A 57,671-nucleotide genomic window follows, 5' to 3' on the forward strand; every position below is an offset into this window, starting at 1 on the left:
GCACACTCCCTGCCGGACAGGCGATTGATAACAGTGAAGATACAAATTTCAAAGACACTCTACCAACACTAATTCAGCCAAATGTTAAACCACAAAAATGCCAACACCTTCATTCGAAGTCCCACAACCTTTTGTCCAAAAACAATTTAACTTTTAACGGTTCTGTGGATACCAATTACGGCTAAATCGAAGAGAGTGATAAGTCGGTGTAGGTATGGCGGTGGGGGTTGGTGGCAGGGATGCCACCGTCGAGCTTATAGGGATATACTTGCAGCGCCCCACCGAAATACCTGCACGAAAGGCATGCTGCAGGCAATTGGTTGCCATAAAGGTTAACGCTACCATCAATCAATAAAAACTAACTCGACTAAATGCTACAAGCAAAAAAGCCAACACCTTCATTCGAAGTCCCACAACCTTTTGTCCAAAAACAATTTAACTTTTGATTGTCCAAGTGACACGAGTAAGGTCAAATCGAAGAGATTAAGAACTCGGTGTAGGTGCGGCTGAGGCCTTCGATTTCAGGGATGAAATCGCAGAGCGCCTAGGGATGGCTCTTGTTTAACAAAAAGTCAGCGGTGCCGAGGAAGTACCTGCACGAAAGGCATGCTGCAGGCAATTGGCTGCCATAAAGGTTAACGCTACCATCAATCAATAAAAACCAACTCGACTAAATGTTACAAGCCCAAAAAAGCCAACACCTTGATTCGAAGGCCTGCATTCTTTCATATCCATGTGATCACGACATTTGTGTATCAGTGAAATAAAACAAATCAACAAAATGCCACAAGCAAAAAAGCGCAATATGGTCATAGCTAGCACACCAAAGCGCCAAAATATGTGCATCTGCACAAAATTGTCTTATAAACCCCTTGAAGATTCATCAATTTTAACGAAGCCTGATTATCCTTTTGTGCGGATAATAGCCTAAGCCTGAAATACCTTAGCCCTCACTTTAGGTGGTGCTGACTAAGCGGGTCATTGTTCGAACAATCAAATAAATATAACCCAAAGACAGGGACACCCTATGAGCCTCGTACTGATCTTGCTCGCCGTGATCGCGTTTATCGTTATCGCCACGTCGAAATTTAAATTACATCCGTTTTTAACCCTTATTCTCGCGTCATTTATCGCTGCATTTGCCTACGGGCTACCAAGTGCTGATATTGCCAAAACCATCACCTCTGGCTTTGGTGGCATCTTAGGCTATATCGGCCTAGTGATTGTATTAGGTACCATTATTGGCACCATCTTAGAAAAAAGTGGCGCGGCTATCACCATGGCTGACGTGGTCATTAAGGTGCTGGGGCAACGCTTTCCCACCCTCACCATGTCGATCATAGGTTACTTGGTATCCATACCGGTATTTTGTGACTCAGGCTTTGTGATCTTAAACTCGCTGAAACAATCGATGGCCAATCGCATGAAGGTCTCAAGCGTGTCGATGAGTGTCGCCTTAGCCACCGGCCTGTATGCCACCCATACCTTTGTGCCGCCAACGCCAGGCCCTATTGCGGCGGCAGGTAATTTAGGCCTCGAATCAAATCTTGGATTGGTGATTGGTGTCGGTATTGTCGTCGCTGCCGTTGCCGCCTTGGCTGGCATGTTGTGGGCCAACCGTTTTGCCAATGTTGAGCCCGATGGTGAAGGCGCACAAGAGCTTAAAGAGAGTGTCGAAGATTTTGATAGTTTAAAAGCCGCTTACGGCAAACTGCCTAGTCCAAGCAAAGCCTTTGCACCTATCTTCGTGCCGATACTGTTAATCTGTTTAGGTTCTATCGCTAAGTTTCCGTCACAACCCTTAGGCGATGGCAACCTCTTTGCAGTGCTCTCTTTCTTAGGGCAGCCTGTAAATGCCTTGATGATTGGCTTAATGTTGTCGCTGGCATTACTTAAGAGTGATAATCGCATCAAAGAGTTTAGCGATCGTATCAGCCATGGTTTGGTCGTCGCCGCCCCGATTTTACTGATCACCGGTGCTGGCGGCGCATTTGGCGCGGTATTGAAAGCCACCGAAATTGGTAACTTCCTTGGCAGTTCATTGTCGGCTCTGGGCATCGGCATCTTTATGCCCTTTATTGTTGCTGCGGCGCTCAAGTCGGCGCAAGGCTCATCCACCGTCGCCTTAGTGGCCACCTCGGCTATGGTTGCGCCTATGCTTGGCGATATTGGTTTAGCAAGCGAAATGGGCCGGGTGTTGACCGTCATGGCCATTGGTGCAGGCGCCATGACAGTCTCCCATGCTAACGATAGCTTCTTTTGGGTCGTCACCCAGTTTAGCCGCATGAGCGTTAAGCAAGCCTATAAAGCGCAGACAATGGCTACTTTAATTCAAGGCGTTACCGCAATGATTTTAGTGTATCTACTGAGTCTTGTGCTGCTGTAAACAATAATCATCAGCATGGGCCTCGCCATTAATCGAGACCCATGCTGCTTATCACGCAAGATGTGCGCCCCCTTTTCCGCCCACGGCTTGTCACTCCATTTTTAGATCACAGGATGTTTCAATGAAGATAGTCATTGCGCCCGATTCGTATAAAGAAAGCTTGAGCGCCATGGAAGTTGCCACCGAAATAGAGCGTGGATTTCGCCAAGTACTGCCCAATGCCGACTATATTAAAGTGCCTGTAGCCGACGGCGGCGAAGGGACGGTGCAATCTATGGTTGATGCCACTGAGGGTAAGCTTGTCACCTTGTCGGTAATTGGTCCTCTTGGCAATCGCGTCGAGGCTCACTATGGCATCTTAGGCCAACGGCGTCATGCCCTCGGTGACAGCAGCAATCAGAGCGACGCTATGGCGCAGGCTCACACCGCCATCATTGAAATGGCATCGGCATCAGGGCTTCATCATGTGCCGCTTGAGCAGCGTAATCCACTGCTCACCACCAGTTATGGCACAGGCCAGTTGATCCGCCATGCGCTCGATGCAGGCATTAACCATATCATCATCGGCCTTGGCGGCAGCGCCACTAACGATGGCGGCGCCGGCATGCTACAGGCCTTGGGCGCTCAGCTTATCGATCAGAACGGTAAAGAGATTGCCGCTGGCGGTGCGGCGCTCGCCACTCTCAAGCGTATCGATATCAGCGGACTCGATCCACGCTTAAACCATTGCCATATTGAGGTAGCCTGTGATGTCGACAATCCGCTGTGCGGCGATAAAGGCGCATCAGCCATTTTTGGCCCACAAAAAGGGGCAACCCCCACCATGGTCGCACAGCTCGATGCGGCGCTGGCTCATTTTGCCGATATCACTCGCGCCGCCGGACTGGCCGAATGCCGCGACATAGCTGGCGCTGGCGCGGCTGGCGGCATGGGCTTTGCGGTACTGGCTTACCTTAAGGGTGAACTCAAACCCGGTATCGATATCGTGATGCAAACCGTCAATTTAGCCGCGATCATTCGCGGCGCCGATCTGGTGATCACAGGTGAAGGCCGGCTCGACAGCCAAACCTTGCATGGTAAAACCCCCATGGGTGTCGCCCGAGAAGCCAATAAGCAGGGGATTGCTGTTATTGCCATTGCCGGATGCGTCAGTGATGATGCCAATGTGCTACTCAATCATGGCTTTTGCGCACTTTTTTCGACCACTCCTAGAGCAATGCCGCTTAACCAAGTGCTGGCCAGCGCCAAACATAATTTATACTCCACCTCGGTGAGCATTGCCGCGCTGTATAATACCAATCGCACTCGTTAACCTTATGAGGGTAAAGGGATCGGCTCAACCCCTTTATCCTGATAAACAACGGCCATTTAACTTTTCCCCTTGATGCGTTATAAAGCTTACAGTAAAGTGAGCTCCCATTTTGACTGACCATGTCCCAGCAATAAGGGAACGGGTCACAGTGAAGCGATGCACCTTGATGACATCTAAACAGACACGACAAGCAACGGCCTCTGAAGCAGCATTACTGCGTATTTTCACCTTGCCAGAAGCCCCCCACTCGACCTTGAGTCAGATTGAAAAAAATCTCTCTGAAAATCTCATGGGGTTCTTAAAAGAAAATATTGTCGCTGTCGAAAAACCCTTAACTGAAATCGAGAAAGATTTTCAGGCACACCAAATTCCCGCATCGCCGAGCTTCGTATCCGATTACGCCGAACAGATGATGCAAACCTTAATCGCTCACAGCGTGCACACCTCGGCGCCAAGCTTTATCGGCCATATGACCTCGGCACTGCCCTACTTCGTGCTGCCGCTATCGAAGATGATGGTGGGGCTAAATCAAAACCTCGTCAAAATTGAAACCTCGAAAGCCTTTACGCCGCTAGAGCGCCAAGTGTTGGGCATGATGCACCATTTGGTGTATGGGCAAGCTGATGATTTTTATGATAATTGGATGCACAGCGCCAACCATTCATTGGGGGCATTTTGCTCAGGCGGCACCGTAGCGAACATTACCGCACTATGGATAGCACGTAACCGCTTATTAAAAGCCGATGGGGATTTTCGTGGCGTCACCGCCAGTGGCTTACTGAGTGCACTGCGCCATTATGGCTATGATGACTTGGCCATTTTAGTGTCGACTCGTGGCCATTACTCGCTCGGTAAAACCGCCGATCTCCTAGGTATCGGCCGCGATAACATCATCCAAATCCCTTGTGCCAAAGACAACAAGGTCGATGTGGTTAAGATGCGCGCCGCCGCGAATGAGCTCAAGGCACGCAATATCAAGGTGATAGCGATTGTAGGGGTGGCTGGCACCACAGAAACCGGCAATATCGACCCCTTAAACGCCCTTGCCGATTTAGCCGCAGAGCTGGAATGTCATTTTCATGTGGACGCTGCATGGGGCGGCGCGAGCTTATTATCCAACAAGTATCGCCACCTGCTAGCCGGCATAGAGCGCGCCGACTCGGTCACCATCGATGCGCACAAGCAGATGTATGTGCCTATGGGCGCAGGCATGGTGCTGTTTAAAGATCCTCAGCTGGCCAATGCCATTAAACATCACGCCGAATATATTTTACGTAAAGGCTCAAAAGATTTAGGCAGTCAGACGCTGGAGGGCTCTCGTCCTGGAATGGCGATGTTAGTGCACGCCTGCTTGCAGGTGATTGGCCGCGATGGCTATGAAATTTTGATTAACAATAGCCTAGAAAAGGCGCGCGACTTTGCCGAGCTGATTAAGCAGCAAGAAGATTTTCAGTTGGTGTCGGCACCCGAACTATGCCTGCTCACCTACCGTTATGTGCCCGCCAAAGTGCAGCGTTTGCTTAAACAAGCGGTGCTCGATAACGACCTCAACAAGGTGAGCCAAATAAACGGTTTACTCGACGGGCTGACTAAATTTATACAAAAACGCCAGCGCGAACAGGGGAAATCGTTTGTGTCGCGTACCCGAATCACCCCAGAAGATAACCTTGAGCTCACCTCTGTGGTGTTTAGAGTCGTACTCGCTAACCCGTTAACCGGAGATGATATTTTACAGCAGGTGCTTGAAGAGCAGCGCGAAATTGCCCAGCAAGATAACCCGTTTTTGCCGCAGTTGTTAACCCTATAACATAGCCTGTCCCACATCGATAGCGACGGCACAACCGAATATAGGCCGTTAATGCTCGGTGTCACTGTCTAAAAATCTGCGGCGATCGATCTCACTGGGTAAGGCGCATTGTCGCTGACCAAATAATCGATAACGCCGCCTTGCCACCTGCCGATAGCACCAATCTCTTAGGGGGCGAGGTACTATCTTAAACAGCCGCAATAAGGGCCAGCCACCAGACAGCGCCCCGGCAATGTCGAGTGCCGCATCGCTCTGGCTCATGACCTCAGCCCCCTTAATTAAATAGACACTGTCGGGATCATCGATATCGCACTCAACACCTCGTTGCCGCAGTAGCTGCTGAGCCTTAGGGCTTTGAATCGAGGCAAACTTAAATACCCCTTTTGGATCGCGCTTGACGATAAAGCGTACCGCGCCATGGCAGAGGTTACAGCGACCGTCGAAGATCACCACTGGTTGTTGTATCACGCGCCACTCTTGTTTAGTTTATCACTTAGCACGACCATAACATCGCCCGTGGAACAGGGCAATTCGGTACAAAAACCGTCGGTAAATTTAGGCTATGCTGAACCATCGACAGCAACGCCAACATGGACAAGCACAGCAGTAAAGAGACCTCATAGAGCCAGATAGGTTGCACGGCGATACAGAGCGCAAGTTTACCGCGGCCTTATAGCCCCTCGTTGCCAGGCTCGCATCGGGCCAGTGACACTGCGGCCTTATAGCCCCTCGTTGCCAGGCTCGCATCGGGCCAGTGACACTGCGGGCCTTCCATACAACGCCGTCATTTTGGCGATATAATCGGCCATCTCTTGGCCCGCCGAGTGGTCAAAGTGACTCCCCAACGGTAAGGCTCCAGTGATGCGATCGACACGAAAATTACGAAAGTCATTTCGCAGTTCGCACCAAGCCAGTAAGGTCCAAACCCCTTGCCAATAATAGAGCGCCAGCGGCCGGATCTGGCGTTCACTCTCGGCCTGATTCACATCCTGATAGCTCAACATGAGATATTCACGCTCTCTGGCATACTTTCGTAGCAAGTCGAGCAACGAAAACAGCTGGCTGTCGCTGTAAAAGTCGGGGGCAAACATCAGCGATTGATAAGCCTTAAGCCTATCGGGCAACACGGCTTCGACCTTTATCATCGCCTGCTTAGCGGCGCTAGCCAGCTCGTGCCCACCCTGAGCCTGTACCATGCGCATCCCCACCTGAATGGCCTCTAGTTCCTGCTCATTAAACATCAATGGCGGTACGCTGACCTCTTGACGCAGCAGGTAACCAACCCCGGCCTCCCCCTCGATAGGGATGCCAGAGAGGCAAAGATCTTGAATGTCACGATAAACGGTGCGAGTGGACACCTCTAAACGCTCTGCCAGCTGCTGCGCTGTTGTCAGGCGTCTGTGCCTTAGGATCTGCACAATTTGAAATAAACGATCGGCGCGGCGCATCAAATAACCTTAAATAACCAGGCCGCTCCCTATGGGAACGGCCGAGTGAACTCCTTATACTTCGACATGCACGCCGATATAAATATCGACGCTATCGGCCGTGGAATAACATTCGAAATCGGTCAAATATTGACGGCGATAGGGACAATTATCCTTGCCGAAATAAGCCCAGATCGTTTGCCAAAGCTCAATCACACTGCGGGGCATCTCTCCCTGAGCGCTGAAACAGAGATAGTTACCGGCCTCAAGCGTTAACGGCAATAACCCTTCGCCAGAAATCGTTCCGACGTCGACAGCTGTCATTAAACTAAAGTCACCATTCATGTCGCTGGCATAATCGTAGTAGACACCATAAACAGGCATCTTAGCCAAGATCTGCTCACCATACTGACCCATAAAATCCTGCCAGAGTGGACCTATCTTTGCTGACACCGACTCAGACTCGGCGCGGTTATTGGTACGCACGCTCTTGCCAATAACCGACTTCTGCGGCAGATTTACCGTCTTCATCTCAATTCCTTCTGTTATCCGTTGCATGTTCTGCAGGTTTAACCCGCTGTTAGACTAGGCGACCACAGGCCAACCTTGTTGCCCTCACTGTCGATAAAGAGACAAGAGTAACCACACTCGCCGTCATTGATCGCCATCGCGGGCATGACAATCTCGACGCCGGCACGCTCGAGTCGCGCCACCAACGGCGAGAGCTGATCGCTTACATGCAGATACACCACACTGCCATCTTTACTAGGACGCATGGTTTCATGCTTCACTAAGGCGACACTGGCGGCCTGCTCAAGCTCCGTTTCTATGATCGCCATCTGCATACCGCTCATCGTCTGCTGTCGAAACGTCACATCGAAATGTTGTACATAAAACGCCTGTGCTCGCGCGATATCTTCAACGGCTATTTCGCCCCATACCAAAGGTTGTTGCTGTAACATAATGCTCTCCTTGTGTAGCAGATGCGACGTTCACCCCTGAACACCTAACACATCTGACGACAAGGACAGCTTAACGCGCCCCTACTGACAGCTTGGTGTCAGTAGGGTTTAGCCGAACTCAAATATTGCCCCTTGCTAGCCGCTATGATTTAGGCAGCTGCTGCTGATGCTGCTCGATAAGCGCCTTCATCGCCAATGTAGCGCGATGATGCACCTCACTTAACGTCTCCTGTTCGCCAAAATCACACACCACCTCGTAGTAACATTTAACCTTAGGCTCGGTGCCAGAGGGGCGCACGATGACACGAGCACCATCATCTAGACAATAGATAAGTACATCACTGCTAGGAAGATCGATAGGCTCGATGCGCCCATCGGCAAAACGCCGTTTTCCTAGGCTGATATCATCCACAGACACGATTTTTTGCCCCGCAATCTCAGTAGGATTAAGGTTACGCAGTTGCTCACCTATGGTTGGTGAGTCATCACTACCGCTCAGGGCAATACTCACCAGCTCGTTGAGGTAATAACCATGTTGACGATAGATAGCTTCTAGCCTGTCCCAAAGGGTTTGTCCTTGGGAGGCCAGTTCGGCGGTTAATTGGGCAAAGGCCACTAAGGCCGATAAACCATCTTTATCCCACACCATGCTGCCGATGGTGTAGCCCAACGCTTCTTCATAGGCAAACAAAAACTGGTTGTCTGCCGATTGCTTACTCATCCCCACGTTCGTCAGCCACTTAAAACCCGTTAAGGTGGTTTCGCACACACCGTGCATCGCAATACTCACCTTAGATAATAGACTCGAAGAGACTATGGTACGGCAGGTGAGCCTTTGGTTATCGGGTGCATGGGACAGTAAATAGTGTCCTAACAACACCCCTACTTGATCGCCGGTGAGCATTTGATACGCCTCGGTTGCCGCCATAGAGGCTAAGGCATCGGGTTTTCTGACCGCCACCGCAAACCGGTCGGCATCGGGATCGTTAGCGCACGCTAACATGGCATTATGTTGGTGCGCTTCGGCGATCACCAAATCCATGGCACCAGCCTCCTCGGGGTTGGGGAAATTGACCGTAGGAAAATCGCCGTCGGGTTCTCGCTGCGCCGCCACCGAATAAACCTGAGTAAAGCCAGCATCCTTGAGCACAGTTTCGGCCATCTCGGCGCCAACACCATGCATCGCGGTATAGGCCAGACTCACCAATGCTGGTTGTGTATGATTTTGCAGCACTGTGGACTGTTTGATGCCATCACGGTAAGCCTGATAAAAATCATCGCCGAGCATCACCAACTGCTTGCTCGCCAACGCGTCTGATATCGGCATTAATGGCACCCGTTGCTGGGCAGCCTGTTCGATACGCGCCGCAATCCCCGTATCGTGCGGAGGAATAATTTGCGCGCCATTTTCCCAGTAAACTTTATAACCATTATATTGCGGTGGGTTATGACTTGCGGTGACGACTATGCCCGCAGCCGCTTTAAGGTGCAGCACACCAAAGGCCACTAACGGGGTGGGAGCCACATGTTCGGTGAGATACACCTTAACGCCAGCACTGGTCAACACGGCCGCAGCATCATAGGCAAACTGCTTAGAATCATGGCGACCATCATAACCTATGACCACGCCTCGACTGGCGGCCTGCTTGACTTGTGCCTTAAGGTACTCAGCTACCCCTTTGGATGTTTGTTGAACCACTAAACGGTTCATTCGCATCGGTCCTGCTCCAACCACACCACGGATCCCTGCGGTGCCAAAGGTCAATCGCCCACTAAAACGCTGTTCAAGCTCACGCTGTTCATCGTTATCGAGCATGGCTTGGATCTCATTATGACTACTGGGATCGCCGTCTAGCCCCAACCAATGTTGAATTTTTGCCTGTAGATGTGCATCCATAAAAGCCTCCCTTTACCCATCAATCCGCTATGCGAATATTACTATAACTAACAGTAAGTCGCGGCGCACGAGAGAACAAGTGAATTTGCATTAAAGGTAAGTATACTTAGCAAAGTACTCTGGTGTGATGACAAACCGCTATCGCCCGCTACCCTCTCAAACGTGATAGCCTTTTAGCTTGTGGACGGATGACAACTGTCAGTCTAATTCAGCGCGTGTACACCGCTGCCACTGATAGTTAATACTTTACCACTCACCCTAGCTTACGTACTTAACTTACGTGGTGCGATAAAGCTTGCATGAGGTAAGCTGTCTAAGAGACTCCGTTGAGTCATGCAGCTCATAGCATAAATACAACACAGTTTTTACCGGCACGCTTTGCACGGTATAGGGCGGCATCGGCGCGTTTGAGACTATCTTGATAGCCGCTATCATTGGTAGCCATGCACGCCACGCCAATACTGACCGATGCCGACAATCCAGATATGGCCAGTAGCTCAAATCGCGCAAGTGTGGACTGACGTAGCCGCTCGGCAAACGCCAAAGCTTGTTCTGCGGTCATACAGGGCAAGGCCAACACGAATTCATCACCGCCAAAACGATAAACACTGTCGGCTTGTCGACATTGCTCGCGGCAAGTCTCCGCCATGGCGACAATGATATTGTCTCCCATATGGTGGCCTAAGGTATCGTTTATTGCCTTTAAGTTATCGAGATCGAGCATCAAAATGCTACAAGGCCTACTATAGCGAGCCCACTGTTCATAATGCTGACTGACATCTTGCTCTAGTCTGCGCCGATTAAATAACCCTGTCAGTTGGTCGGTATCGCTGTACTCTCGCAGTTGCCGCTCCATTTCATGCCGCTTAGAGATATTGCTCGCCACCCACAGCACTACGCGCTCACCCGCTATTGTAAAGTCCAGCGGTTGGATACGCCCCTCAAACCAAATGGGCAGCTCTGGCCCATCGACTGATACGCCCAATACGTCTTTATCGGATAGCTCATATTCTTCAATTAATAATTTGTTGGATTGTAATGCTTGGGTAATTTTATCGAGGAACCACTGTGCCTTTTCGGCCGAAATAAGATTACTGAGGTGTGAGCCGACCAGTGCAGAGCCATCGTGATAGTAGCGCGCATCGTTGCCACCAAATACACCGAGGTATTTGCCACTTTGCGACAAGATAAACGTTGGATCGGGCAAAGCTTTTAGCACTGCGGTCATATGTTCAATGCGCACCGCATTCACCGCGCTAATATTAAGATGAGGATGACGTTGTGATTCGGGTAGATGCATGGCTGTGTCCCTCGAACACTTGAGGAATCCCGTGCAAGCATGACGCTTTATCCCCCAACAGACTATGCCCTAAGGTCAATGAGGTGGCACTTTTGTCCTAAAATTGTATTCATATTTAGATTACGTTTTCCACAACATAACAACAAGACAATTTAACCTTTAATAATTGATCTAACGCCTATTTTATGGCTAAAAATGACGTCGAAAACGCCATATACAGCTTTTATGGTTATTCATCAGCCGATAACGCATTTATCCATACCGCTCATAAGCCACTGACTTGCTTTTTACCTAGCACTGAGGCCGATATCAGCCTCTCATGCTTGGCAAAAATAGTGTAAACTCGCCCCCCAACAGCGGGGACCACCATCAAAATATAGCCGACCTCATGAACTTAACTAAATCTGAATATCATCTTACCATTACCCAAGTCGATAGCGATGCCGTCAGCCTCTTGGCGGCGCACTGTGGATTATCTAAACAGATCATTAAACAGGCCATGGTCAAAGGCGCAGTGTGGTTAAGTCGTGGCAAATATACCCAGCGACTACGGCGGGCAAAAAAAGCACTCAAGGTGGGCGATACATTACACCTCTATTATCATCCGGAGGTGTTGGCGCAAACGGTTGCCGATGCACAACTGATTCTCGACAAAGGCCAATACAGTATTTGGTATAAACCTTACGCCATGCTCTGCCAAGGCTCGAAATGGAGCGATCACACCACGATTAATCGTTTTGTCGAAACCCATCTTACTCCCCAACGTCCGGCATTTATTGTGCACCGGCTCGATCGCGCCGCCACAGGCTTAGTGATCATCGGCCACAGTAAAACCACCACGGCGGCACTGGCGGCGCAATTTGAACATCGGCAGCTTAATAAGCAATATCGCGTCATAGTCAAAGGCGAATTCCCCAAGCAGCGCCAAACTATAGACACAGATGTCGATGGTAAAACGGCGCGCTCGCACGCCGAGCTTATCGAATACGATGCCCAGCATGCTCGCTCGCTTGTGCAGGTCACTATTGAAACGGGGCGTAAACACCAGATCCGTATCCATATGGCCAGCATAGGGTATCCCGTGGTGGGCGACAGGCAACATGGCGATGCCGTGGCGGGCGATCCAAACCTGCAATTAACCGCCTGCTTTCTCGATTTCACCTGCCCGCTTACCCAAGAAAAGCTGCATATTGCCCTACCCGAGCACCTACAACCTCAGCTGGCCGCGCTCGATTAACCTTTAATCACAGCGCGGCTCAAGTGAACACAGGGCACACCTCGCAGCCTCGGCGGTCGTTAAGGCGTGATATCGGCTTTAGCTGCCGCTGGGTCGATAGGCTCATCACCTTCAAGTACCTCCTCGTAGCCTTTAGGCGGCGGTGTCCAGCCACGTTCACTGTTAGAATGCTTGTCACTTCTATCTCGCGTCATCGCAGTTTTAATGGTCTCTTCCAGCTCAATAAATAATTTGCGATAGTTATTGTCGAATCGCTCACCTGAGCTGTCATCACACCAGGCTTGATAGAGGATATCGGAACTGCGTTTTTCGATGCGCTTGAAGGTATTTTTTTGCTGCTCAACGTGAAAGGGATGAAACCCTAAACACTTCATCGCATCGGCCCCTAACTCTAACGCCGATAATAGGGTCTCCTTTTGGATAAAATCCGCGCCCGCGCGGCGCAGCATATAAGCATGACCACGGTCGAAGGCGCGCGCTAATATCTTCACCTGAGGGTAAGTGTGTTTAACGTATTTAACTAACTCGGTCGCACTTTCGGGGTTGTCCATCGACACCACTAGCAGTGAGGCCTCCTCGATACCTGCGGTGTGCAGCAGATCGGGGCGAGTGGCATCACCAAAATAACTTTTAACATTGATACTGCGCAGAATATCCACTTGGCTTATCTGATGGTCGAGTACCACAGTGTTAACCCCGTTGGCCGTCAATAACCGGTTCACCACCTGACCAAAACGGCCGACACCGGCGATAATAACTGGGCCTTGCTCTTCAATAATATCGGCCTCTCGGGCGTCAGGCGCGGCGCGGTAACGGGGTAAAATGAGCTTTTCAAAGGCGATAAATAGTCCGGGTGTAAGGAACATACTCAGCGCCACCACCAGCAATAAGGTTTGGGCTAAGTCGGTTGGCAATACATTATTTTGTACTGAATAGCTCACCAACACGAAACCAAACTCCCCCGCTTGGGCTAGGCTCAAGGCAAATAGCCAGCGATCGCTTTTTCTTATCTTAAACAGCAGGCTCAGCAGCAGTAATACTAAGACTTTGAGCAGCATCAAGCCTAATGTCATCAAGACAATGACACCTAGCTCTTGCCACAACCAAGCAAAATTCACTCCCGCGCCCACGGTGATAAAAAATAAACCTAATAACAAACCTTTAAAAGGCTCGATACTCGACTCTAGCTCATGGCGAAACTCACTGTTGGCTAAGACTACGCCGGCTAAAAAGGCCCCTAAAGCCGGCGATAACCCCACGAGACTCATCATCGCCGCAATGCCGATAACCAACATCAGCGCGGTAGCGGTAAAGATCTCTCTTAAGCCTGAACTGGCGACAAAACGAAACAGCGGCCGGCTCAAGTAATGGCCGCCAACCACCAACAGGGCGATGGCCCCAGTAATCACTAAGGCGTAAGCCCAACCGGGTAAACCAGCCACCAGACTCACCTCTTGATGTTGCTGCGCGGCAGTGCTAGCTAACTGCTGCGCCTTATCCACCAGCTCAGGCAACGCCAGCAAGGGAATAAAGGCTAACATGGGGATCACCGCGATATCTTGAAACAGCAACACCGAAAACGCACTGCGGCCACCGTCGGTTTTCCCAAGCCCTTTCTCATTGAAGGTTTGCAGCACAATGGCAGTAGACGATAGCGTAAAGACTAAACCTATGGTCAAGGCGATGGTCCATTGCACTTCAAAATAGAGCGCAATCGCCATCACGGCAGCGGCGGTCAACACCACTTGCAAACCGCCCAGTCCCATTAAGCGATGACGCATCGCCCACAACATTTTGGGCTCGAGTTCTAGCCCCACCACAAACAGCATCATCACCACACCAAACTCGGCAAAATGCTGAATAACGCTGGCCTCTTCGCCCACGAGCCCCACCACAGGGCCAATCACCACACCGGCTATGAGGTATCCCAGGACTGAGCCTAAGCCAAAACGTTTGGCTAAGGGCACGGCAATCACCGCTGCCACTAAATAGATAAACGCCTGTAGAAAATAACCTGTCATCACCTCTCCCTCTCGATAATGGTGTCCAAGTGATGATTTAAACAGTCTAGCTTAGCCGTCAGATGCACATTGACCCTGTCTTCAACCAAGGCCTTTAGTAGGCGTTGCCATTGACCTATATGGCGGGCCATGAAGTCATCTTCGATAGCGGTTCGGGCGCCAAACAGCACCAGAGGCGCAAGATAGTGCATGCCGGTTAAGCTGGCGGTCTGCTCCAGTGGTGCCAACAACTGACGCACAGTGAAATGGTTATAACCTTGCGCTTGATAAGCATCTTCCTTACCACCGGCGCTGACGGCGCAAAAAAAGGTTTTCCCCTTTAACACAGTGCCATCGGTGCCATAAGCGAAGCCGTATTCAAGCACCAAATCTTGCCACTCTTTTAAAATGGCTGGGGTCGAATACCAGTACAGCGGAAATTGAAAAATAACAATATCGTGCTCAATCAGTCGTTGCTGCTCGCACTCAATATCGATATCGAAGGTGGGGTATTCGCCGTAGAGATCGACAGCAGTCACTCCATCGATGGCCTTTGCCGCGTTAAACAGCGGAATATTCACTTCAGAGCGATGCTGGGAAGGGTGGGCAAGTAAAAGTAAAACACGTTTATGAGTCGTCGACATGAGCGTCCTATGCGAGGCGGCATGACGCAATATCCTTGCAAAATTATCGCGCCATAGGTCTAGATAAAATAGCTTGTAACGCCTTGAATCTCAAGCGTGGTCACGAGAAAATTGCACCTAAAAATGGCATTCTAAAACGCCCTTTAACCTGTTTGCCGAGCCTGTCTACTGATCCACATTGACTGGTTAATGTGATGGGACAAATGTGCGATGTGCATATCAGCGAGCCTAGGCCTGTTGATCTTTGCTGATTGAATGTTGTTCGAGACAAAAACGTGTTAATCGAGGCGAGTGGATTGCAGCCTAGTCATCTAAGCAAAATTCACTTAACAAAGAGTAAAACGTTTTTAGCCGACCCCTTCGGGCAGCGTTTGTTGCTCATTTCTATTGCGTTCTCAGCTTTTTATGTAGAATAACTACCCCACAAAGCTTCTGCCTTGCATAAATACTCAACAATTCGCTGCGAAAACAACCTTGAAAGCTCAACAGGCCCTAGACAAATCTTCTATCAAGGCCCGTGATCATCATGAGTTTAACACCATCCCCCCTATCTTGATTCCCATGGGGTTATGCCGCTCATATCTTCAAGGTTGTAGGGGGTCAACTGATAAACATAGTAATTAAGCCAATTACTGACCAACAGGCTACCGTGACCATGCCAGCGGGCGACGGGTTCTTGGTTTGGATCGTCGCCGCGATAATAATTTTGCGGAATGTCGGGATTAAGTCCAGCGTTTAAATCGCGCTGATACTCCTCATTCAAGGTCGACTTTTGGTATTCGGGGTGGCCCATCACAAACAGATTACGGTTACTGCGACTGAGCACCATATAAGCGCCCGCCTCGTCCGATTCGGTCAGCACTTGCAGCTCAGGATGTTGCTTTAATTGCTCAACATTCATCTCGGCAAAGCGCGAATGGGGCGCAAAAAACTCTTCATCGAAGCCGCGCAGCAGCGGAAAATGAATCGACGTACGTTGATGACAAAATACGCCTGAACGTTTTTTATCCAGCACTTGGCGTTGTAAACCATACAGATGATAAAGCGCGGCATGGGCTGCCCAACATAAAAACAACACCGAAGTGACATGGGCCTGAGACCAGTCGATGATCTCACAAATATGCTCCCAGTAGATAACGTCTTCAAACTCTACCTGACCAAGGGGGGCGCCGGTAATGATTAAGCCATCGTAATTTTTATGGCGCACATCTTCAAAATCACGATAGAAGTTATTCATGTGATCGATAGAGGTGTGCTTGGACGCTTTATCATGAATACGCAGCAAATCGACATCGACTTGCAGCGGCGTATTGCCCAGCAGGCGCAGCAATTGAGTTTCGGTCTCAATTTTGTTGGGCATCAGATTTAAGATCAGCACCTTCATGGGTCTGATATCTTGATTCGCCGCCCGGGTTTCAGACATGACGAAAATATTTTCTGATTCAAGGATCTCTGCCGCTGGCAGATTGTCAGGAATTTTTACTGGCATAGCGCGCCTCATTCAATCTTGTTAAGCACTCTTAAAGGTGCACAGTAATGAAATCGGCGCGATGACAACTACTTAAGCTTGTTGTCAGTGCACTAGAGATTGGTGCACTAAACAAACATTCAGGATTATCGGCCGACCTGCTGTACCAATACCGACATGGGTTCTTGCGAGCCAAGATCGATAGGGTACGCCTGAGTATTAATGAACATCAGCTGATCGTTATGACTAATTTTCGCCCCTACCGCATAAGTATGCCCAGGTTCAAATTGATCACTTGGGATCACAAACTGAAACGGGGCGGGAGTCGTAATATCACTGCGCTGCAGCTCTGCTATCACCACCGAAGGAGCATCCATCTTGGACACATCTTTCACCTGCACCGTTAATACCGCATTAGGTGGCAGCGCGATACGCTCTCTAAACCACACTTCGCCTTGAATTTCGACACTGGCATTAGGCGTCGCACAGCCACTTAGCACACTGGCCGCCATGGCCACAGGTAACAGCGGTTTTAACCATTTGTTCATTATCTAGCTCCTTATAATACATCAAGACATCTGGATGTCTATATGTCTAACCTTAATTAGATCAAATAACTGATCTCACAAATAACGTATCTCATCAAGAACTGTGAAAGCACGCATATTTGTGCAATTCCCATAAGTGATACACCTTGTCCTAGGATCAATATGTCCATATCATAGAACGACCACTTGTTGCGAAATAGCCTAATGACCCAAGCTACAGCCATTATTGTGGGCGCAAGCTCACTGCTCAGCCAAGAAATAGCCAAACAACTGGCCAAACAAGATGTTGAACTCGTCCTACTGGCTCAAGATCCTGACTCAATTAGTGAATTTGCGCAATCCTTACCGACCAAGGTCAGGGTTCAGGGGCTGCAAATTGACCAACCCGCGGCCATTATTGCCACCCTTGAAACCCTCTGGCAGCAACTTGACAGCGTACACTTAGTATTAGTCAATACTGGGCTTAATAGCTATGATGCCACGCTGCCTTGGCAACCGGAAGCCGACATTATTACCGTCAACGTACAAGGTTTTAGCGCCATCTGTAATACTGCCTTTAGGCTGTTTACCGAGCAAGGTTATGGCCAACTCGCGGCCATCAACTCTATCGCCGGCCTGCGCGGTGGCCCTAGTGTGGCTTATCATGCCTCAAAGGCTTATGCCAGCAACTACCTCGAAGGGCTGAGTATGCACGCCCAGCGACTCAAATTGCCTATCACCATTACCGATCTGCAACTGGGACTGCTCGATAAAGCTGCCCTGCAACGCAGTCGATTGTGGCTCTCACCTCCAGATGAAGTGGCTAGGCAGGTGATTAAGGCGATGCAATCGGCTAAGCGTAAAGCCTATATCACTAAGCGTTGGCGCCTCGTTGCCTGGTTAACTAAGTTGCTGCCTGAATTTATTTATAATACCCGCCACTGGCGCACTAAAGCGCAGCGTCTGGCTGAAAAGTCGGCTAACAATGCCGCCAACGGCAATCAGGATAAATCTCAATAACTCCTTATTGACTCACCTATGTGCCATGATCATGGGTGAGTCATTATGACCGCTGTTAACCTCTGCATTGCCTCAATCCTCCTAAATGGGGGAGCATCTCCTCATATTCAACGCCCTATTAATGCCCACTTTTGATCCATTTTGCCACTTACCTGCCACCTCATTTATGCCCTAACAGGCTATTAGTGCTTTAGTCTATAAATGTCAAAATGTGCTTGTGGCGCCTTGGCAGCATTGGGTAGTGTGTTGATCTAATCACTCAGCTCACTGTTACGCATGGAGGCCTCATGTCTGCCGTACCGACATTTGCACATAACAACACTTTTCCGCTTACCCTAAGCCAATATGACGGACACACCAGCTCGCCGTTAATAGAACGCACCATAGGTCACTATTTCGATGACATCGTAAAACGTTACCCTGATAAACTCGCCATTGTGATGCATCATCAAGGGATCCGCTGGAGTTACCAAGAGTATCAAGCACAAATAGATGAACTGGCGGCTGGCCTGCTGGCTATTGGTATCCAACCGGGCGATCGCGTTGGTATCTGGTCACCCAATAATATTGAATGGTGTTTAACTCAATTTGCCACCGCCAAAATTGGCGCCATCATGGTGTGCATCAACCCCGCCTATCGCCCAGAAGAGCTGCAATACGCCCTCAATAATGTCGGTTGCCGCGCCATTATCTGCGCCGAAAAATTTAAGTCGAGCAACTACCTTGAAATGCTCTACCAATTAGCGCCCGAGTTACACGACTGTCAACCGGGGCAACTCACCGCGGCGCAGTTACCCTCGTTAGAATGTGTGATCCGCATGGGGCACGACGCCTCCCCCGGTATGTTCAATTTCGATCAGGTTAAGCGTCCACTGAACAGCGCTGACAAAATACGACTCAATGCCGTTGCCCAAGAGCTCTCGCCTTTTGATGCCATTAATATTCAATTTACCTCAGGCACCACAGGCAACCCAAAAGGCGCAACCTTGAGCCATCATAATATTCTCAACAATGGCCTGTTGGTGGCTAACGCCATGCAGCTGAGCGCCGATGATAAGTTGTGCATCCCAGTACCCTTGTATCACTGTTTTGGCATGGTACTGGGTAACTTATCGTGTATCAGCAAAGGCGCTGCGGCGATATTTCCAAGCGATTCGTTCGATCCGCTCACTACCTTACAGGTGGTTGAAGCAGAAAAGTGCACCGCCCTGCATGGGGTACCGACCATGTTTATCGCTCAGCTTGAGCATCCAGAATTTAATCAGTTTGATGTAAGCTCGCTGCGTACCGGTGTCATGGCAGGCGCCACCTGTCCCGAAGAAGTGATGCGCCGAGTACAAAGTCTGATGTATATGGAACAAGTGCTTATAGGCTACGGACAAACCGAATGCAGTCCAATTAACAACATGACCGAAATTGACTCTTCGGTAGAGAAGCGGGTCACCACGGTGGGGCGTGCTCTGGCTCATACTCAAGTTAAAATAGTCGATGAATTTGGCGAACTCGTGCCCATAGGCCAGCCTGGTGAAGTGTGCAGCCGCGGCTATGGAGTGATGCAGTGTTATTGGAATGATGCTGAAAAAACTGCCGCCACCATAGACAAGGACGGTTGGTTGCACTCGGGCGATATTGGTGAAATGGACAGCGAAGGTTACGTTAAAATTGTCGGGCGTATTAAGGATATGATCATTCGCGGCGGCGAAAATATCTATCCCCGTGAAATTGAAGAGAAGCTTTATAGCCACCCCGATGTACAAGATGCCGCCGTATTTGGAGTGCAAAGTGACAAATACGGTGAAGAGGTGTGCGTGTGGATTAAAGTACAGCCGCGCGCTCAAATTGACGAAGCGGCGATCCGCCATTTCTTAACCGAGAAAATAGCCTACTTCAAGGTGCCTAGGTACATCAAATTTGTCGAACAATACCCAATGACAGTGACGGGTAAAATCCAGAAGTTCAAGATGCGCGAGCTCATGTATCAAGAACTCTATGACGACATTAACCGTCAGCAGGTAAGCTGCGCTTAGATCTGAGGGATAACGGTGCATTTAGTTGCTGACAAGGTGCATCACTCACTGGCACATAAAGGCAAATCGACCAAGCCTTAGCTGTATGCGTAAAAATAGCGACCAAACAAAAAGCCAACCTGCATGCAGGTTGGCTTTTTTAGGTGTATACCAAGCGCTCGTTGGCAGCCCCATCAAGGGGATATCGGCTTGGCGCTTACAAAATAAAGGTTGCGACCTTTTCACTCAAATCGGTTGCCCGATCTTTGAGCATTTTAGCCTGTGTTAGATGACTCATCGCAGATGCGGTGATCTCATCGGTAACATCTTTTATCGCAACCGTATTTTGAGTGATCTCATTGGTCACCTGCGTCTGCTCTTCTGCGGCAGTGGCAATTTGGCCCGCCATATCAGAAATCACATTCACCGCTTGTGTGATCTCATCAAGCGCTTGCGCCGCGGCATTAACATCATTGACACTGTTATTGGCCAATCCCTTACTGCTGTCCATCAAGCTGACCGCTTGCTTGGTGGTATTTTGCAGGGTTTCGATTGTGGTATAGATCTCTTCGGTAGAGTCTTGGGTACGGCGAGATAACACCCGCACTTCATCTGCTACCACCGCAAAACCACGGCCTTGCTCGCCAGCACGCGCCGCTTCGATCGCCGCATTTAGCGCCAACAAGTTGGTCTGCTCTGCGATCCCTTGAATCGTGGTTAAGATGCTCGAAATCGCTTGAGCGTGTCGACTTAACTCACCAATCACTGTAGTTGCCTCGTCAACTTCTGATGCTAGCGCATTAATGGTCGTTCGAGTTTGATCAACCAAACCTTTACCTTGGGTACTACTTTGAGCCGACTGCTGCGCCGCCGCAGCAGTGCTTTCGGCATTAACGGCAATTTCATGGGTCGCGCTCGACATTTCGGTGACCGCAGTGGCAACCATAGACACTTCTTGCTGCTGGCGTTGCAATTCATCGACGCTCGATTGGTTTGTGACTAAGCTCTGCTCGGCATCGGCATCGAGTTCAATAGCCAGCTGACGAATATGGCTGATAAGCTCATGCTGGCTACTGACAAAACGGTTAAAGCTGTCGGCCAGTACGCCCACTTCATCTTGGCTGTCCACTTCGATGCGCTGGGTTAAATCACCATTACCATCGGCAATTCGTGACAGTGCTTGCGATACTCGGCTTAATGGCCCCAGTAACAGGCTTAACAGCCAAGAAATGGCTAATACACTGATGATTAAGGCTAATGCAGCTAAACCTAACTGGGTTAGCATCAAGTTAGTCAATGGGGCTTCGAGGGTCTCTTTATCAAGGACAAACACCAATTGCCAATCGGTATTAGGGATTTCAACTCCCCAAAGCAGTTTATCGCGTCCTTCGGTCTTAAAATACGCGGGCGCTAATTGCCCCGTTTGACGACTGGTTTCAGACAAACGGTTATTCAGCCCATCATCGATATCGGTCACCTTGCCCATCACCTTGCTAGGATCTTTATGGGCTATCACAGTGCCATCTTTATGCATCATGATGGCATAACCATTGGCAGGCAGAGACATACTGTTGACACTATCGACCAAGCTGGCTATAGACACATCGCCGCCTACCACGCCATTACGAGTCGGCTGAGCTATGCTCACCACCAATACATTAAAGGCAACATCTAAATAAGGCTTAGTTATGATAACACCGCGCGCCTGTTGCGCCTGTTGATACCAAGGGCGAGAGCGAGGATCGTATCCCGTACGATCGATACTTGGATCCGAGTCAACCATGACACCGGCGCTACTGCCAAAATAGGTTAGCTGAAAATCGCCAGAGGCTTGTGCTTGCTGTAGCGCATTAAGCGTATCGCCCTCCACTTTAGTAGCCACCGATGCGATGACCCGCTGGCGATCGGCTAGCCACTGTTCAATCCGCATTGCTTGCTGCTCACCAGACTCGCTCACCTGAGCAACACTACTTTGCAGTAACAAGGCTTTTTGGGTGGAATAGCTACGCCAGGATAGCAGTGCAATAACAACCGCAAGGGCAAGCACAACCGATAACAATATTTTTTTCTTGAGTGAATATGAATTCATATTAGATGCTAATCTGATGTTTAATGAAACTAAGGGACAGGGATAAATAAAGCCATATAGTCGCTATATTTAATGTGCGATTAGAGACTGAAAAACCACCTCAATCTTGCCGATATTCTCGCACACGCAATAAAACAACAAAAGAAAAAAAACACTATTTTATAGCGAAAACCACGTCACTTTAACACTGGTAGTACAAGTTTAATTTATTGTTGACGTCAAATTCAGTGTAAAACACTGAACTTGTAAACCAATTGTTTTTGAAAAGCACAGAATGTTAAATAAGCCGTACCTTAAGTAACCTATGTTAAACTTCCCGTTCAGACCCTATTTTTATGAAACCCAGTTTGGTTAACTGCGCTTATTAATCAGTTAATCTGACTCTACGTGACGATGTGCAGCAATGGCTACAAGTAGCATGAATAGGCACCTTGAGTGCCATTTTTACCGCTTAACCTTAAAGGGAGGAACGTTTTGCTCATCTCTACTCTTACCTTACGTTGTCCATTGCGAGGAGGTTTGCCCAAGAGTGTCGCCCCATAGCCAACACAGGATTAACTGCAGATACGCCGCGACATCATGGTATACCCAAATGAGCGACCATCGATGCGGTACATATCATTAATCTGCGCACATTGAATAAAATCATGACGTTGATACAGTTTGTAAGCAGACTGATTCTCTGTCAGCAACCATAAATCAATCACCTCGCAATCAGTGTGCAGCGCCGCCCATACAAACATACTATTGAGTAATTGGCTGCCTATCCCCTGACCACGACAGGACTTATCGACACCCATCCCCAGTAGCACGCGATGCTCGGTATGCGCCTCTTGATAAGGGCGAATATCGATATGCCCCACCAGCTGCTCATTGTCAAAAGCCAGCAACATTCTGCGCCAACCACTTTGTTGCAGCGACTTATCTATGCCCTGTGTGAAGCGGGTGCGCATCTCATCATTGAGCCGCGACTCGGCTACCGACAGCGGCTGAAATGGCACACTGTCATCGGCACCATTCTCTTTGAGTTGCCTGGCCAGATAAACAAAAAAACGGGGTAAATCGTCGCTGGTCGCTAATCGAATGTCCAAAGCTCAGTATCCTTTTTTATAGTTAAGCATGAGTCAATATAGGTCTCTATCACCGCAATGAATAACCCAGCAAGACGCACTGTTAGCAAGATGCTACTAATATTTAGAGAAATTAAGGCAAATAGAATGCGTGATATTTTATCAACACAGGTTAACCGACTGATGTCAAATACACACTTAAAAATCACCTAACTCAGGGTTTATTTAAATTTGCCATAAAAAGAGCCGCGAGCAGCTTGATATGCCCGTAAGACTCAAGGCTAATACAGCTAATGACTATCCCTTATTGGGCTTGAAAAATCTACTATACTCAGGAGCTAATGCTCAATTTTATGACGCAACATCGACACTAATGACGATTTAATATGGAGAGAAGCAATATAAAAAACCCCCTTAATCCATTCACATTTTATACAGGCTTAGGCGCAATCACTTTGCTTAGCGGTTATTACTATTATTTGATGGAATGGTTGTTTTTTATCACTAAGCCATCGATGCTCAGCTACCTCTCTTTACCTGAGCAGGTTTACATCTTGTTCACCGCGCCACTGCCATTAGTAGCCTTTAGCCTTTGTTGCGTTTGCCTTGCCTGCTTAATCTCCTTGATACTCAAGCCCATCAAAAAGTTGCCTAACTACATACATATTGCCATTAGCTATAGTGTTCCAGCAGCCATACTCACGGCTTGTACATTGTTATTAATAGATAATTTTTCTTATACCCTGTTTAAGCTCGCCTCGCATTCAACCACAACGTTAATAACGAAGAGTTATTACTGGATAATTCTCAGCCTGTTTATGCTCTACTTTATCGATAAACTGCCTGCCATCAATCACGCTATTGCGCTGCGAAGTGGTAAAGCAATCGCACTTTGCGCGATCTTGATATGCTTATCCAGTCTGGCACTGCTAGCCTCATATCGCGCTCCTCTGTCATTAGCATCAGGATTGCCACCGACTGAAGTAACTGAAAAGTTACCTAATATTCTATTTTTCAATGCCGATGGTGTAAGAAGCGACAACATGTCGGTATATGGTTATGAACGAGCAACAACCCCTTTCATGGACAGTATTGCTAACGAGAGTGTGATCTACTTTAACCATTGGACTAATTCATCGAAAACAACAGGCTCAATAGGATCACTCCTCAGTGGTAAATACCCTACTCGCACGAAAGTCATTTTCAGACCCGATACCTTTACGGGCGAAGACATGTTTCAACACTTACCGGGAATATTAAAACAACTTGGCTATTTTAATATCGATATCACCATGAGGCACTACATCGATCCTGACGATTTAAAATTACGTAATAGCTTCGATTATGCCAATGACCGCTATATAACGACTATAAGCGACTCATTTAATCACGCCTATCTGCGAAGTTGGCCCGCAACGGTACAATTCATCGAGGAAAACGGACAAAGATTACAACAGCGTCTCACACATTTATTGACCGATTCATCCATGGTAAACCCTCACAAACAAGTTAACCAGGGTCATTCACTGCGCCCACAATCATCAGACCAAGGTAGAATGGAGCAACTTAAACAACAGCTTATGACCGCTCCGCGCCCATTCTTTGCTAACATTCATCTTTTGGGGCCACACGGTAATCGTTTTATTTACGAGCAGCCCATCTTCACAGCAGACAAACACCAACCTCTCCCTTGGCAGGTCGATCACTACGACAATGCCATCTTTCAATGGGATAGTTATAGCCGAGATATTTATCGCTTACTTGAGGCTTCAGGTGAACTTGAAAACACGCTACTCGTATTTAATAGCGACCATGGTTGGCGTCACCATATTAATGAGACACTGCCACTGATCATTCGCTACCCAAACCAGACCCGCACAGGTGTGGTGACCCAAGCATCCCAGCGACTGGATATTGCCCCGACCGTCTTGGGCTATTTAGGCATAACCCCGCCAACGTGGATGGATGGCCACGATCTCAATGCTCGGAGCGACAATGATTACCCTATTTTCATTGTGACTTCTGCACGGCTACAAGCCAGTAATGCCGGAGACTGGAAGATCGCCGCCAAGTTAACGCCTCCTTTTTATTCACTGGGCACTATGTCAATGCTGTATTGCGGAGTGCTTTATTCCATAGATGTTAATGATATTCTTCAACCGAGGCTTTCATATCAAGAGGTTGAAAATAAAAAATCTTCTTGTACGGCATCGTCGCTAACACCAAGATCGGCCTATAAAAAGATAATTAGCCATCTGCAGCATATGGGTTATGACACCGGCTCTGTGTTCGAACACGTCGCCGATGAGACTCGTGATAAACAATATAGCGTGCGTGTTGAGTGAGGCACATTATCTCGATGAATAATGTCAAAACGTCCCGCCAAGGCTCGTTCAAAACCTGCTTGGTGATAATCGGTAAAGATATCTTCGCGCGTCGCTAACAGCCGTTGTACTTGAGAGTCTTCTTTAGGCACAAACTCAATGATCAGGCAATCAAGTACCAATGAATGAAATAACGCTATGATCTTCGTTAAAGGGACATTATTAGTGATCGCCAAATGATGAATTAACGCTAAGGCAATAACGGTTTCAAACCTCCCGCGTTGGATAAAGGAGCGTCGCTCGGTGTTACTCCAGCCGATGGCTGGCGATGGGTTAAATAAGTCTAATACGATAGGCAGTATGCCCTTATCCTTGTTCGCTTTGACTTTAAGGTAATGTTGTTCGACCGCGGCCTCATCAATATCCAATGACACAACCAGATCAGCATAATTAGCAGCTAAGCGGCTAAAACGTCCTGAATTTGCCCCAATATCGGCAAGTGAAGACAACCCACGACGCCCTTGTTCAAGGTAGCGCTCGACAAGATCATACTTCCCCTGCATTGCAGCCACGCCATAGTTGGTGTTGTCATAATAGTGGGCCCATTGAGTCTTTTTGGGTTGCCAACTTAGTTTACCAATATCATTTTTTAAACTAGAGATTAATGCCTTAACGCGAGCCGCCGACATTTGAGATTCAACACGAGCTACTCGCTGCTTGCCTCGCTCCCCACTGTCACCATAGTAACCCTGCAATTTTGCATGCAAGTGAATGTGCGATACGGCATTAAAGCGAAACCAACTGTGCCATGGTAATAAGTGACTAGCTAAATCTAACGGTACACCGTCGATATACAATTGGGCCAACCTGCCCAGGCGATAGTCACAACTTATTTTAAGCAGTAAGGGGGCTAAAAAATGCTGACAAAACTGACGATAAGCGACCCAAGGTCCGGCGCTATAACGACAAAAAGATAAGGTATCAATAAAGATGGGCCGCCCCTGATAAAATTGAACATTAAAAGCACTCGCATCCTTAAGGGTAAATCCATATTGCAGCGCTAATAATTGGATATCTAACGTTAATATTGCGGCATCTTGCAGCTGGCTAAAGCTCCATTCGTATGGATATGAAATAAAAGGGATCAACTGGGGTTTTAGCACCTTATAAGTGTTTTCCCCATGAACTCCTTCGAGACTGACTTCCTGATGTTCGACAAGATAGCCACGCTCCACAAGCGCCTGATGCAGCCCACTGTCGGTATAGGCATCAAATTCCTCTTTATATGAGATATTCACTTGCCGATATAAATTTTCTCTATGCCAAAAAACAAATCCCCCACTATCTCTAAATGACGCCTGTTCCTTTTCAATATCAACCATAAAATAACCCATTCTTTATTAACGAAAATGACCTTTATGATGATAACTATAGACCATAAAACATTTGCCCTATGACCAATGGCTAACTACATTAAAATCTAATGAGTCCCCCCTTTACTCTCCACTGTGAGGAAGTGAGAATATGCAAAATAACCTCAATCGACGCCTATATGCCGCATCGATATTATTATTCAGTTCCCCTGCATACGCCTATCTCGATCCCGGAACGGGAAGTATCATTTTGCAAGCAATTATTGCAGCCATTGTTGTCGGATTTGCCACCCTGCGTATTTGGTGGGATAAATTGTTGACACTACTGAAATTACGCAAAAAAAACTCACTCACACAAGAGGAAATTCAAAATCCTCCCAATCGCGACGTCAACAAGCCTTAACGCCACGAATTTGGTCTCTCTTTTTAGTTGCCAGCCCCCAAACAAACTAGGTGACATCAACACACAGGGTGCTAAAATGTCGGCCTATTTCACTACATAACTGGATATTGGCAATGCGAGTTAGCAAGTACCTGCTGTCAACACAAAAAGAGACCCCAGCAAACGCTGAGGTGGTAAGTCATCAATTAATGCTACGTGCGGGAATGATCCGTCGTAACGCATCAGGTCTTTACAGCTGGTTGCCGACAGGCTTACGTGTACTGCGTAAGATTGAAGCGATTGTGCGTGAAGAGATGAACAATGCAGGTGCTGTTGAGATCTTAATGCCCATGGTACAACCGGCTGATCTGTGGGTTGAAACTGGTCGTTGGGAAAAATTTGGTCCTGAGCTACTGCGCTTTCAAGACCGTCACAACCGTGACTTCGTCTTAGGCCCAACCCATGAAGAAGTGATCACCGACATCGTTCGTAAAGAAGTTAACTCATACAAGCAGTTACCACTTAACCTTTACCAAATTCAAACTAAATTCCGCGATGAAGTACGTCCACGTTTTGGTGTGATGCGCTCGCGTGAATTTTTGATGAAAGACGCTTACTCTTTCCATTTAGATCAAGAAACCATGGATGAAACCTACGAGGCGATGTACACCGCCTATAGCAACATCCTCAGCCGTATGGGTCTGGCGTTCCGCCCAGTACTTGCTGATACCGGTTCTATCGGTGGCAGCATGTCACATGAATTCCACGTATTAGCCAACAGCGGTGAAGACTTAATTGCTTACTCAACTGAGAGTGATTACGCCGCTAACATCGAAAAAGCAGAAGCGCCAATCCCAACTGAGCCACGCGGCGCAGCAACGGTTGAAATGAGCATTATCGATACGCCTAATGCCAAAACCATTGAAGAGCTCGTCTCACAGCACGGCATCGCTATCGAAAAAACCGTTAAGACCATTATTGTTAAAGGTGCAACCGAAGAAGCGCCGTTAGTTGCCATTATCATTCGTGGCGACCATGAACTTAACGAAGTGAAAGTTGAGAAGCTTGACGCCGTATTGGCTCCATTTGAGATGGCCGATGAAGCCGATATCCGTAATGCCATTGGCGCAGGCCCTGGTTCATTAGGTCCTGTCGGGCTTAATATTCCAGTCTATATTGACCACAGCGTTAACATCATGAGTGATTTTGCCGCTGGCGCTAACCAAGATGGTAAGCACTATGTGGGCATCAACTGGGAACGCGACCTACCGGAAGCACCCGTTGCTGACTTACGTAACGTCATCGAAGGTGAAGCGAGCCCATGTGGCAAGGGCACGATCGGACTGCTACGCGGCATCGAAGTGGGTCATATCTTCCAGTTAGGCACTAACTACTCAGAGTCGATGGGTGCTAACGTACTTGATGAAAATGGCAAGTCAAAAACCTTACTGATGGGTTGTTACGGTGTGGGCGTAAGCCGCATGGTGGCAGCGGCGATTGAGCAAAACAATGATGATCGCGGCATTATCTGGCCAGATGCGATTGCACCGTTCAAAGTGGGCATCTTGCCAATGAACATGCACAAATCTCACCGCGTTAAGGATATGGCTGAACAGTTATACCAAGACCTTAACGATGCCGGTATCGAAGTGCTGTTTGACGACCGTAAAGAGCGCCCTGGCGTAATGTTTGCCGATATGGAGCTTATCGGTCTGCCACACGTTATCGTGATTGGCGATCGCAACATCGACAGCGGTGTATTCGAATATAAGAACCGCCGCACAGGTGAAAAACAAGATATTCCATTCGATCAAATCATCGACTTTATTCAGTCTGCTAAATAAAACGGGATCTGAATCGATACTTAAAAACGCCCAGCTTATGCCGGGCGTTTTTTATGGATGGTGTCATTCACAATCTGTAAACCGCTGTATTTGCCATTTAACGCCATTCCCCCACAGCAACGTCACATTCGTACCCGATACGGTTATACAACTCTCACCATTAGCTCTGTAACTCCTTCGTCATCGCTTTGCTAAAAAATTGCATGCCTTTACCCACTAAAACAATCACCACGGCACCTAGTAGCACAGGCGTAACCAGAAAAGTCCACCCCTGCCCAGCTAACATAATCAGCAAAGGATTTGCACCTGCTGGCGGATGAGTGGTTTTGGTCAGCAACATAGCACTCACCCCAACCCCCGTAGCCAAGGCCAATGTCAGTGGTGATACGCCTATGTATTGGGTAAAAAATACGCCAACAAAAGCGGTAATTAAATGACCCAATATCACATTTTTTGGCTGTGCTAATGGGCTATCTGGAACACCAAAAACCAATACAGCCGTGGCACCAAAAGGCGCCATCAACAATGCAACATCACTCAATGTCGAGTCAAAAAACGACAGTAAGCCAATCGCCAAAAACGCACCCACACCCGCCACAATCGATAAAACAATATTATTCATGCTAACCTCAATAAAAGTATACCAGTCTGTCTACCCGAATAGAGTAGACAAATCGGTATACTTTTGTCAATATACTTTTTTAAAGACGAATCGCCTCTAAAGAAACACCGTTTTCAAAGAAAAACGCCTTGAATGGAGAGAAACATGAGTCAAAAACGTCAGCGACTGTTAGACACAGCACTAACACTTTTTTACCAAAACGGTATTAATTCTGTCGGCATCAACGAAATACTTGCCGTTTCGGGTATCGCCAAGCGAACCCTTTATATTCATTTTCCAAGTAAAGACGCTTTAGTTTTCGCCGCGCTGCAACAAAGGCACGATATTTTTATCGCCTGGCTGAAACAAAAACTGGCCAATACAAAGTCAACAAACGAGGTTATTCATAGCCTATTCTCAGCACTAGAAAGTTGGTTTAGTAACCAAGAAGCCGAACTCGGCCCTTTTAGAGGCTGTTTTTTTATTAATACCTCTGCCGAATTTAGCGACATCAACAGTGACATTTTTAACTTCTGTCACCATCACAAACAACAAGTGAGGCAAGTGATAGCTGATCACCTAATAAGCAACAACAGTGAACTCCTCGAGGCGATGTGTATCATGAAAGAGGGGGCAATTGTCACCGCTCATCTATGTGGAAGCGGCAAAGAAGTGACTGCTAACTGCATCAAGATACTGGAAAAACTGGAAACATCATGATGCTAGCTTTAGCAATTAGTTTATCGAAATGGCAGCTTGACACAGCAGGTTAAGTACCACTTGCATGTTTGTCAGTTGCTTAGGTGCAGCGTACACATTAAGGCGGATTTAAACGTAAAATGGAAAGTGTTGGGCGTCCTGCTTGAGCCTTGTTATCCCTACGCTCGCAGCGGCTTTTCCATTGGAATACAATCCAAACTAATGCCTATTGGTGAGTAATAGGTAGACAACTCGTCCCCAGTAAAACCACATGAGCGATAAAAAGGCGCAGCATTTAACGTAGAGTCCAACTTAAGCAAGCGCAGGCCACATTCTTTAGCCAGCTTCTCTAGGAACTCAAGCATTTGTCTTGCCGCCCCTATTCCAAAGTGTTCAGGCTCTACGAAGATAGCATCGACCAACCCCGTGTCGGTATTGAGCTTGCCACTACCAATCACTCGACCACCTTTTTCTGACACATAAAAGGTGTCGGTAACATCTTGAACGAACCCATCCGATACTCCACCTTGCGTCCACAAAGTGAGTTGTTGTTTGCTGTAATATGCTGAACATTTAGCAAGAATAGCCCTCCTCCTTAATTCATAAATCACCTGAGCATCAGACTTAATGGCTTTCCTTATTGTGATCATAAACGTCCCTCAAGTGCTTTATACATAATTGCGCATCAAGTGATGACCGAAGCCATCACCTCCTCCATAAAACAACAAAACGTTTAAAATCAACATCATTTCTTGTTAATGTTTCCTAATGCGGCAAAGAGGTACATGGCAACAGCCAGCACAGCATCAGACAAGCTTAAAGTAAATGACAGTACCTAACAGCGCAGAATGTAAGGCATCACATTAACGGTGAGTTGCTTTATTTTTGGGTTATGGTTTAAAAAAGCGCAATAAACTCGCTGGCTACAACACCCTATTCGTTAGGCTTTTATTAGCTCAGAACAAGATTGCCCGCTTAAGTGACTCTTTATTAAAACGTTAATCTTTTCTTTTAACCATACCGGACCAAAATCAGCGATGTCATTGTGTTTTGCATTAGGAATCTTAACGACGCAACTTCCATACTTTTCTTGTTCTATTCCTGTTGGCAATACGCCTGTATCTGCAGGGAAGTCACTCGCCCGAATAGATAGTATACGGAGATCACTATTACGAGGTAGAGGAACACGCCTATGATCTAGCGTTATAATTCTTTGAATGTAACTCTTATTTTCATTAGCTAACCACGCTGAAATATCGCCACCATTAGAGTGACCAATGAGTATCAACTCATCAAAATTGTATTGTTTGAAGCGTTGGCTCAATGAGACTTGTAAGAAGTCTAATGTTTCGGCACCGCGACTCCAATTTTCACTTCGTGTTGCATATAAATGACCTGAAACTGACAAAGCTGGATCGCCGGGCAACTCATGGCCTACGGCAATAACAAGATAACCAAGTTGATTGAACTGCTGAGATAAGAAAGTATATTGTAAATGCGATATACCATATCCTGCGCTTAAAAATGCAACAGGACATTTTGATTCAGTAGAGCAGGACTCAATATTATGAGGGAAAGTAATTTCGATTGGAATCGTTCTATTTCTGGTTTGATCAAAAATTGTCTCTGCATTTACGCTATTTAACCAGCACGTAATTATGATTACGAATCCTTTTAGGTAACTCATAACGCTCCTTAAAGCCTAATCTCTTAATAACGATAGGTTGGCCTTCTCTACAAGGCGTAAACCGCTTATAAGACTTGGCCGCTGCCACATCCATGGATATGGTCTGCATTATGTTATTGTATTGGTGAGCATTACACCAGTTTGCGATTTCGTGGTAGTCATTTTTGAGCTTAGCTTAGGTAATTAGTCTTCTTTTTGATTTTCACTTTCCCCTCTCATTACTCACACCTGATGCAGCTAAATCGAAGAGATTGCATAGTCGAGTGTAGATGCAGCCGAGGGTATCGAAAACAGGGACGTTTTAGCAGAGCAGCGATAGCCAACTACGTTCCCTATATTTTTTGGCATTTTCTACATCCGTATCGGTCAGATGTTTTCGCTAAACGGCCAAGGAAGACGCACAAGGTTATCCCTATCTAAAAACCAGTTAGGCATCTATGCCCCGTGCTCGAGGCTGCGCTGCCCCCTTAATAAGTGACTCTCTCACCAAACACAAAAATACCCAGCCTCATTCAAGGCTAGGCATTACACTTATGCCAATAACTGACTAAGTACAGAATCGAGGGAGTATCGACGCTCATTCTTAGCACAATTTTTAGCGCTACTTTTTAGCACGACATAAAATTGTTATCTTTTATCCTCAATCACCACGCCATCATTGGCCAATGTCCCTGTGGCAACCAAAGCCACCTCGCCACTGAGCTGGGTTTCGGCTCGAATAGAGGCGCTAATGGCCGCTATATCCAGTTGCGAGCGCTGGGCGTCATCCACTTCACACAGTAAACACATAGTATCGTTATGGTTACTGCTCGCGATCACTAGCCGTACTTTAGCAAGCTCGCTATGACGACAGCGAATACGCTCAACTTGTTCTGGGTGCACAAACAAGCCTTTCACTTTACAGGTTTGATCGGCGCGGCCCATCCAGCCTTTAATACGCATATTGGTGCGCCCGCAGCGACTTTCGCCACCCATTAAGGCTGACAAATCCCCTGTGGCAAAGCGGATCAGCGGATAATCACGATTAAAGCTGGTAACCACCACCTCGCCGACTTCGCCATCGGCAACAGGAGTTAACGTACCTGGGCGCACAATTTCGACAATAATATCTTCGGCAACCACTAAGCCATCATCGCTGACACTTTCAAAGGCGATAAGCCCCAGATCGGCAGTCGCATAAGCCTGCTTAACGGCAATGCCCGCCTCGACAAAGCGGGCTTTGAGGGGCGCCGTTAACGCCTCACCAGAGACCAGCGCCTTAGTGATCGATGAGACATCGCAATCCAACTGCTGCGCCTTCTCGAGCAAGATATTTAAAAATGAGGGTGTGCCGCAATAGCCATTGGGCTTTAAGCTGCCAATCAAGGCCAGTTGCTGCTCTGTCTGCCCGGGACCTGCGGGGATCACGCTGCAACCACAGGCCTTAGCGCCCGAGTCCATCATGAAGCCGCCGGGGGTTAAATGATAAGAGAGGCAATTTTGCACCCGATCGCCCTGACGAAAACCCGCAGCAAAAAACGCTTGTCCCATACGCCACCAATCATGGCCATCACATTCGGGCTCATGAATTGGGCCCGGCGATTGAAATATGCGCCCCACGCTATGCTGATTGGGAGTCATGCCGGCAAAAGGCGGCTTCGCGGCCTGCAATTCAATCAGATCGGCCTTACGGGTGATGGGCAGCGTCGCTAGTGCTGCCCGGCTATTGATTTGGCTAACATCAATGTCGGCTAACCGCGCCGCATAATAGTCGCAGTGGCTTTTAGCAAAGCTGAGCTGATCGGCCAGCGCCGACATAAGGTAGTCTTCGCGAACAGCGGCGCTTTGCCCTTCCAGTGGGTGATAAAAATGGCTCATGTCGGCTCCTATTACAACCAGCGTTTACGGCGTTTATACGACTTTAAATTTTTAAAACTTTTGCGAGTTTCATTGCCGCCCCCCAGATAAAACTCTTTTACGTCTTCGTTATTGAGCAGCTGCGCCTTACTGCCATCGAGCACTATCTTGCCCGATTCCATGATATAGCCATAGTTGGCTGCCTTTAAGGCGTAGTTGGCATTTTGCTCCACCAGCAGCATGGTGATCCCCTGCTCGCGATTGATCTTTTCTATGATGCCAAACACCTCTTTTACCAATAGCGGTGAAAGGCCCATCGAAGGCTCATCGAGGCAGATCATCTTAGGACGGGCCATTAACGCGCGGCCGATGGCCAGCATTTGCTGCTCGCCGCCCGACAGGTATCCGGCGAGCCCTGTGCGCTCTTTCAGGCGTGGGAAATAGTTAAACACCATCTCAATGTCTTGATTAACTTGACCGTCATGGCGGGTATAGGCGCCTAACTTTAAATTTTCAATCACGCTCATATCTTCGATGATCCGCCGACCTTCCATCACCTGAAATAGGCCCGAGCGCACCACATCCGAAGCATTTTGGGTATCGATTCGCTCGCCCATAAAATGGATATCACCACGGGAGACCTCACCGTTTTCGGTCTTTAGTAGTCCAGATATCGCCTTCAAGGTGGTCGATTTACCTGCGCCATTAGGGCCAAGTAGGGTGACGATTTCGCCTTGTGGCACATCGATACTGACGCCGCGAAGCACCTGAATGACATCGTCATACACCACTTCGATATTATTAATAGAGAGAATGGGGCTTTCTGGCTTTAACTGCACTGCTTGTGTCATAACAACTCCAGGGCGATAGGTGATGGCCTAGCAGGCAGAAGTGCCCTGCTAGGCCGAAATGGGTGATTAATAACCTAACCAATCAACGCGGCGCTCAAGCGTGACTTGGTTGACCTTCTCAACCTTAATGTCTCCGCCGTTGTAGTTGCCTTTGTAGATGTTGACCTGATTAATGCCGCGGTGATCTTCTGGGCTCCACGTCGCCGCTAAGCAGACGCCTTCAAGCCCTTTAGGCACCCAGTTTTGCTGCACATACATGCCTTTTTTAACGTTAGGCCCAGTAATACCACCATTGGCCTTAGCCCACTCCATCGACTCTTTCATAAAGTAGGTAGAGCAAACACCGCGAATATAGTGGTGTAGACGAGGTTCTTGCCCACTCGCATCGGACATTTTTGAGATCTCACGAACCAAGGCCATGCCCGGTACATCATCGCCCCAAAACGGGGTCATGGTAGGGAAAATATAGTTTTTCACCCCTTCACCCGCCGCCTGAAACACCAACTTGTCGCCGCCCCAAATATTAGACATAAACTGAATATCTGTGCCGACCGTGTCGCACGACTTGATTAACGACTGCACCGAACCGCCTAAGTTGCCGATATAGCCATAATTGGTCCCCGAACTTTTAAGGCTTAAACATTGCGCTTTAAAGTCACCGGGTTTCATCGATATCACTACCGGCGGCTGTACATCAAAGCCAAGCTCGGTGGCGTATTCGGCACATGCCTCTTTAGGGGCGTTAGGGAACGGATGGTTGGCACCAATGTGGGTGAACTTTGGCTTGCCCTGCCCACCTTTTGCTTGCCAATCCTCTGCGGCCCACTGCACCAAGCCGCGACATGCATCAGAATAAGACGCGCCATAGAAGAAGTTATACGGCGCAGGCTTTTTGGTATTGGGGTTTTTACCTTGAGGATCGGTTAGATGCCCCGAATAGGAAGCCGAGAAGATCGGCAGTTCATCTTTAGCGGCAAAAGAGATCAACGCTTCGGTATCGGCCGTGCCCCAGCCCTGCATCGCCACCATATTTTCACGCGACAACCACTTTTTATAGGAGGCGATAGCCTGCGGCACCTTGTAAGCATAATCTATGGTTTCATATTCCAGCGTGGTGCCGTCGATACCGCCATTGGCATTGATATACGCCAGTGCATCACGCACGCCATCGGCATACGGTTTGCCCACAAACGCCGTGGGACCAGACATATCGGCAAGATGGCCAACAAATACCGAATCTTCGGCTTGCACGCCCGCACTGACTAAGGTGATGCCAGCTAATGTCGAGCCAAGTAATAGTGTCTTATACATAATAATTTCCCTTCAAAAATGGTCCATCAGGTTGAACGCTGCCGTCCCAAAGTGGGTTAGGCTAAGCCCGTTCTCATATCAAACTGCGTGCTTCTTTAAAGGCTAAGAAGAGTATCTTGTTAACGCTGCTCGCCAGCGCCGCTAACCCCTGTGCCCGCTCTTGGGCACAGGTAAAACCTGTCACCACTAATAAGCAAATGGATAGCACTTCCAGTAGTTTTTAATTTGGCCCCAGCGATGGGCTAATCCTTGCGGTTCAAAAATCAAAAACAAGATGATCACCAAGCCAATGGCCATCTCTTTGATATAGGCAAGGCCATCGGTCACCATAGGGATGTCCCCCCACGGGGTATAATTCATTAACCCCACCATGCTCTCGAGCACTTCGGGCAGTAACACCATAAACACCACCCCCATTAAGGTGCCTTTTACCGAACCTAGACCACCGATGATCACCATGGCCAGAAACTGAATCGACATAAAAATGGTAAAGCCTTCCGCCGAGACATAACCCAAATAGTGGGCGTACAACGCCCCACCAATACCGGCGTAGAAAGAGGAGATACCAAAAGACAACAGGCGATACTTATTCAATTTAACGCCCATGATCTCGGCAGAAAGATAATGGTCGCGTACCGCCACAAAGGCGCGGCCATCGCGGCTACGCATCAAGTTACAACCCCAGATATACATAAACACTAAGGCGAACAGCGCGATAAAGTAGAAGCTCAAGTCGGTATCAAATTCAAACCCAAACAGGTTAACTGGCGCAGCCATCGCCCCCGACGCACCGCCAGAAAACCATTCGGCGCGGCCAAAAAAATCCTGAATAATGAACTGCGCTGCCAAGGTAGCAATCGCCAAGTACAAGCCCTTAATGCGTGCTGCCGGCATACCAAACATCATGCCAACCGCCATGGTTAAGAAACCCGCCAAGGGGATACAAAACACCACAGGAATATTAAAACTGGTATTGAGCCAGGCCGAGGCAAACGCACCAAAGCCAAAAAAGGCTCCGTGACCTAAGGAGATCTGTCCGGTAAAGCCCACCAGAATATTGAGCCCCAAGGCCGCAATGCCAAGATAGGAGATTTGAATAAATAGGGTTAAAAAGTAACCATCGAGCACCAAAGGTGCCGCGCATGCCAGTGCGATCACCATGATGGTTACTAATCGAATAGTACTGGTTTCGAAAATGGTATTATCCGCCTTATAACTGGTGCGGAAATCACCACAGGGGCGCATCGCCAAACTAGACATAACAAACTCCTTGGGCCAATAGGTCAATCTCAAATAGTTGATTCATAATGCTATCCTCTAGATCCGTTCAATATCACGGGTGCCAAATAGGCCATAAGGTTTAAACCACAAGATGATAAGCAGCACGTAAAAAGGGGCGATGTCGTACATGTTGCCGATATGCAGATATTGGCTGTCGAAGAACTCGGCCACGTTTTCCAGCACGCCAATCACCACGCCGCCGACAATGGCACCGACAATGGAGTCTAGCCCGCCTAAGATCACCGCAGGAAACACCTTAATGCCGATAGAGGAGAGTGAGTCTGATACCCCGTTGACCATGCCAATCACCACGCCTGCGGTGGCCGATACGGTGGCGGCAATGCCCCAGCTCATGGCAAAGACCTGCTTAACCGAAATGCCTAGGCTTTGTGCAACCTGCTGATCAAACGCCGTGGCGCGCATGGCTAACCCATGCTTAGAGTATTTAAAGAACAGAAAGAAGCTCACCATGATCAACAGTGCAATCACAGTACTCATCAAGTAGGCAAATTCGATATTGAGGCCAAAGATGGCCACCGACTGGGTATCAAACACCTGCGGATAGCTCTGGGGCGACACCCCAAAAATCCACTTGGTTAACGACTGGAAGAAAATCGACAGGCCGATAGTCACCATGATCACCGAAATTATCGGTTCGCCAATCATGGGGCGCAGCACTATCATCTGCAGTAACACGCCAAAGGCGGCCATAAAACAGAGGGTTAATATAAAGCCTAAGAAAAAAGGTAACTGGAAGTAGGTTAAAAATGCCCAGCAGACCCACGCGCCCACCAGCAAAAACTCACCTTGGGCAAAGTTGACGATTTGGGTCGACTTATACACCAACACAAAACACATGCCGACAACCCCATACAACAGGCCGACTATCAGGCCGTTAATGATAAGTTGTAATAACAGTTCGAAATTCATGATGCTCTCCTTTGCGTGACATTGGCATCGCTAGCCGTAGGGCCATCGACCAAGGTGGCGACCTTAAGTTGGGTTTTGATCCGCGACTGAGTGCCATCTTGGAAGGTGATCACTGTGTCGATATCCACATGGGGCTCATCGTTATAAATCGAGTCGATAATGTCGCCATACTTGTCGGCAATCACCCCACGGCGCACCTTACGGGTACGGGTTAGCTCACCGTCATCGGCATCGAGCTCTTTATATAACAAAATAAATTTATTAATTTTTTGTGCATCTGGCAGGGTTTCATTGACCCGCTGCACTTCAAGGCTGAGCTGCTCATACACCTCAGGTAAACTCGACAGATTGGTGTAGTTGGTAAACGCCAAGCCTTGCTGCTCGGCCCACTTGGCGACAATACTGAAACGGATACACAATATCGCCGACAAATAGGGTTTATCTTTGCCCAAAATCACCGCCTCACCGATAAAGGAGGAGAACTTGAGTTTGTTTTCGATATATTGTGGTGAGTACTGGATACCGTGACTGGTTTTAGCCAGATCTTTAATGCGGTCAATCACTACCAGATGGCCCGATGGCTTGAAGTAACCGGCATCGCCGGTGTGCATCCAGCCATCTTTGACATCTTCCTGATAAGCTTCATCATCACCTAAATACCCGTTAAACATGCCAACGGTTTTGGCGATGACCTCACCCACCCCTTCGCTGTCGGTGTTGATCACTTTGAGTTCGGCGGTATCAAAGGCGACCCCGACGCTGTCGTAATCGATATCATCTGACTGATGAATAGTGTAAGCGCCGCACATCTCGGTTTGCCCATAGAGCTGACGCAGCGGAACGCCGATGCTTTGAAAAAACTTAAAGGTATCTGGCCCCATCGCGGCGCCGCCGGTGGCTGCCGATTTTAAAAACGAGAACCCTAAGCGATCACGCAGTGCCTTCATCAACAGCCAATCGGCAAGCTGAGAACGTTTGCCCTGCGTCAGCCGTTGTTCGGCACGCGCCATGGCAAAGTTAAACAGCTTTTGTTTAAAGGGGGTGGAGTCCATCATGCGTGCTTTGACATCGGCAAGAATGCCTTCCCACACACGGGGAGCGAGCAGCACAAAACTTGGGCCTATCTCGCGTAGATCCGCCATCATGGTCTCTTGCTCTTCCACAAAATTAACGATTTGCCGGGCAATTAATGCCTGCCCCACGGCGTATACCTGCTCCATGATCCACGGCAGCGGCAAGACCGACACATAGTTATCACCAGGTGCCCTTGGATCGGCACGTAAATAGGAGCAGCAATGGTCGATAAATTTACTGCCTTGCAGCAACACAATTTTCGGCTTAGAGGTAGTGCCCGATGTGGTGCAATAGATGGCGATGTTGTCGGCCTTTCCGGCATCGACTAAGTTGTCATAATGGCGCGGTGAGGTGTTATCCACCTCCTGACCAATGCGGTAAATCTCTTCCACACTGATCAGGCGTGAATCGTCATATTTACGCATGCCTCTTGGGTCGCAATAGACAATGTATTTTACCGACGGGATCTGGTCGCCCAGCTCGAGTAACTTATCGCACTGCTCTTCATCTTCAGCCACCACCACCTGGGCATTACTGCGATTAAGCAGATAAGCCACCTCTTCGTGCATCGAGTCTTGGTAAATGCCCAGCGAGTAACAACATAAGGCGTGGGCGGCCACCTCGCCCCACACCCACTCGGGGCGGTTTTCACCCAGTAGGGCAATGGTGGTGTTGGCTGTAATGCCTAAATGGTTAAATGCGAGCGCCATCCACTTGACGCGATTGTGATAATCTTGCCAGCTAAACTCGCTCCAAATGCCAAACTCTTTTTCACGCATGGCAATATCGGCGCCCCAATTAGCGGCATTATGGCGCAAGATCTTGGGAAAGGTATCCATGCTTCCCATATCAAAGGATTGCGCTGCTTGATTTGACCTACTCATTAGACGACCTCTTTTAATTGCTCATTGTCTTCAAGCCCTAAATAAGCCTGTCTTACGTGCTCGTCGGCCATCACCTCATCGGGGAGACCACAAATAAGCCGCTTACCAAAATCGAGCACCATCACTTCGTGGGAGATATCCATCACCACGCCCATATCGTGTTCAATCATCACCACTGTGATGCCAAATTCTTCATTTAAGTCGAGGATGTAACGCGCCATATCCTCTTTCTCTTCCAGATTCATGCCTGCCATCGGCTCATCGAGCAGAATCAACTTGGGGTTGAGTGCAATTGCGCGCGCCAATTCAACCCGTTTGCGCAGCCCGTATGACAAGGTGCCTGCGACAGATTTACGCACATGGGAGATATCGAGAAAGTCGATGATCTCCTCGACGTGGCGGCGATGACTCAGCTCCTCTTTTTGTGCCGGAGATACCCAGTACAACGGGCCCGTCAGCCAGTTATTTTTCATCAGGTGATGACGCCCAACCATGATGTTGTCGAGCACCGACATATGACCAAACAGCGCCAAGTTTTGGAAAGTGCGCCCAATGCCAAGGTCGGCGCGATCGTTAGGACGCATGTGGGTCACATCTTGGCCGTCAAAATGAATCGAGCCCCGCTGCGGGCGGTAACGGCCTGAAATGCTGTTAAGCATCGAGGTCTTGCCCGCACCATTAGGGCCAATGATGGAGAAGACGGCGCCGCGATTGACCTCAAAGCTGACATCGGTTAGCGCCTTAACGCCACCAAATGCCAGTGAAATCTGCTCGACTTTTAAAATGGTCTCTGTCACACCCATACTCCTTTTAAAAAAACGCTTATCTCGCCTTGAGCGCAGCGCGGTTTATCTCAACCCGCTAGCTCACTTAACTTGTAGCGCTGTATTGTGGTGTCAAAACTGATGTTAAAAAAATGACGAGGGGCCATAGCCGCCTCGCCAAGTGGTGGGTCTAGAGGGCGTAGCGCATAGACAGTTGCACATAGTCTGAATCGACGTTTTGATCATCCATGGCAAAATTGCCCACCTCAACACCTATGGCTAACGCTGGCGTGAGATTTTGGAATAAGTTAACGCTCCATTGGCTGCGCTCAATGTTGCTCACATCGGTTTCAAGGTAGCCGTAAAGCACGGTGCTTCTGAGGGTGTCGGTCCAATAATGACGGTAGGCCGCTAAATACGAGGTGGTGCTTTCTACTTCTTCACCGACCAAATCTTGCACTGCGCCCACCCCCACATAACGCCCTACATCACCTAGGTGCACCTGAAAGCGAAAATCATCTCTGCCAAAGGTGTTAACCACGCCGGCGATAGAGCCACCAAAGGCGGTCTCACTGTTACCCGTTGTGGTATTAAGGTTGCGGCCTAGAGCCGAAAACGACACATTACCCCAGTCGCCTTTGACGTTATAACGGGCCACCACATCGGGCAGATCGTCATTAGCCGTATCGCCGCCCACGCTCTCTGGGTTTTCTATCGACACTTGGAAATCGCCCATCTCGTAACGCACTTGCCCTTGGCGAATAAACGCCAAGCCTATGGTGGCACCGGCAAAATCGGCCGTTTCAGGTATGGCACTGGTGTTCATAAAGGTGGTCCAGGTTTGCCCCGCCGTCAGCCCTTTGTAATTGATAAAGGCATGACGCAGGCGCGGATTGGCCGAATTAGACACCACCTCGTTACCGCCACCACCATAAAAATCCATCTCAATAAAGCCCATCACATCGCCATGGACATATTTGGTATTAAAGCGTGACTCGTTGGCGAAAATCTTAAATTGATTCGCACTGTCTGCGAGCGGCTGACCCGAGCCTATCCAAAAGTCACGATAGGCAACGTCGCCAGACACATAGCGCGCATCGACTTTGAGATAACCACCAAATGACAACTTACCCTCGTCGCCGACCTCAAAGTCAAATGCGGCAGCGGTAGAACCCGCCACGAGGCAGAGTGAAGTGGCAAGCGTGATGTTTTTTATGGTTGAAGTGAGCATCTTTTTATCCCCTGTTTAGTCTGCCTCCAAGATGGAGAAATAACCTTGGGGGCTCAATTGGGAATAGGTATTAATGCACAGGGCTTAGATCCCATGGCTTACATCATGGGGATTAGACACTAAGCTGTAATCAGAAAGCGTTAATCAAGAGGGGGTAGACCATCAGTCGTAAGACAAAAGTCTGTGGCAGCGCACGCACCGTCAAAGGGTAACGAGAGCTGCCCGTTAAGACTTAAGTCGGTAGCCCATAAGTGATGCACAGAGGAGAAAATGTGATAAGTTAATTTGCATAACAATCACAGCAGTGGGCACCTTTGCCACAACACTGCGCCGCAATAGGTTTAGCGCTACCATGTTTCCTAACTGGCTCTTAGTGACCATCAGCATCAGCTATATCGGTTTGCTTTTTTTGATGGCATTTATCGGTGACAAATACCGCGATAAGCTGTTTAAACAGCAACATAAAATAATCTATTCACTGTCTCTTGGGGTGTACTGCACCTCGTGGGGCTTTCTGGGGACTGCAGGGCAAGCGGCTAACAACTCGTTTGCTTACTTACCTGTGTATATTGCGCCTATTTTACTGTTTATTTTCGCCTGGCCTTTTATTCAGCGGGTGATACGAGTCTGTTTACGGCTCAATATTACCTCGATTGCCGACCTACTCGCGTCCCGCTTTGGTAAATCACCGCTATTAGCAGTAGTGGTGACCTTAGTCGCCCTGTTCGGCACCTTGCCCTATATTGCCTTGCAGCAAAAAGCGATTGTTAACTCCTATGAAATTTTGCGCCAAGACCACCTCTTATCATCGTGGCAGTTGGGTCTAGTGGTGAGTTTAATCTTGGCCGGTTTTACCATTATCTTTGGCGTACGGGCCATCGATGTCACTGAGCGCCACCCCGGCATGATGCTGGCGATTGCCTTTGAATCCCTAGTCAAGCTTATCGCTTATCTCACCATAGGGATTTTTGTCTCCTTTTTTCTCTTTGATTCGCCCCTAGAGATATGGCGTCAGGCCAGCGCGATCTCCCCCATCACCACAGAATTTGCCTACCCCAATATTATTTCGATGTTTGGCTTACTGTTTATCGTAATGTCGGCGTTTTTGTGTCTGCCGCGCCAGTTTCAGGTGTTGATTGTGGAGCTAAAAGAGCAAAAACACGCACTATGGAGCCGCTGGACATTTCCGCTGTATGTGTTGGTCTTTGCTTTTTTTGCCACGCCGCTTGGGCAGGCGGGTAATATTCTCTATGGGGATTCGTTACAAAGTGATGCTTATGTGCTGTTTTTACCCACGGTTAACGGCGATCTTTGGTTAGGCTTATTTAGCTTTCTTGGGGCAATTTCGGCGGCCAGCTCTATGGTGATCATCTCGACCATAGCCCTGAGTACCATGCTCAGCAACGAAGTGGTGTTTCCCACCCTATTTAAGATCAACAATATCCACAGCGATGACTTTCATAAATTTCGCTCACACCTGCTCAATATACGTAAAGCTCTAGTATTAGTGGTGATATTTATGAGCTATGGCATGTTCCTTATCGCGCCTCCCGATACCTTATCATCGCTAGGAGAGGTCGCCTTTGGCGCCATCGCGCAAATTGGCCCCGCACTCATTGCCGCTTTTTTATGGCGTCGTGTGACCTTAATTGGCGTGTTGGTGGGGATAAGTGCAGGCTTCAGCTTGTGGCTGACACTGAACTTACTGCCACAGCTTGGCTTGTATCCTCACCCCTTTGCTGGCAGCGACTACTCCATGACGACCATGGCGACCTTAGTGGGCTTGTTTGTCAATATCATGGCTATCTGGTTGGTATCCTCCTTTACCCGCCAAAGCGTGCATGAGCAGATGCAAATCGCCCACTTTATTGAGCGACCTGAGCTGGATAAATTACAGCAAGAGGTGCCCAAAAACGTCAATCCGACCGAGCTTGAACTCTTAGTGGCTCGCTTTGTGGGTAAAGATAAGGCCGCCCAAGGCTTTTACCATTTTTTTGCATGTCAGCCCCAACCCATTGTCGATAAAAATGCCCATAACCAGGCGCTGATTTTCTATACCGAGAACATGCTTGCCAGCGTAATGGGCTCAGCCTCCGCGCGCTTGGTGCTCTCTTATGCCCTCAATGGCCGCGATATTGCCATTGAAGATGTGGCCCAATTGGTAGAAGTCGCCTCCAGCCATCGGATGGAGTTTAGCCGTTCGGTACTCCATAGCGCGATTGAAAATGCCAGTGAAGGGATTTCGGTGATCGACAGAGATCTCAAACTAGTGGCCTGGAACCAACACTATTTGAATCTGTTTAACTATCCGGACGACCTGATCTACATAGGTTGCCCGGTGAGCCAACTTATCGAATATAACCTCAGCGTGGGTAAACGTTATATTGCCAATCTCGATGAACAGGTAGAGCGGCGGCTGAACTTTTTACGTCAAGGCAGCCATCACAGCACAGAGCGCGTGCAGCCCGATGGCAAAACCATTCGCATTCAGGGCAACCCTATCCCCGATGGCGGTTTTGTGATGATTTTTTCCGATATTACTATCTATCGAGAAGCGGAAAAACTGCTCAAAGAGAAAAACCTCGACCTAGAAGCCCGAGTCCACGAGCGCACCAAAAAGATGGAGCAGGCCAACGCCCAGCTGGCTCAGTCCAACGCCGAGCTGGCTCAGGCATTGAAAAAAGTGGAGCAAGCTCATCAGAAAAAAAGCCAATACCTCAAGGCGTGCAGCCATGATCTCCTACAACCCCTGTCGGCGGCCAGATTATTTTCCTCCGCCTTTGTGCAAAATGGCCAGCTCAGTGCCAAACAAAAACAGCAAATAGGTTATATCGATAATGCCCTGCAGGTGGCTAACGAACTGCTACTGGATCTTAATGAGGTATCCCGTATTGAAAGTGGCACTATAGTGCCCGAAATTACCGACTTCGCCCTGCAAGAGGTGCTGGACTCGCTCAAAGAAGAATTTAGCGCCATGGCGGCGGCCTCTAAGGTCAAGTTCAAGTTGATTAACACCTCGGTGTGGGTTTGCAGTGATAAGGTGTTACTCAGACGCATATTACAAAACCTGGTTAGCAACGCGTTTCGGTATGCGGGTAATGGCAAAATAGTACTGGGGTGTCGCAGGCAATCAACAGGCGTCTTAGTGCAAGTGGTCGACGATGGCCCTGGGATCCCGACCGACAAACAGGCAATGATTTTTGAGCAGTTTACCCGCTTGCAGCATTCGGGACATGATGGCGTTAACGGCTTAGGCTTAGGCTTAAACATTGCTCAAGGATTAGCGGGATTACTGCAACATCAGCTAACCTTATCGTCCGAGGTTGGCAGCGGCAGCATCTTCAGTTTGGCGGTGCAAACGGTCTGCGCACAGCCCAACACCACAATGGCCACTCAGGCAGACATTTTGACCCTCAATGGGGTGCATGTCTTAGTGGTCGATAACGACCCTAATGTGCTCAAGGGCATGACAGAGTTGCTGGCAGGCTGGCGCTGCCAAGTCTACGGGGCATCGACGCCTGAGCAAGCCAAAGCCCTTTTTAAACAATATGTTGCCAATATCGATATCGTGTTGATGGACTATCAACTCGATGATAACCAAAATGGTTTGGATTTAATGAGTCAGCTACAAGCCCTATCGCCCCATCCTGTGCCAGCGGTGCTGATCACTGCCACCATAGATGAAAGCGTGGTATTACAAGCTAAATCCCTAGGTTATGGGTATTTACGCAAAATTATTAAACCCATCGCACTGCGCGCGGTGATGAGCGCCACATTAGCGAGCAGCCTGCACAATAACTACTCGGCGCCGACATCGACTAATTATGTCACCAGCGAACGAGAGCCTTAAGGTCTCGAAGCAAGAGACTTAAGGCAAGGACCTTTAACCAAGGAGCTTCAGCAAGAGGCTCTAGCCTAAGACAAAGCTAGGACTAGCGAATGGTTGGGTTGCTGGGCAGTGACTGTCTGACTGAGCAACGCTCCACTTTCGCATGTTTGCGTAGTTGCTTGTTTAGTCGCTCCCATGGTCGTTAGGCCTGCTCAGGTTGCGGCGTCTGATCCAGATATAACTGACTCATGGCAATCACCGCTTGAGTGCGGGTATGGACGCCTAATTTAAGGAAAATCGCACTGGCATGGGCCTTGATGGTCGCTTCAGATAAACCCAGCTCGTAAGCGATTTGCTTGTTGAGTAGGCCATCGGCAAACATCATTAAAATGCGGTGTTGCCGCGGTGATAAACTGGCAATTTTACTGCTCATACTGTCTAAGGTAACCGAGGCTAAATCGCCGCAGCCATGAGGGATCCATTGCTGACCCGCTAGCACAGCCTTGATGGCTTTGACCATCTCATCGACCGCCGTTGACTTAGGGATAAAGCCCGCTGCACCAAAGGAGATGCTCTTGCCCACGGTTACCTTATCTTCTTGGCCTGAGATCACCAGAACGCCAATTTGCGGGTAACTATTACGGATATTGACTAAGGTATTAAAACCATGCGCGTTAGGAATATTAAGATCTAATAACAGCAGGTCGGCATCATCATGGGCCATTAACAGCGCTTCGAGCTGACCCACGCTTTCGGCTTCTAACAAGGTTACGCCGTCAAACTGACTGGTTAAGATATTGATTAATGCTTGTCTAAACAGTGGATGGTCATCAGCTATTATTATTTTTAGTGGCTGTAACATGGTTAATCCCTCAAATGTACATTTTTCCAGTCTACCCCAACCTCCGATATTATCAAATCTGCCCAGTTGGCAACAAAGCAGACACCACTTTACATTTAACATATCAATTACAAAGAGATAGGCAGATACCTCTCCTTGGTACACATTTTTGACCCTAGGTAAATATAGACTTATTAACTAGACGATATTCGCCGCTTTTTATGTTAGAGCCACCACTTACCCAACGCACCACACGTTGGGGGGATCACTGCCCCGACATGACGGCACGGCAACCGCTTGCCGCCATAAAAAGGGTCGCTAGACTTGAACATCCACAGCCTCTCACATATTCTTGACTGATAACAAAGTGATTACCTAGTGCATATTTTATCAACACGATTGCCAGAGATAATTTAAAAATAATATTTGTTTTTAATAAGATAGTAGCTTAGCGATATTAAGGGGCAAACTTGCCAGACACAACAGCGTTAGTCTTGGGCGGTGGGGGCGCGAGGGCCGCTTATCAGATAGGTGTGCTCAAGGCGATAGTGCAATTTTATCCTCGCAACCATGGCATCCCTTTTAAGATCATTTGTGGTACCTCGGCCGGTGCGATCAACGGCACCTCTATTGCGACTCACGCCTCCTGTTTTCATCTTGGCGTGCGTAAACTCGAGTGGATTTGGCGTCATTTTAATACCCATATGATTTACCGGGCGTCATTTACCGGCGTGTTTTCGCATCTGGCTAAAATGGCGTTAATGGGTTTACAAGATGAACGCATCAACCCTGAACCTGGCAGCCTATTTGATAATGAACCGCTACGTGGCCTACTCAATGAAGTGATTAATTTTGCTCGTATTGACAGAAATATTGCCAATGGCGCCCTGCACGCCCTAAGTATTGACACCTCTTGTTATAACTCGTCGCGTTCGGTGACCTTCTTTCAAGCCAGTCGCCAAATTGAGGAGTGGAATCGAGCCCGCCGCGGTGGTCAACGCACACATTTAAATACTGAGCATCTACTGGCGAGTGCAGCGATCCCTTTAGTGTTTCCCTCGATAAAGCTTAATCGAGGTTACTATGGTGATGGCTCAGTGCATCAACTCGCACCACTGAGTAGCGCCATTCATTTGGGGGCGAAAAAAATCATGGTGATTAATTTAGATAGCCCACATAAACAAGCCCACCAAGAGATGGAATACCACCCAAAAACAGCAACGATTGCGGGTCATCTATTAGACACCATATTCTCCGATACCCTCAACAGTGACTTAGAGCGATTGCAGCGTATTAACAGTACCTTAAGTTTGATCCCAGAAGCGGCGCGCCAACAAGCTTCACTCAAACCTATCGATACTTTAGTGATCAAGCCTAGCGAAGACTTAAGCCAAATTGCCGCGCAGTACTATCATAAAATGCCACTGGCGGTGCGCACCTTACTGCGCCTTATCGGCATTAATCAGCAATCGGATTCCAGTATTGTCTCTTACCTGCTGTTTGAGCAGCCCTATTGCAGTGCCTTAATCAATTTGGGCTATCAAGATGCCATGTGTCAGGTTGATGAGATTAAGGCATTTTTTAATCTCGATTAATACCTCGCCGCGCAAGCATCTGCTGCGCTGCGACCTCAGCCCACAGGCGATAACTCGACTCACTCGGATGAAATCCATCAAGGGCCAGTGAATCGGCACTTAAAGGCAATTGCAGCGACAGCAACTGACAGCCAGCTTGGGCGTCGATCACTTGCTGCAATCGCCGATTAAACTCATCACTTCGTTGCCCAACAAACCAGCGTAAGGGCTGTGGAAAGGCCAAGAACGCCCCCAAGGGCGGTACTGGGGTGAGCAGCAGCTGTGCCTTGGGCGAGTGTTGTCTAAGTTGACTCAGTAAACGCTCGGTGGCGCTAAGCCATCTCGTCACACTTAACGGGCTGAGTACATCATTCACTCCAAGAGACAATAACACCACATCATATTGTCCTTGGCGTAAACTGGCTTGCCAAGACTCACCGCTCAGATGGGTTAAAGTGTTATTTGTGGTTAAGCCGCTGCGAGCAAGCAAGGTCCAGCGCACACGATAATGCTCGCTCAGCCGCGCAGTTAAATACCCGCTAAGCGCCTGTTGCTGTGAGCCCACGCCAACCCCCGCCGCCGCAGAATCGCCTAAGATGAGCAAGTTTATGGTTGTTACCCCCGAAGGGGGTAAGTCACTTGGGCTTGTGCACACAGATGTCGGCATGCTTAAATCGGCTAAATTTGCCCCCTCTATGCTTGCCTCTTGATCTCCTTTATCGATAAGTCCTTCGCGCGGCCCCTTAGCTTCAGGTAGCCTTGGCATAATGCGTTTTAGCCACAAGGCTTGCACCATTAACATTGGCGCCAGCACAGGCAATAAGAGTTTGGCTAAAGCTTGTTGCATTGTATTGTCCTTTTTCCATGCCCCAGATAAGGTTGAGGGTGCTTGGGTCAACTGATAAGGTGCGGTCTATTAGCCTTGCAGTAGAAAATGCTCCGCCTTCTCGATGCGTCTTGGTTTTCCAAGCAAAATTAAGATATCGCCGGGCCTAATAAGCCAGGTTAGATCTGGGCTTTCTACCTCGGCGCCCGCTCGCCTTACTGCACGTAACTCTACCCGCAGCGTCTGCCAAGGAATATCGGCTAAGGTCTGTCCCACCACCTGAGCCCCTTTGGGCAGCGCTACCGCATGCAGTAGCTCCAAGGTGAAGTCGGTCTCCTCTCCTGAAAAAAAACCGTGCAGATATTGATAATGGTTACGGCGCTCATATTCGAGCCGTTTAAATATGCGCGTCAGTGGCACACCACACTGATACAGCACCTGCGACACCAACATTAAACTGCCCTCGAGCGATTCGGGGATCACTTGGCTGGCACCGGCTTGCTCGAGCTCTTCCATGCCTTCATCATCGCGCGTTCTGACTAAAATGTTGGCATCGGGTGCCAACTGGCGGCACAAAGGCAATACCTCATCTAACACCTGCGCATTACTAAAAGCCACAACGATTAACTTAGCTTGGCGAATTTGCGCTTGTTTTAAAATCGCTCGTTTAGCCACATCGCCAAAATACACAGGCTCCCCAGCGCGGCGAGCCTCTGTGACCCGCGTGGGGTCAAGATCGAGCACCAAATAGGGGATCGCTTCAATTTTCATAAAGCGGGCAATGGTTTGCCCCACCCTGCCGTAGCCTAAAATCAACACGAGATCTTTATTATGCTCCATGGGCGGTATGCCCTGTATCTCAATGTCACTCTTAGGTCTACCGCCCTGTAAGCGCCGCGCAATATCGACGCTGTGTTTAACTAACCATGGCGCGACGGCCATCGACAGCACTGCCACCATCACCAGCTTAGTGCTCACCGTGATCTCCAATAACTGGTAATTGACCGCCAGGGCGAGCACCACAAAACTGAACTCGCCCACTTGAGCTAAACTGATCGCGCTGGCCACCGATGTGCGAAACGACTCCTTAGCAGCGCGAAGTAAGCCATAAACAATTAATGCCTTAGCAATGATGACCGCCACCACCAGCAGTAGCACTTGCCACCAAAAAACAACCACCAGACTAAAATCGAGCAGCATACCAATTGAGATAAAAAACAGCCCCATCAATAAGTCTCGAAAGGGACGAATATCGGCCTCGAGCTGACGTTTGTACTGACTTTCGCCAAGTAACATCCCCGCCATAAACGCGCCTAAGGCCATGGATAACCCCAGCCATTGAGTCACAGCGCCGGTCACTAACGCCACCACTAGGGTCGATAATACAAACAGCTCATTGGATCGTGAGCGCGCGACCTCATCAAACAACTTAGGCAGTGCCCACTTACCAAAGGCCATTAGGGCGATGAAGGCGAATACCCCTTCTAACATGGCAAGGCCTATGGCTTGCCATGTTAACGGCTCTCCGTCTGAGGCCAATAACGGCATTAAAATCAATAGAGGGACAACGGCAAGATCTTGAAACAACAACACACTGACCGACAGTTCGCCGTGGCGACGACGCAACCAGCCTTGCTCGTTGAGCAGTTTGAGTACTATGGCGGTGGAAGATAAGGCGATGGCAGCGCCGACAATAATCGACTCATTGACGCTCAGCCCCAGCATCAAACTCATACACATACCAAGTAAAACGGTTACGAGCACCTGTGCACTGCCAAGGCCAAATACGGTGCGACGCATCGCCCATAGGCGTGGTAAAGAAAACTCTAATCCTAAAGAGAACATCAGCAGCACTACGCCAAGCTCGGCCACAGAATGAATTTGCTGTTGGCTAAACCAATTAAATACCGATGGCCCACTAAGGGTTCCTGTCACTAAGTAGGCCAAAATAGCTGGCAAGCCCAAACGGCGAAACAGGGCGATAGTGGCAATCGCGATCATGAGCATCAATAAAATTTTAATCAGAAAGCTATGTTCCATTGGGGCTCCAAATCAGCTAATCCTTCCTGCCCACATGACAACGCAATGACGCGATCCGTCCGATAAAATATCGAACATTGATGAGGCCTGATACGAGATATTGACACTCGCACATCTTACCTTGTCAGGGTTTTTTGAGCTTGTCAAAAACCTGACGCCCAATAATTTACATTTAACCAACAAAGGTAACTGGATGACAAATATAGATAAATTATTAGTTAGAGCTTTAGGCACGATAATTGCTTACTTTTAAGCATATCTCTAGTCCCATTATTTTGTGGAGTTAATACATGGACTTTGCCTTAACTAGCGAGTTCTCACCCAGTGAATATCGTTACCAGCCGGCCTATCGGCATACTGGTACGAATTTGCCTAATATGGTGACCATAATGCAACAGCTTCATCTGCATTTATCACCAGAAAAGGTGTTTAGTTGTTACGGCGCGATCGTCGGCCAATATTTGCCTATCAACGGCATAAAACTGCACTTTAAAGAGTATCAGCTAAGCTGGGGCTGTGAGCAAGGTTTGCACATAAAGCAACACCTGCCCATTGAAGAGAGCTGTGCTGTTATTGAATATCGTCTCAATGCGCCGATGCTAAATTCGCAAACTGAATTACTGTATCAGCTACAGGCATTATTAGTGCGTCCGCTTTATAATGCGGCGCAATATGAGCAGATGGCTAAACAGGCGATGTATGATGCATTAACTCAACTAGGTAATCGTCGTTATTACATGGAAAGCCTAAAGCAATCCCTAGCCAGAGCCACTCGCCAGAGCGAGCCATTATCATTGATCGTATTAGATTTAGATCATTTTAAGATGCTTAACGACAGGTACGGCCATCACATTGGTGATGAGACGCTCATTACATTCGGGCAAACCATCAACCAGGCGATCCGTGATAGCGATCAGGCCTTTCGTATCGGCGGCGATGAATTTACCATATTAGTGCAAGGCAACGCACAAGCGGCGAGCCTGATTTGTCAGCGCATATTGACTATGATGCAGCATAATAATCAACTGCATCATCGACAAATTTACACTAGTTTAGGGGTGGCCGAGTGGCAATCACTGGATAATGCAGAAAGCCTGTACCTACGTGCAGACAAAGCCCTATATGATGCCAAAGTCGCTGGCCGTCGCTGTTATAGGATTGCAGCTTAAGATGAGATATCTGGCATAAAAACAGGTATCTCATCTTGCAGCCCTAGCCCAGTGCCCAGATAGGCCTCACCTTATGTCTGGCTTTTTCATCGACTCATTAAAACTGATATAGCGCCGCTTTAACTATTGATTTTCAATATTTTTAAACTTTTACATCCATGAAATTATTTACTTTAAGAGCACACTGCCCAATTTGCCGAGGCATCATCCTCAGGCAACCAGTCTCATTACATGAATACGCCGCCGCTTTTTAACACAGACTTTAATCGCCCAAATATCTTCTCATCGACTAAAAATCCACACACCTATGTTGTTAAAGTTAAGTCAAACTTATTGGTAAGATGCAAATGGTCATCGTTAAGCTCTTGAGCCAAGAAGCCAGCAATACTTACAACATTGCTTAGTGTTGACTCCGCCAACAGATTTCACTGAGCTACGCCCAATGAACACCTAAGATTTTATTCTATATGATGAAACTCGGTTTCAGGCTTGCAATTCAAAAACCAGACCTACGTCATCGGCCAACGCAATAAATCGCTTTTCTACCCAGTAGCCCACTGCGGCAACCAGATGGTCATCGAAATAGATAAGCGGCACTTGATCGCGCATCCACGGCGGTACGGCTAACTCCTGCCACAGTTTTTTTAATTCGCGTCCCTTGTCTCGAAAATGGGGATGACACCGCAGCGATCCTGGCGCACCAAAGCGCACGCTCACCCGCTCATCTGCCATAGGAAGACGCAAGCGATCGCCGTGACAACAGCGCTTAGCCTGCAATGAGGCAGTGTCCGTTATTGGCCAATGTTGTGATAAGGCATCGCTAAGGCGAATGTTAATTGGCGCTAACTTTGCGTGAGGTTGATACCTATCGATATAGAGCTGATGACGAAAGCGGCGTAACACCATAGCGTTAAGCCTGATTTCGACCTTAGCATCTTCTTTAGCGTCAATAAGTTGCACCAGAACCTGTTTAAGCTGCGCTGCTGATGGCATGGCAAACCCGAGAGAGTCGATAAACCCCCTTAATAACTGTGCGCGCCACGGCGCTGATTGCTGGGCTAACAAACGTAAATCTAATACAGGGCTGCTTGCGTTAGCAGTCTCTTGCAACATGGCGGGTAAGCGAGAGGCTACCTCGTCATCAATCAAGGCTTGCTGCTCGGCGCACAGCTGCGCGCTGCGAGCACTAGTGACGGCAATGGCTGGCCAGCGCGCACGCAAAGCGGGGATCACCTCAAGGCGCAGGAAGTTTCTGTCAAAACGATTATCTAAATTACTCTCATCTTCGATATGTTCAATGGTGTGAGTGACCGCAAATTGCTCGACCTGTTGCCGGCTAATATCGAGCAAGGGGCGTAACAACCACTTATCTTGATGAAACGCTTGTATTGCGCCCATGGCGGCCAGTCCCTTGGGACCTAAGCCGCGCTTTAACGCCAATAATAAGGTCTCTAGCTGATCGTCTTGATGATGCGCCGTCAATAGCAGATCGCCTGCCGTTAACTCTTGGGCTAAGGCGTGGTACCTGGCGTCGCGCGCCGCGGCCTCTAGGCTTACCCTAGGCCCAGTGTTCACCGCAACTTGCTTAACTTTAATGGGTAAACCGTATACTAAGGCGCGCCGTTGGCAATGGGTTGCCCAGCGCCCGGCATTGCCACTTAACCCATGATGCACATGCACCAACAGATAACGATACTCGGGATGCCGCTTGGCAAACTGAGCCAAACCATGAGCCAAGACTTCAGAATCGACGCCGCCACTGTAGGCCAGCACCAGTTGAGTACCGGGCGGTGGCGTTAACTGCGCGATTAATGCCGCAATTTGCTCTGCGGGCTGCCAAGTGGTGGCGCTCATATTAAAATAAGATCCTGACTTTATCTGAGCCCGTTAGGGTCTCCAGTGACAGCATCAGCTCATCGGTTGGATTAACCCGCCATTCATCACCCAGCTTAAATTGCGCCTTGGCTTGCGGCTGCGCATAATTAATCACCACGGGCACCGCGCCCGCTTTCCACGGCATTAATGCCTGATGAAACCGGTTGAGCCAGTCACTGTCGACTTCGCTGGCATCGACATCCACCTCTACCGCCTGCGCAAAATGGCTACGCGCCTCACCCATATCGATAATGTTACGTGCCGTCATGCGGTTGCCGCCTGAAAAGTCATCAAAACTGACTTCGCCTTCGACAATTAAGATACGATCTTTTTCGAGCAGGTAGGCAAATTTCTCAAAGGCTTCGGTAAATAGCATCACCTCTAGGCGCGCACTCTTATCGTCTAAGGTGACTAAGCCCATCTTAGAGCCGCGTTTGGTCATCATCACTCGGGTGGCGACCACCAAGCCAGCGGCCTTAGTGGTTTTACCGCGCTCGGTCGGATGCACATCTTTTAAGCGCCCCGAAGTGTAGTGTTTCAACTCTTTAAGATATTGATTAATCGGATGACCTGTAAGGTACAAGCCCAAGGTATCGCGCTCTCCTTCGAGCCAGACTTTATCGGGCCATGGGGTGCATTCGACAAATTGCTGTTTGCTGTCTTCGGGCTCGCTATTGAGTAAGCCAAACATATCGTGCTGGCCAATCGCTTCGGCTTTCGCATGTTGGTCGGCGGCGCGAATGGCCTCTGGCAAGGTGGCCATCATTGATGCCCGATGTGGCCCTAAAGTGTCGAGGGCGCCAGCACAGATAAGTTTTTCGATAACCCGTTTATTGAGCTTTTTCAGATCAATACGGGCACAAAAATCGAATAAATCGATGAAGGGGCCATCTTCACGCGCCTTGAGGATCGAGTCGACCGGGCCTTCGCCCACCCCTTTAATGGCACCAATGCCGTAGACGATGTTCATATCGTCATCCACGGTAAAACGAAACAGCCCTTTATTCACATCCGGTGGCAACAGTGGCAAGCCCATGCGCTCACACTCATCAACTAGGGTGACGATCTTGTCGGTGTTATCCATATCGGCCGACATCACCGCCGCCATAAATTGCGATGGGAAATGGGTCTTAAGCCACAAGGTTTGGTACGACACCAAGGCATAAGCGGCCGAGTGGGATTTGTTAAAACCGTAACCGGCAAACTTTTCCACCAAGTCGAAAATCTTCATCGATAGCTCACCATCGATACCGTTATTGACTGCGCCCTCTTTAAAGATACTGCGCTGCTTAGCCATCTCCTCGGGTTTTTTCTTACCCATAGCACGACGCAACATATCCGCGCCGCCCAAGGTATAACCAGACAAGACCTGGGCAATCTGCATCACCTGCTCTTGATACAAAATAATGCCGTAAGTGGGCTCAAGCAGGGTTTTTAAAGACTCATGCTGATATTGAGAGTCGGGATAGGAGACCTCTTCTCGACCGTGCTTACGCTCAATAAAGTTATCTACCATGCCTGACTGTAGCGGTCCGGGACGAAACAGCGCCACCAAGGCGATCATATCTTCAAAGCAATCGGGTTGCAGACGCTTAATCAAGTCTTTCATACCGCGAGATTCCAGCTGGAATACCGCCGTGGTTTCATAACGCTGCAACAGCCTAAATGAGGCTGGATCGTCTAGCGGTATCGCTTCGATTCTAATGGGATCTTTGCCGGCTTTTTCTAGGCGCGGATTGATCATCTGCAGCGCCCAGTCGATGATGGTTAAGGTTCGTAGCCCCAAGAAGTCGAACTTCACTAATCCAGCGGTTTCGACATCATTTTTATCAAATTGGGTAACCGGATTCTGCCCTTCGGAGTCGCAGTACAGTGGCGCGAAGTCGGTGATCACCGTTGGCGCGATCACCACGCCACCGGCGTGCTTACCCGCGTTACGCGTCACCCCTTCTAAGATGCGGCACATATCGATGAGATCTTTAACCTCTTCATCGGCGTTATAAGCTTCAGGAAGCGCAGGTTCCGCCTCAAAGGCTTTAGCCAGCGTCATGCCTGGCTCGGCAGGGATCATCTTTGAAATACGGTCGACAAAACCATACGGGTGGCCCAGCACGCGGCCCACATCGCGCACCACGGCTTTGGCAGCCATGGTACCAAACGTGATGATTTGCGATACCGCATCACGACCATACAGCTCGGCCACGTGATCGATCACTTCATCGCGGCGGTCCATACAAAAGTCGACGTCGAAGTCGGGCATCGATACCCGTTCTGGGTTCAAGAAACGTTCGAACAGCAGGTCAAATTCTAATGGGTCAAGGTCGGTGATCTTCAGCGCATACGCCACCAAAGAGCCGGCTCCCGAACCACGCCCCGGGCCAATCGGAATACCGTTGTCTTTACCCCACTGAATAAACTCCATCACAATAAGGAAGTAGCCGGGAAAACCCATGTTGTTAATCACGGTCAGCTCAACATCGAGACGCTCATCATATTCGGGGCGGCGCTCGGCTCGAACCTTAGGGTCGGGAAACAAAAATTCGAGACGCTCTTCAAGCCCTTTTTTAGACACGTCAACGAGAAAGTCTTCGATGGACAGATCGCCGGTGGGGAAATTAGGCAAAAAGTATTCGCCAAGGCGCACTGTGACATTACAGCGCTTGGCGATCTCTACCGAGTTTGCTAACGCTTCAGGAATATCGGCAAACAGCTCACACATCTCATCTTGTGAGCGGAAATACTGCTCTTTACTGTAGGTTTTAGGGCGGCGCGGATCGGCGAGTGTATAGCCATCAGAAATCGCCACACGGATCTCATGGGCCTCAAACTGCTCGGGTTGAATAAATACCACTTGGTTGGTCGCGACCACGGGCAAGTCTTTTTCAGCCGCCAGTTCGACCGCCATGTGCAAATAGCGCTCTTCGTCGGGGCGACCCGTTCGGATAAGCTCCAGATAATAGCGCTCAGGAAAATGGGTCTGATAAAATGCCACCAAGGAGTCAACTTGGCCTTTGTTGCCTTTAAGCAACGCCTTACCGACGTCGCCATCTTTGGCCCCCGAAAGTAAAATTAACCCTTCACTGTATTTAATCAGCCACTCTTGATCGATCACGGCGCGGTCGCGTACATGACCACGTAGATAGGCATCGCTTATCAATAAGGTGAGGTTTTTATAACCTTGATTGTTGATGGCCAATACCGTAATCGAGCAAAACTCGTCGTCAAAGCCTGGCACCAACATCGAAAAGTCAGTGCCAATAATTGGCTTAATCCCCGCCCCATGGCAGCCGCTG

The 57,671-nt window shown here is 48.7% G+C and carries 43 protein-coding genes (1 of these 43 running past the window's edge); 14 read left to right on the top strand and 29 right to left on the bottom strand.

What is annotated here, in order from left to right:
* The 4 genes from DVO77_RS19110 to panP form a co-directional block, all read left to right on the top strand.
* Window positions 1-185, top strand: a 185-nt coding sequence (locus tag DVO77_RS19110) for a hypothetical protein (protein ID WP_211328779.1), incomplete at its 5' end; no start/stop codon positions are given.
* An 842-nt stretch (window positions 186-1,027) separates the two neighbouring features.
* A complete protein-coding gene (locus DVO77_RS06395) occupies window positions 1,028-2,386 on the top strand; it encodes a GntP family permease (RefSeq protein ID WP_119977760.1) in 1,359 nt (452 codons plus the stop codon).
* Window positions 2,387-2,507: 121 nt separating this feature from the next.
* Window positions 2,508-3,698, top strand: a complete 1,191-nt coding sequence (locus tag DVO77_RS06400; protein ID WP_119977761.1) for a glycerate kinase — start codon at window positions 2,508-2,510, stop codon at window positions 3,696-3,698.
* Window positions 3,699-3,864: 166 nt separating this feature from the next.
* Window positions 3,865-5,505, top strand: coding sequence for a pyridoxal-dependent aspartate 1-decarboxylase PanP (gene panP, locus DVO77_RS06405; RefSeq protein ID WP_119977762.1), 1,641 nt, complete (start codon window positions 3,865-3,867; stop codon window positions 5,503-5,505).
* 48 nt (window positions 5,506-5,553) lie between these two features.
* Here the strand turns inward: panP and DVO77_RS06410 are convergent, their stop codons facing one another.
* From DVO77_RS06410 to DVO77_RS06435, 6 genes are all read right to left on the bottom strand, one after another.
* Window positions 5,554-5,973 carry a thiol-disulfide oxidoreductase DCC family protein gene (locus tag DVO77_RS06410; RefSeq protein ID WP_119977763.1) on the bottom strand — a complete coding sequence of 140 codons (420 nt, stop codon included), beginning with the start codon at window positions 5,971-5,973 and terminating at the stop codon, window positions 5,554-5,556.
* Window positions 5,974-6,224: 251 nt separating this feature from the next.
* A complete protein-coding gene (locus DVO77_RS06415; protein WP_119977764.1) occupies window positions 6,225-6,953 on the bottom strand; it encodes a helix-turn-helix transcriptional regulator in 729 nt (242 codons plus the stop codon).
* Between the two features lie 54 nt (window positions 6,954-7,007).
* On the bottom strand, window positions 7,008-7,463 hold the full coding sequence (locus DVO77_RS06420) for a GyrI-like domain-containing protein (protein WP_110458667.1): 456 nt from the start codon (window positions 7,461-7,463) through the stop codon (window positions 7,008-7,010).
* 38 nt (window positions 7,464-7,501) lie between these two features.
* A complete protein-coding gene (locus DVO77_RS06425; RefSeq protein ID WP_110458666.1) occupies window positions 7,502-7,894 on the bottom strand; it encodes a VOC family protein in 393 nt (130 codons plus the stop codon).
* 142 nt (window positions 7,895-8,036) lie between these two features.
* Window positions 8,037-9,791, bottom strand: a complete 1,755-nt coding sequence (locus DVO77_RS06430) for a phospho-sugar mutase (RefSeq protein WP_119977765.1) — start codon at window positions 9,789-9,791, stop codon at window positions 8,037-8,039.
* Between the two features lie 340 nt (window positions 9,792-10,131).
* Window positions 10,132-11,091 carry a sensor domain-containing diguanylate cyclase gene (locus tag DVO77_RS06435; RefSeq protein ID WP_119977766.1) on the bottom strand — a complete coding sequence of 320 codons (960 nt, stop codon included), beginning with the start codon at window positions 11,089-11,091 and terminating at the stop codon, window positions 10,132-10,134.
* 388 nt (window positions 11,092-11,479) lie between these two features.
* Between DVO77_RS06435 and DVO77_RS06440 the strand changes: the two genes are divergently transcribed.
* Window positions 11,480-12,328: an RluA family pseudouridine synthase gene (locus DVO77_RS06440; protein ID WP_110458663.1), complete on the top strand. Its 849-nt coding sequence runs from the start codon at window positions 11,480-11,482 to the stop codon at window positions 12,326-12,328.
* 59 nt (window positions 12,329-12,387) lie between these two features.
* On the opposite strand, the gene DVO77_RS06445 is transcribed toward DVO77_RS06440, so the two are convergent.
* From DVO77_RS06445 to DVO77_RS06465, 4 genes are all read right to left on the bottom strand, one after another.
* Window positions 12,388-14,349: a monovalent cation:proton antiporter-2 (CPA2) family protein gene (locus DVO77_RS06445; protein WP_110458662.1), complete on the bottom strand. Its 1,962-nt coding sequence runs from the start codon at window positions 14,347-14,349 to the stop codon at window positions 12,388-12,390.
* Window positions 14,349-14,972, bottom strand: a complete 624-nt coding sequence (locus tag DVO77_RS06450; protein ID WP_119977767.1) for an NAD(P)H-dependent oxidoreductase — start codon at window positions 14,970-14,972, stop codon at window positions 14,349-14,351. The genes DVO77_RS06445 and DVO77_RS06450 overlap by 1 nt, the downstream gene beginning before the upstream one ends.
* Window positions 14,973-15,519: 547 nt before the next feature.
* Window positions 15,520-16,461 (bottom strand): homoserine O-acetyltransferase MetA, encoded by a 942-nt coding sequence (metA, locus tag DVO77_RS06460; RefSeq protein WP_119977768.1) that lies wholly within the window; start codon window positions 16,459-16,461, stop codon window positions 15,520-15,522.
* Between the two features lie 125 nt (window positions 16,462-16,586).
* Window positions 16,587-16,988 (bottom strand): YbaY family lipoprotein, encoded by a 402-nt coding sequence (locus tag DVO77_RS06465; protein ID WP_119977769.1) that lies wholly within the window; start codon window positions 16,986-16,988, stop codon window positions 16,587-16,589.
* 204 nt (window positions 16,989-17,192) lie between these two features.
* On the opposite strand from DVO77_RS06465, the gene DVO77_RS06470 reads away from it, so the two are divergent.
* Together DVO77_RS06470 and DVO77_RS06475 are read left to right on the top strand one after the other, a co-directional pair.
* Window positions 17,193-17,987 carry an SDR family NAD(P)-dependent oxidoreductase gene (locus tag DVO77_RS06470; protein ID WP_119977770.1) on the top strand — a complete coding sequence of 265 codons (795 nt, stop codon included), beginning with the start codon at window positions 17,193-17,195 and terminating at the stop codon, window positions 17,985-17,987.
* Between the two features lie 287 nt (window positions 17,988-18,274).
* Entirely contained in the window at window positions 18,275-20,014 is a 1,740-nt protein-coding gene (locus DVO77_RS06475) for an AMP-binding protein (RefSeq protein ID WP_119977771.1), read from the top strand.
* A 196-nt stretch (window positions 20,015-20,210) separates the two neighbouring features.
* Here DVO77_RS06475 and DVO77_RS06480 read toward each other — a convergent pair whose 3' ends face one another.
* Together DVO77_RS06480 and DVO77_RS06485 are read right to left on the bottom strand one after the other, a co-directional pair.
* Window positions 20,211-22,082 (bottom strand): methyl-accepting chemotaxis protein, encoded by a 1,872-nt coding sequence (locus DVO77_RS06480; RefSeq protein WP_119977772.1) that lies wholly within the window; start codon window positions 22,080-22,082, stop codon window positions 20,211-20,213.
* Between the two features lie 554 nt (window positions 22,083-22,636).
* Complete coding sequence (locus DVO77_RS06485) at window positions 22,637-23,173, bottom strand: GNAT family N-acetyltransferase (RefSeq protein ID WP_119977773.1); 537 nt, start codon at window positions 23,171-23,173, stop codon at window positions 22,637-22,639.
* 461 nt (window positions 23,174-23,634) lie between these two features.
* Between DVO77_RS06485 and DVO77_RS06490 the strand changes: the two genes are divergently transcribed.
* Window positions 23,635-25,497 carry a sulfatase-like hydrolase/transferase gene (locus tag DVO77_RS06490; protein ID WP_249038123.1) on the top strand — a complete coding sequence of 621 codons (1,863 nt, stop codon included), beginning with the start codon at window positions 23,635-23,637 and terminating at the stop codon, window positions 25,495-25,497.
* Here the strand turns inward: DVO77_RS06490 and DVO77_RS06495 are convergent.
* Complete coding sequence (locus DVO77_RS06495) at window positions 25,422-26,858, bottom strand: class I SAM-dependent methyltransferase (RefSeq protein ID WP_119977775.1); 1,437 nt, start codon at window positions 26,856-26,858, stop codon at window positions 25,422-25,424. The two genes, DVO77_RS06490 and DVO77_RS06495, sit on opposite strands and share 76 nt — an antisense overlap.
* A gap of 142 nt (window positions 26,859-27,000) precedes the next feature.
* On the opposite strand from DVO77_RS06495, the gene DVO77_RS06500 reads away from it, so the two are divergent.
* Together DVO77_RS06500 and DVO77_RS06505 are read left to right on the top strand one after the other, a co-directional pair.
* Complete coding sequence (locus DVO77_RS06500) at window positions 27,001-27,252, top strand: hypothetical protein (protein WP_119977776.1); 252 nt, start codon at window positions 27,001-27,003, stop codon at window positions 27,250-27,252.
* A 113-nt stretch (window positions 27,253-27,365) separates the two neighbouring features.
* Window positions 27,366-29,075: a proline--tRNA ligase gene (locus DVO77_RS06505; RefSeq protein WP_119977777.1), complete on the top strand. Its 1,710-nt coding sequence runs from the start codon at window positions 27,366-27,368 to the stop codon at window positions 29,073-29,075.
* 160 nt (window positions 29,076-29,235) lie between these two features.
* Here the strand turns inward: DVO77_RS06505 and DVO77_RS06510 are convergent, their stop codons facing one another.
* Complete coding sequence (locus DVO77_RS06510) at window positions 29,236-29,697, bottom strand: HPP family protein (RefSeq protein ID WP_110458641.1); 462 nt, start codon at window positions 29,695-29,697, stop codon at window positions 29,236-29,238.
* A gap of 144 nt (window positions 29,698-29,841) precedes the next feature.
* Here DVO77_RS06510 and DVO77_RS06515 point away from each other — a divergent pair, with 144 nt between their 5' ends.
* The gene (locus tag DVO77_RS06515; protein ID WP_110458640.1) at window positions 29,842-30,396 is read left to right on the top strand and encodes a TetR/AcrR family transcriptional regulator; all 555 of its coding nucleotides are present in this window, start codon (window positions 29,842-29,844) and stop codon (window positions 30,394-30,396) included.
* A gap of 158 nt (window positions 30,397-30,554) precedes the next feature.
* On the opposite strand, the gene DVO77_RS06520 is transcribed toward DVO77_RS06515, so the two are convergent.
* The 10 genes from DVO77_RS06520 to DVO77_RS06565 form a co-directional block, all read right to left on the bottom strand.
* Entirely contained in the window at window positions 30,555-31,025 is a 471-nt protein-coding gene (locus DVO77_RS06520) for a GNAT family N-acetyltransferase (protein ID WP_119977778.1), read from the bottom strand.
* A 290-nt stretch (window positions 31,026-31,315) separates the two neighbouring features.
* Window positions 31,316-32,062, bottom strand: a complete 747-nt coding sequence (locus DVO77_RS06525) for an alpha/beta hydrolase (protein ID WP_119977779.1) — start codon at window positions 32,060-32,062, stop codon at window positions 31,316-31,318.
* A 627-nt stretch (window positions 32,063-32,689) separates the two neighbouring features.
* Window positions 32,690-33,919: a phenylacetate--CoA ligase family protein gene (locus tag DVO77_RS06530; RefSeq protein WP_119977780.1), complete on the bottom strand. Its 1,230-nt coding sequence runs from the start codon at window positions 33,917-33,919 to the stop codon at window positions 32,690-32,692.
* An 11-nt stretch (window positions 33,920-33,930) separates the two neighbouring features.
* Window positions 33,931-34,749 carry an ABC transporter ATP-binding protein gene (locus tag DVO77_RS06535; RefSeq protein ID WP_110458636.1) on the bottom strand — a complete coding sequence of 273 codons (819 nt, stop codon included), beginning with the start codon at window positions 34,747-34,749 and terminating at the stop codon, window positions 33,931-33,933.
* Between the two features lie 66 nt (window positions 34,750-34,815).
* Complete coding sequence (locus tag DVO77_RS06540) at window positions 34,816-36,060, bottom strand: ABC transporter substrate-binding protein (protein WP_110458635.1); 1,245 nt, start codon at window positions 36,058-36,060, stop codon at window positions 34,816-34,818.
* 186 nt (window positions 36,061-36,246) lie between these two features.
* Window positions 36,247-37,320 carry a branched-chain amino acid ABC transporter permease gene (locus DVO77_RS06545; RefSeq protein ID WP_110458634.1) on the bottom strand — a complete coding sequence of 358 codons (1,074 nt, stop codon included), beginning with the start codon at window positions 37,318-37,320 and terminating at the stop codon, window positions 36,247-36,249.
* Window positions 37,321-37,377: 57 nt separating this feature from the next.
* Window positions 37,378-38,271 carry a branched-chain amino acid ABC transporter permease gene (locus DVO77_RS06550; RefSeq protein WP_110458633.1) on the bottom strand — a complete coding sequence of 298 codons (894 nt, stop codon included), beginning with the start codon at window positions 38,269-38,271 and terminating at the stop codon, window positions 37,378-37,380.
* Window positions 38,268-40,229: a long-chain fatty acid--CoA ligase gene (locus DVO77_RS06555; protein ID WP_119977781.1), complete on the bottom strand. Its 1,962-nt coding sequence runs from the start codon at window positions 40,227-40,229 to the stop codon at window positions 38,268-38,270. The genes DVO77_RS06550 and DVO77_RS06555 overlap by 4 nt, the downstream gene beginning before the upstream one ends.
* On the bottom strand, window positions 40,229-41,026 hold the full coding sequence (locus DVO77_RS06560) for an ABC transporter ATP-binding protein (RefSeq protein WP_110458688.1): 798 nt from the start codon (window positions 41,024-41,026) through the stop codon (window positions 40,229-40,231). The genes DVO77_RS06555 and DVO77_RS06560 overlap by 1 nt, the downstream gene beginning before the upstream one ends.
* 157 nt (window positions 41,027-41,183) lie before the next feature.
* A complete protein-coding gene (locus DVO77_RS06565; protein ID WP_119977782.1) occupies window positions 41,184-42,224 on the bottom strand; it encodes a DcaP family trimeric outer membrane transporter in 1,041 nt (346 codons plus the stop codon).
* A gap of 352 nt (window positions 42,225-42,576) precedes the next feature.
* Between DVO77_RS06565 and DVO77_RS06570 the strand changes: the two genes are divergently transcribed.
* Window positions 42,577-46,074, top strand: coding sequence for a hybrid sensor histidine kinase/response regulator (locus DVO77_RS06570; RefSeq protein ID WP_119977783.1), 3,498 nt, complete (start codon window positions 42,577-42,579; stop codon window positions 46,072-46,074).
* Window positions 46,075-46,255: 181 nt separating this feature from the next.
* Here DVO77_RS06570 and DVO77_RS06575 read toward each other — a convergent pair whose 3' ends face one another.
* A complete protein-coding gene (locus DVO77_RS06575) occupies window positions 46,256-46,915 on the bottom strand; it encodes a response regulator transcription factor (protein WP_119977898.1) in 660 nt (219 codons plus the stop codon).
* 449 nt (window positions 46,916-47,364) lie between these two features.
* Here DVO77_RS06575 and DVO77_RS06580 point away from each other — a divergent pair, with 449 nt between their 5' ends.
* Complete coding sequence (locus DVO77_RS06580) at window positions 47,365-48,489, top strand: patatin-like phospholipase family protein (protein WP_119977784.1); 1,125 nt, start codon at window positions 47,365-47,367, stop codon at window positions 48,487-48,489.
* Here DVO77_RS06580 and DVO77_RS06585 read toward each other — a convergent pair.
* Together DVO77_RS06585 and DVO77_RS06590 are read right to left on the bottom strand one after the other, a co-directional pair.
* Window positions 48,476-49,315, bottom strand: coding sequence for an SGNH/GDSL hydrolase family protein (locus tag DVO77_RS06585; RefSeq protein WP_119977785.1), 840 nt, complete (start codon window positions 49,313-49,315; stop codon window positions 48,476-48,478). The genes DVO77_RS06580 and DVO77_RS06585 overlap by 14 nt on opposite strands.
* Window positions 49,316-49,384: 69 nt before the next feature.
* Window positions 49,385-51,334 (bottom strand): monovalent cation:proton antiporter family protein, encoded by a 1,950-nt coding sequence (locus tag DVO77_RS06590; RefSeq protein WP_119977786.1) that lies wholly within the window; start codon window positions 51,332-51,334, stop codon window positions 49,385-49,387.
* Window positions 51,335-51,624: 290 nt separating this feature from the next.
* Here DVO77_RS06590 and dgcS point away from each other — a divergent pair, with 290 nt between their 5' ends.
* Entirely contained in the window at window positions 51,625-52,503 is an 879-nt protein-coding gene (dgcS, locus tag DVO77_RS06595; protein WP_110458626.1) for a diguanylate cyclase DgcS, read from the top strand.
* Between the two features lie 483 nt (window positions 52,504-52,986).
* Here dgcS and tilS read toward each other — a convergent pair whose 3' ends face one another.
* A complete protein-coding gene (tilS, locus tag DVO77_RS06600) occupies window positions 52,987-54,357 on the bottom strand; it encodes a tRNA lysidine(34) synthetase TilS (protein ID WP_119977787.1) in 1,371 nt (456 codons plus the stop codon).
* 1 nt (window position 54,358) lies between these two features.
* Window positions 54,359-57,671: the 3' portion of a DNA polymerase III subunit alpha gene (gene dnaE / locus DVO77_RS06605; RefSeq protein WP_119977788.1), read on the bottom strand. 161 nt of this gene lie beyond the right edge of the window; 3,313 of the gene's 3,474 nt are visible here — the last part of the coding sequence; its start codon lies off the right edge, out of view — the gene reads right to left on this strand; it ends in the stop codon at window positions 54,359-54,361.

This window comes from Shewanella algidipiscicola (assembly GCF_003605125.1).
In the GTDB taxonomy this organism is placed as follows: domain Bacteria; phylum Pseudomonadota; class Gammaproteobacteria; order Enterobacterales; family Shewanellaceae; genus Shewanella; species Shewanella algidipiscicola.

Bases quoted from the DNA above. Each gene is read 5' to 3' on its own strand.
- DVO77_RS06395 (WP_119977760.1), top strand. From the start codon at position 1,028: ATGAGCCTCGTACTGATCTTGCTCGCCGTGATCGCGTTTATCGTTATC.
- DVO77_RS06400 (WP_119977761.1), top strand. From the start codon at position 2,508: ATGAAGATAGTCATTGCGCCCGATTCGTATAAAGAAAGCTTGAGCGCC.
- panP (WP_119977762.1), top strand. From the start codon at position 3,865: ATGACATCTAAACAGACACGACAAGCAACGGCCTCTGAAGCAGCATTA.
- DVO77_RS06415 (WP_119977764.1), bottom strand. From the start codon at position 6,953: ATGCGCCGCGCCGATCGTTTATTTCAAATTGTGCAGATCCTAAGGCAC.
- DVO77_RS06420 (WP_110458667.1), bottom strand. From the start codon at position 7,463: ATGAAGACGGTAAATCTGCCGCAGAAGTCGGTTATTGGCAAGAGCGTG.
- DVO77_RS06425 (WP_110458666.1), bottom strand. From the start codon at position 7,894: ATGTTACAGCAACAACCTTTGGTATGGGGCGAAATAGCCGTTGAAGAT.
- DVO77_RS06430 (WP_119977765.1), bottom strand. From the start codon at position 9,791: ATGGATGCACATCTACAGGCAAAAATTCAACATTGGTTGGGGCTAGAC.
- DVO77_RS06435 (WP_119977766.1), bottom strand. From the start codon at position 11,091: ATGCATCTACCCGAATCACAACGTCATCCTCATCTTAATATTAGCGCG.
- DVO77_RS06440 (WP_110458663.1), top strand. From the start codon at position 11,480: ATGAACTTAACTAAATCTGAATATCATCTTACCATTACCCAAGTCGAT.
- DVO77_RS06445 (WP_110458662.1), bottom strand. From the start codon at position 14,349: ATGACAGGTTATTTTCTACAGGCGTTTATCTATTTAGTGGCAGCGGTG.
- DVO77_RS06450 (WP_119977767.1), bottom strand. From the start codon at position 14,972: ATGTCGACGACTCATAAACGTGTTTTACTTTTACTTGCCCACCCTTCC.
- metA (WP_119977768.1), bottom strand. From the start codon at position 16,461: ATGCCAGTAAAAATTCCTGACAATCTGCCAGCGGCAGAGATCCTTGAA.
- DVO77_RS06465 (WP_119977769.1), bottom strand. From the start codon at position 16,988: ATGAACAAATGGTTAAAACCGCTGTTACCTGTGGCCATGGCGGCCAGT.
- DVO77_RS06470 (WP_119977770.1), top strand. From the start codon at position 17,193: ATGACCCAAGCTACAGCCATTATTGTGGGCGCAAGCTCACTGCTCAGC.
- DVO77_RS06475 (WP_119977771.1), top strand. From the start codon at position 18,275: ATGTCTGCCGTACCGACATTTGCACATAACAACACTTTTCCGCTTACC.
- DVO77_RS06480 (WP_119977772.1), bottom strand. From the start codon at position 22,082: ATGAATTCATATTCACTCAAGAAAAAAATATTGTTATCGGTTGTGCTT.
- DVO77_RS06490 (WP_249038123.1), top strand. From the start codon at position 23,635: ATGGAATGGTTGTTTTTTATCACTAAGCCATCGATGCTCAGCTACCTC.
- DVO77_RS06495 (WP_119977775.1), bottom strand. From the start codon at position 26,858: ATGGTTGATATTGAAAAGGAACAGGCGTCATTTAGAGATAGTGGGGGA.
- DVO77_RS06500 (WP_119977776.1), top strand. From the start codon at position 27,001: ATGCAAAATAACCTCAATCGACGCCTATATGCCGCATCGATATTATTA.
- DVO77_RS06505 (WP_119977777.1), top strand. From the start codon at position 27,366: ATGCGAGTTAGCAAGTACCTGCTGTCAACACAAAAAGAGACCCCAGCA.
- DVO77_RS06510 (WP_110458641.1), bottom strand. From the start codon at position 29,697: ATGAATAATATTGTTTTATCGATTGTGGCGGGTGTGGGTGCGTTTTTG.
- DVO77_RS06515 (WP_110458640.1), top strand. From the start codon at position 29,842: ATGAGTCAAAAACGTCAGCGACTGTTAGACACAGCACTAACACTTTTT.
- DVO77_RS06520 (WP_119977778.1), bottom strand. From the start codon at position 31,025: ATGATCACAATAAGGAAAGCCATTAAGTCTGATGCTCAGGTGATTTAT.
- DVO77_RS06525 (WP_119977779.1), bottom strand. From the start codon at position 32,062: ATGAGTTACCTAAAAGGATTCGTAATCATAATTACGTGCTGGTTAAAT.
- DVO77_RS06530 (WP_119977780.1), bottom strand. From the start codon at position 33,919: ATGAGCCATTTTTATCACCCACTGGAAGGGCAAAGCGCCGCTGTTCGC.
- DVO77_RS06535 (WP_110458636.1), bottom strand. From the start codon at position 34,749: ATGACACAAGCAGTGCAGTTAAAGCCAGAAAGCCCCATTCTCTCTATT.
- DVO77_RS06540 (WP_110458635.1), bottom strand. From the start codon at position 36,060: ATGTATAAGACACTATTACTTGGCTCGACATTAGCTGGCATCACCTTA.
- DVO77_RS06545 (WP_110458634.1), bottom strand. From the start codon at position 37,320: ATGTCTAGTTTGGCGATGCGCCCCTGTGGTGATTTCCGCACCAGTTAT.
- DVO77_RS06550 (WP_110458633.1), bottom strand. From the start codon at position 38,271: ATGAATTTCGAACTGTTATTACAACTTATCATTAACGGCCTGATAGTC.
- DVO77_RS06555 (WP_119977781.1), bottom strand. From the start codon at position 40,229: ATGAGTAGGTCAAATCAAGCAGCGCAATCCTTTGATATGGGAAGCATG.
- DVO77_RS06565 (WP_119977782.1), bottom strand. From the start codon at position 42,224: ATGCTCACTTCAACCATAAAAAACATCACGCTTGCCACTTCACTCTGC.
- DVO77_RS06570 (WP_119977783.1), top strand. From the start codon at position 42,577: ATGTTTCCTAACTGGCTCTTAGTGACCATCAGCATCAGCTATATCGGT.
- DVO77_RS06575 (WP_119977898.1), bottom strand. From the start codon at position 46,915: ATGTTACAGCCACTAAAAATAATAATAGCTGATGACCATCCACTGTTT.
- DVO77_RS06585 (WP_119977785.1), bottom strand. From the start codon at position 49,315: ATGCAACAAGCTTTAGCCAAACTCTTATTGCCTGTGCTGGCGCCAATG.
- DVO77_RS06590 (WP_119977786.1), bottom strand. From the start codon at position 51,334: ATGGAACATAGCTTTCTGATTAAAATTTTATTGATGCTCATGATCGCG.
- dgcS (WP_110458626.1), top strand. From the start codon at position 51,625: ATGGACTTTGCCTTAACTAGCGAGTTCTCACCCAGTGAATATCGTTAC.
- tilS (WP_119977787.1), bottom strand. From the start codon at position 54,357: ATGAGCGCCACCACTTGGCAGCCCGCAGAGCAAATTGCGGCATTAATC.